We start from the raw sequence: 56,548 nt of genomic DNA, 5'->3' as shown, positions 1-56,548 counted from the left end.
TTCCCGCTTGGGAGGCGAAATTCTACCCATTCTGGAAGGGGCGTCAAGGCCTTTTTTCAACCGCGCGCATCCAGCAACCAGCGCGCTTCGCAACCTGACGGGCATCCCGTGTGCCGCCGATCAACCGTTGCCCAGCTTCTTCTGTCGTGAGCGCTCGCGTGCGGCACGCTCGTCCTCGCGCAGGCTCGGCCAGGCCGCGTGCAGATACTGCAGGCCGGACCACAGCGTCAGCACTGCCGCGATGGCCAGCGTCCAGTCACCGATGTGGAAGATCGGCCAGCCCATCCAGATGTCCTCGACCGCCACGCTGGGCGCGACCGAGTACAGCAGGCACAGCAGCGCGACCATCTGCGCCGTTGTCTTCACCTTGCCGATCATCGCCACCCGCACCTTGGCACGCTGGCCAAGCTCGGCCATCCATTCGCGCAATGCCGAGACCGCGATTTCGCGGCCAACGATGACGGCGGCCCAGAACGCCATCCACGGCGTCGGATGCCCCTGCACGATCAGGAACAGCGCCACCGCCACCATCAACTTGTCCGCCACCGGGTCGAGAAAGGCGCCGAACGCCGATTCCAGCTGATAGCGGCGGGCGATCCAGCCATCGAGCCAATCGGTGATCGCGGCCAAGCCGAAGATCGCCGCCGAAGCGAAGTTGGTCCAGGTGTAGGGCAGGTAGAACACCAGCACCAGCACCGGGATCATCACGATCCGCAACAGCGTCAGCCAGGTGGGCAGGGTCAACTTCATGCTTGCGCGCTTCTCTCTCTAATCGGCCGCATCGGGCGTGGCCAACCCGTGCAGGTTAGCGTAGATACGGGCCGCGAGGGCATCATTGATGCCTTCCACCTTGGCGATCTCCGCTTCACCGGCCGCCTTCAGGCCGACCAGCCCACCGAAATGCTTCAGCAGGCTGGCACGACGACGCGGGCCGATGCCCGGGATGTCTTCCAGCCTGCTGGTCATGCGCGCCTTCTGCCGGCGGCCGCGGTGACCGGTGATGGCGAAGCGGTGCGCCTCGTCGCGCACCTGCTGGATGAACTGCAGGGCGGGATTGGCGGCACCGGGGCGCAGCTCGCGGCCGTCGGGCATGACCAGCGCCTCATGACCGGCGCGGCGCTCCACGCCCTTCGCCACGCCCACCAGCAATACGCCCTCCACGCCCAGGTCGGCCAGCGCTGCCTGCGCCTGCGCCAGCTGGCCGGCGCCACCGTCGATCAGCAGCACGTCGGGCAGTACGCCCTGCTCTTCCACGGCACGGCGGAAGCGGCGGTCGATGGCCTGACGCATGGCGGCATAGTCGTCGCCCGGCTCGATGCCGCTGATGTTGTAGCGACGATATTGGGCACGCACCGGACCGGCCGCATCGAAAACCACGCAGGACGCCACGGTCGCCTCACCCAGCGTGTGGCTGATGTCGAAGCACTCCACGCGCTTGACCGGCTCGGCCAGGCCCAGCATCTCGCGCAGGGCTTCGCTGCGCACGTGTTGCGCGTTGCGGCTGTTGAGCTCGGTGGCCAGCGTCAGCTGCGCGTTGCGGCTGGCCAGCTCTACATAACCGGCGCGCTCGCCGCGCACGTTCCACTTCAGCTGCACCTTGCGCTCGGCCGAAGCAGACAGCGCGGCCATCAGCAGATCGGCATCCGGAATCTCGCGATCCAGCAGGATCTCGCGCGGTGGCTCGAACTCGATGTAGTACTGGGAGACGAACGCCGCCAGCACTTCCTGTGGGCTGTCCTCGCCATTGGTGCGGGGGAAGAACGGGCGGGTGCCCAGGTTGCGCCCATCGCGGAATGCCAGCAGCAGCACGCAGGCCTGCGATCCCTGCATGGCCACGGCCAGCACGTCCAGGTCGGCGGCGCGGCCATCGACGTACTGGCGGGTCTGCATGCTGCGCAGCGACGAAATCAGATCACGCAGGCGCGCGGCCTGCTCGAACTCCAGTGCTTCACTGGCAGCCTGCATCTGCTCACCCAGTTCCCGGGTCAGCTCATCGCTCTTGCCTTCCAGGAACAGCGCCGCGCGGCGCACCGACTCGGCATACTCGCCTGCCGGTACCAGCTCGACGCAGGGGGCACTGCAGCGGCCGATCTGGTACTGCAGGCACGGCCGTGAGCGGTTGCGGAACACGCTGTCCTCGCAGCTGCGCAGCTTGAACAGCTTGTGCATCAGGTTCAGCGTCTCGCGCACCGCGGTGACACCCGGATACGGCCCGAAATAGCGGCCGGGGATCGCACGCGGCCCCCGGTGCAGGGCGATGCGCGGCCATTCCTCGCGGGTCAGCAGCACGTGCGGGTAGGTCTTGTCGTCGCGCAGGGAGACGTTGTAGCGCGGTGCCAGCGACTTGATCAGCTGGTTTTCCAACAGCAGCGCCTCGGCCTCCGAGCGCGTGACAGTCACATCCATCCGCGTGATCTGCGAGATCATCGACATGATCCGCGCGTTCTTCGGGCTGCCATTGAAATAGCTGCCCACGCGGTTGCGAAGCGCGCGTGCCTTGCCGACGTACAGCAGGGTGTCGTCGGCGGCGTACATGCGGTACACCCCGGGGGCGGTACTGAGTTGGGCCGCGAAGGCCTTGCCGTCGAAGGCCGGGACGGGAACGTCGGTCATTCGCTGATCGGTACTTCGCTGAGTACACCACTGTCAGGGTCGAAACGCAGCACGGCGTGCGCGTCGGTCTCGGCGATCCACACCGCGCCCGCGCCCACGGCCAGGCCGGCCGGGCCATGCAGGCGCCGTGGCAACGGTTGCGTGGTCAGTTCGCCGCCGCCCAGGCGCAGCGTGCGCAGGCGACCGTTGCCGGTATCGGCAATCCACAGCAGCGGTGCGCCCGGACTCAGCGCAATCGCCTGCGGGAACTGCAGGCTGGCGTGGGCACGCGGGCCGTCGGCTTCACCGAAGCGCCATGTGCCCTGCCCGAGCAGCGTCTGCACCAGATCCCCACGCAGCTGCAGCGCGCGGATCGAAGACCCCAGCGCATCGGCCACGTACAGGACCTGTTGTACTACGGCAAGCGCGGTGGGTTGCGCGAAGGCAGCCAGATGCCCACTGCCGTCGCGCTCGTCGATCGCGCCACTGCCTGCGCGCCATTGCAGGCTGCGCTGGCCGAGGTGGTAGCTCCAGATCCGGTTGTCACCCGCCATGGCGATATGCAGCTGGTTGTCGGCGATGGCGAGGCCGACCGGATGATCCAGCGGCACCTGTCGCGGCTGGGCGACAGGCCCTTCCACCGGCGCGCCCGGGCGCCCATTGCCGCACAGGGTGTCGACCAGACCGGTCAACAGGTTGATCCGGCGGATGGCGTGGTTGCCGGTGTCGGCGACGTACAGGGCGTCGCGCTCGAGCACCAGTGCCTGCGGCCTGTGGAAGGCGGCCTCGGCCAGATTGCCATCCATGAAATCCGCGGTCCCCAGCCCGAACTGACGAAGCACGCGGCCGCCATGGCTGCATTCGAGAATGCGGTGATGGCCGCTGTCAGCGATGTACAGGCGCTCGGTGCTGACCGCCAGGCCCAGCGGAAAGCGCAACGCATGCCGCGGCTCGGGGTACAGCTCGTTGCCACCGCGCGGCGGGGCCGAGGGTGCACCCTCGCACAGTGCGTTCAGCGCGCGCTCGAGCTCGCCGGCAGCGCCCTGCCCGACCAGCCGCTGCCGCTCGCGTCCCTGCGCGTCGAGAAGGATCAGGGTCGGCCACGCGGTGACACCGAAACGGCGCCAGCCGTCCCAATCCGCATCCAGCAGTACCGGGGCGGTCAGGCCCTGGCGGCGCAGCAGTTTCAACGCGGCATCGGCATCGCGCTCGAAGTCGAAGCGCGGCACCTGCAGCACCAGCGGCTGCAGCTTGCCCGGATGGCGCGACAGCCATTGGCCGAACTCGGCCAGGCGTTGTGTGCTCCAGGCAGAGGCAGCGTTGACGAACAGCAGCGCGACCGGCCGGCCGCGCAGTTCCGCCAGGGTGCAGGGGGTGGCATTGAGCCAGGTGGCGAACTCGGGCAGGTCCGGGACAGGCTGGGCGTTCATGCCCTGATTATGCCGGAGTCGACGTCATGCAACAGTCGTGCCACCGCACGTTCTGCCGCTTGGTCAACCAGGGTCCAGACCTGCTCGAAATGATCGCTGCCACCGGTGTACGGATCCGGAATGGCGGCCGCGCCCTGCCCGCCTGACCATGGCAGGTACAGGGCCAGGCGCTGGCGCTCCTGCGCGGTGGCCAACCGTCCGGCATCGCGCAGGTTGGCCTCATCGGCGCAGAGAATCCAGTCGAAGCGCTGGAAGTCATCGGCGCGCAGCTGGCGGGCACGCAGCCCGCTGATGTCAACGCCATGGCCGGCTGCGCAGGCGATCGCCCGCCGGTCCGGCGGCTCGCCCACGTGCCAGTCGCCGGTGCCGGCCGAATCGACCTGCACACGGCCGGCCAATGGGGATGCCTCCAGGCGCGCGCGCAATGCCCCCTCGGCCATCGGCGAGCGGCAGATGTTGCCCAGGCAGACGACCAGCAGCTTCATTGCGGGGTCATGGCCCGCAGCACCGCCTCGGCCCGCTCCAGGTCCTCCGGGGTGTCGATGCCAGGCGGAAACGCTTCAGGCGAGATGGCGACGCTGATCGGGAAGCCGGCTTCCAGCACGCGCAGCTGCTCCAGCGCTTCGATCTGCTCCAGCCGGCCCGGCGGCATCGCCGCGACCTGCTGCAGGAAGCCGGCGCGATAACCGTAGATGCCGATGTGACGAAGCCACTGGTGGCCTTCAGGCAGGGCCTCGCGGCTGCGTGCGAAACCGTCCCGGTGCCAGGCGATCGGGGCGCGGCTGAAGTACAGCGCCTCGTTGCGCACATTGCGCACCAGCTTGACCACGTTCGGATCGAACAAGGTCTCGGCGTCCTCGACCGTCGTAGCCAGGGTCGACATCGGCGCCGCGCCATCGACCAGCGCCTCGGCCACGGCGCGGATGCCGGCCGCCGGCGCGAACGGCTCATCGCCCTGCAGGTTCACCACCACGGTGTCGTCGTCCCAGCCGGCGATGCGCGCGCACTCGGCCAGGCGATCCGTGCCGGATGCATGCGATGCGGCGGTCATCGCCACCTTCACTTCGCCCAGGCCCGCCAGTGCGTCGGCGATCCGCTGATCGTCGGTGGCCACCCATACCTCGCGAGCGCCAGCCAACAACGCACGGCGCGCCACGTGCAGCACCAGCGGCTCGCCGCCGAGCAGGCGCAGTGGCTTGCCCGGCAGCCGCGAGGCGGCATAGCGGGCGGGGATGGCAACGACGAATTCAGTCATGCGGGCGGTACTCGGCAGGCTCGTTACAACGGGAATGTGGCCAGCGGCGCCTGATTGCAAGCGTCGCCCGGCCCCTCAGTTCGGTCGCAGCTTGTCCAGGCGATCGGTCAGCGCCACCCAGAACGCGGCAGGCAGTTCAGCGCGCAACGGCACGGCGTAATGCCAGTCATTGCCGAACGCGCGGCACTTCACGGCGTCCTTCTCGGTCATCAACACCGGCAGCTGGCTGCCAAAGGACAGTTCCTGCGGCTGGTAGGCATGGTGATCGGCGAAGGCATGCGGCACCACGCCGATGCCACGCGCGCGCAGCATGTCGAAGAAGCGCTGTGGATGGGCGATGCCCGCCACGGCATGCACGCGCTGGCCCTTGAAATAGCCCAGCGGGCGCGCACGCCCACCCGCGAGAGGCTGTGCGGTGTCGATATGCAGGGCCATCGGCCATTGACCGAATCCGCAGGCCTGCGCCGCGCCGTCCTCATCCGTCTGGCCCAGGTTGACCACGCGGAAATCGCACTCGGCAGCGCGGCTGACCGGCTCGCGCAACGGGCCGGCCGGGATCATCCGGCCGTTGCCGTAGCGGCGCTGCGCATCCACCACTTCGATTTCGATGTCACGCGCCAGCCGGTAGTGCTGCAGGCCGTCGTCGCAGACGATCACATCGCAACCGGCCTCGATCAGCGCACGGCCCGCCGCCACCCGATCGCGATCGACGCGCACCGGCACGCCGGTCTTCCAAGCAATCAGCACCGGCTCATCGCCGCCGGTTGCAACCGGCGTATCGGCCTTTACCCACTGCGCCTTGTCGGCGTTCTCGCGGCCATAACCACGGCTCGCCACGCCTGGCGTCCAGCCGGCCGCGCGCAGCCGCTCGACCAGGGCGATGGTCAACGGCGTCTTGCCGGTGCCGCCAGCGGTGATGTTGCCGACCACGATGACCGGCACCGGCAACGTGTGGCGCTTGCGCCAACCGCGCTGGTACAGGCGTCGCCGCAGCGCGGTGACGCCGGCATACAACGGAGCCAGCAGGCGCATGGGCCATGGAACCGAACTGCCGTCATACCAGTACGGCGGGGTCTGGGTACCCTTGCCTGCCATCAGTCCTGCCTTTCGCGGAACTGCATGCTGTGCAGGTGCTGGTACAGGCCACCCATGGCAAGCAGCTCATGATGGGTGCCACGTTCGACGATGCGGCCGTGATCCATCACCAGCACCTGGTCGGCGTGTTCGATGGTGGACAGGCGGTGGGCGATCACCAGCGTGGTGCGCTCCGGCATCAGTCGCTGCAGCGCGTCCTGCACCAGCCGTTCGGATTCATTGTCCAGCGCCGCGGTGGCTTCATCCAGGATCAGGATCGGCGCATCACGCAGGATCGCGCGGGCGATCGCCAGGCGCTGGCGCTGGCCACCGGACAGCAGCGCACCGTTCTCGCCCACCGGCGTCTGCAGCTGCTGTGGCATGCGTGCGATGAATTCCCAGGCATTGGCCGCTTCGGCCGCGGCACGGATCTGCTCGTCGGTCGCATCCATGCCATAGGCGATGTTGGCAGCGATGGTGTCGTCGAACAGCATGACCTTCTGCCCGACGATCGCCACCTGCCGGCGCAGGTCAGCCAGCGGATAGTCATCCAGGGGTACGCCGTCCAGCCGGATGACGCCGCCATTGGGCTCGTAGAACCGTGGCACCAGCCGGATCAGGCTGGTCTTGCCGCTGCCGGAACGACCAACGATGGCGGTGACCGTTCCGGGCCTGGCAACGAAACTGATGTCATCCAGGGCGATGCCGCTGTCTTCGCGATAACGCAGCATCACGTGCTCGAACGACAGTTCACCGCGTACGCGCTGCACGACATGCGTGCCGTCGTCGCGCTCGACCGGCATGTCGATGATGCCGAACAGGCGCTCGGCCGCCGCGACGCCACGCGAGATCGAGGTCTGCACGCTGGTCAGGCGCCGCAGCGAAGGGATGATCGCCATCATCGAGGTCATCAGGCCCATGAACTGGCCCGCATTGAGCTTGCCGGCCAGTGCTTCGCGGGTGGACACCCAGACGATCACCGCCAGGGCCAGCGCAGCGAGGAACTGGACCACGCTGGACGCGGCGGCACGCGTCACTTCGACTTTCATGTTCAGCGCGAGCATGCGGTTGGCCAGGCGCGAGTAACGGGCGATCTCATGCGCCTGCGTGCCATGCACCTTCACTTCCTGCTGCGCGGCGAGCGACTGTTCCGCCGTCTGCGCCATCGTGCCCATGCCGTCCTGGATGCCGCGGCTGATGCGGCGGTAGCGCTTGCCGACATAGGACACGATGCCGCCGATCAGCGGCACCACCAGCAGCATCGCCAGGGTCACCTTCACGCTCATCTGCAGCATCACCACCAGCATGGCGATGATGGTCAGGGTGTCGGCGACCACGGTCTTCAGTGCGTCGGCGCTGGCCTGGGTGACCTGCTCGGTGTCGAAGTTGAGGCGGCTGACCATCACCGGCGTCGCCTCGTTGTCGAAGTGCGAAGACGGCAGGTGCAGGTACTTCTGCAGAACCTGCTCGCGCAGGTCGCGGACCACGCTGCGCCCGGTCTTGGCCAGCGTGTAGTCGCTGACCCAGGTGGCCAGGCTGCGCATCAGGAACAGGCCCAGGATGGTCAGCGGCAGGATCACCGCCATGCGCGGCTCCGGGTTGACGAAGCCCCGGTTGACCAGCGGCTCCATCAGCTTGGTGAAGTGATAGCCGGCCAGTGCCTCGACCACCATCGCGATGACCGCGGCCACCATGAACACCCAATAGGCCCGTGTATAGCCCAGCAGGCGTTTGTAGATCGGCCACACCGGCGCGTGTTTGGAACTCATGGACGCACCTCTGGCGCAGTGGCGATTGCAATACGGCGGAAACCGAGCTGACCGAGCGCATCCTGCGCGGTCACGACGGCCTGGTAGGGAGTACGCGCATCGGCACGCAGCAGCACGGTCTGTTCGCGATCACTGCCCGCTACAGCGGCAATGGTCTGCTTGACCGACTCGACATCGCTGCGCAGCACTTCCTGGTCATTGATGAAATAGCGGCCGTCGGCGTTGATCAGCACGCTCAACGAACGCGGCGGTTCGTCGGTGTGCTGCTGGCTGGCGGTGGGCAGCTGCACCTGCAGCGTCGAACGTGCATCGAAGGTGGTGGTGACCACGAAGAAGATGATCAGCACCAGGATGACATCGATCAGCGGTACCAGATCGATATGCGGCTCATCCTGGGATCGGTCGTTGCCGATACGCATCGATCAGGCCTTCGCCGGGGCGGGCGCAGCGGCACGTGCAGCCGATGCCGGTGCGGGCGCCATCACGCCGGGACGACCATCGAGCGTATCCAGCAACGCGCTGGCTTCCTGTTCCATCTCCACCACGTAGCCGTGGATCCGGCCCTTGAAATAGCGATGGAACATCAGCGCAGGAATCGCCACGATCATGCCGGTAGCCGTGCAGACCAGGGCCTTGCCGATGCCACCGGCCAACTGGTTCACATCGCCCACGCCGTGGTCGAGGATGCCCAGGAACATCTGGATCATGCCGATCACCGTGCCGAGCAGGCCCAGCAGCGGGCCGGCCGAGGCAATGGTGCCGAGCGCGTTGAGGAACCGCTCCATGCGGTGTACCAGGTGGCGGCCGGTGTCCTCGATACGCTCGCGGATCTGGTCGCGCGGACGATTGCGTGCTTCCAGCGCGGCGGCCAGCAGCGCTCCCAGTGGCGAGTTGGCACGCAGCGTCTGCAGATGGGCAGGGTCGAGCTTGCCGCGCGCAGCCCAGTTGCGCACTTCCTGGCCCAGCCCCGGTGGCAGCACTTCAGCGCGCCGCAGGGACCAGAAGCGCTCCAGGACGATTGCCAAAGCCAGTACGCCCAACAGCAGCAGCGGCACCATCGGCCAGCCACCGGCCTTGACCAGTTCCCACACGTTTCAACCCTCCGGCCCAGCGGCCGCCTGTTCGATCGGCGATAGGATAGCAGCCGACCGCGCCCGCCCAGCGGCATCCCACCACCGGGCCGCGTGGATGCGCTGTTCACGCAGCTGCAGGCCTTGTGCGCCAAGCCATATGCGGATCGCGCCGGATTCGGCCGTAGCCAGCACTTCGGCGCCCACGGCGCGCCAGCGCTGCACCACGTCACGTTTCGGGTGGCCAAAACGGTTCTGGTGCCCGGCCGAGACCACGGCCAGCCGGGGAGCCACCGCTGCCACCCAGGCCGGATCCGAACTGCCCCCGCTGCCATGATGCGGCACCAGGACCACGTCCGCGCGCAGCTCGCCGGGCGCCCGCTCCACCAGGCGCCGTTCGGTCGCCGCGCCGATGTCGCCGGCCAGCAGGATCACGCCATGTGCGCTGGCGATGCGCAGCACGCAGCTGTCCTCGTTGCCGGCCGTCGGCACGTCGGGCCCGGGATGCAGCACCTCGAAGTCCACCCCGTCCCATCGCCAGCGAACGCCGCGATGGCAGCTGCCGGCACCGTCGAGGCTGCTGCCTGGGGGTGCCAGCAGCTCCAGGTGCGGCAGCTGCCTGCGCAGCCGCGGCAGTGCGCCGGTGTGATCCAGATGGTCATGACTGAGCACCACGCGACCGGGCGGCACCTGACCCAGCGCACGTACGGCCGGCAGCAGGACCCGTTCGTCGCCATCGCCACCGATCGCAGGGCCGACGTCGTACCACAATGCATGCCGTGCCGTGCGCACCAGCACCGCCGTGCCCTGCCCGACATCATGCACCAGCAGCTGCACCTCCCCGGCAGCCGGTATGTCACGTGACGGCCATGACAGCGGCAGGCACAGCAGCGCGCCGGCCAGCACGCCGCCGGCCCCGCGCGGCAGCAACCACCAGAACAGGCCCGCCAAGGCCGCTGGCACGGTCCACGCCGGAGCCTCGGCCAGCCACCACATCGCCTGCGGGTGGTCTGCCAGCGGCTGCAGGGCCTGCCAGCTGAGGTCGAACAGCCAGGACGCTGCGCGCCAGGGCCATCGTCCCGCCCCGCTGTACAGGGCATCCAGAGCGGTGCCAAGCAGTGCCAGTGGCACCACCAGCAGGCTCCACCACGGGATGACCGGCAGATTGACCAGAGGCCCCAGGCGCGCGGCGCCTCCGAACAGGGCCACGCACAGCGGCAGGAGGCCGAGACTGGCCACCCCCTGGGCCGCGAAGAAGGCCTGCAGGCGGCTCCCCACACTGTCGGCGCTTGCCGTCGGCAGGCACCACAGCAGCCAGAGCACGCCACCGAAGCTGAGCCAGAAGCCGGCCGACAGCACGGACAGTGGTGCTGGCAACAGCAGCACCAGGGCCGCCAGTGACACGGCCTGGACCACGTCGGGAGGTCGCCTCCCCCCGCGTGCCAGGGCGATCAGCCCGATCATCAACGCCGTGCGTACGGTCGGCAGTTCCGCGCCGGCCACCAGGGCATAGCCGGCCGCTGCCAGCGCGGCGGAACACGCAGCGGCCTGCGGACGCGGCCAATGACGGGCCAGCGACGGCAACAGCCACCACACTGCGCTGCACAGCAGTGCCGCGCAGCCACCCACCAGGCCCACGTGGAAGCCCGAGATGGCGATCAGGTGGGTCAGCCCCAGCGCACGTAACTGATTCCAATCGGTGTCGGACAGCCATCGGGTATCGCCCAGCGCGAGCGCGCGGATGAAGCGCGATGCGGGGCTGGGAACCTGCATTGCAATCGCATCGCTGCTGCGCTCGCGCCAGGCCAGCAGCCCGTCCGGCGCCTGCAGTTCACGCGCACTGCCCGCTGCACGCACCGTGCCGTGACCGGCAATGCCGGCCAGCACGGCATGACGTTCCGCGTCGAAGCCGCCAGGATTGATCCGCGAGCGTGGCGCCCGCAGCCGCAACGGCAACCGCCACTGCGCCCCCGCACGGACCTGATGACGGCCCCCACCCTCAACGCGCGTGCGGGTTCCGGGCCATGGATCGCCCCAGGTGATCTGCAGGCGCTTGCCCGCCAGTGCGGGATGCCCCGGTACATCGCCGACCTGCAGGACGAAACGGGTATGGCCGCCCGCCGTTACCGGCAGATCGACGACGCGCCCGCTGACCACGGCATCGCGGACCGGCATGGCCGGCGGCAATTGCTGCTGCAGCGTCCATTGACCATGCAGGGCCGCCCACGCTGCGCCGAACAGCAGCGCGGCAACCGCGCGGCCGCGCCACGGCAGCGCCCACCCCAGGCCGGCCACGGTGCTCGCCAGCGCGCAGCTCCAGAGCGGTGGCAACGCGGGCAGCAGCACGCACGCCAGGGCGCCGCTGACGAACGCGGCAGTGCAGACCCCGCCAATGGGAGCGGGCAACGGAGTATCGGCGGCCATCGCATCAGCCTGCCGCGTGCTGCCCCTGTCCTCCTATCAGGCAACGACCCGCGCAGCGGTCAGCGCCGCACGCTGCCGCGATGGAAATTGACCCGGAAGCTGGCGCCGCCGCCGACGGCTTCACCCACACTGACCGAGCCACCGTGATGCTGGACGATCTCCTTGACCAGGTGCAGGCCCAACCCGCTGCCACTGCCCGCCGCACGCAGTCGATGGAAGGGCTCGAAGATCGCCTCGCGGTCGCCGACCGGCACGCCCGCGCCCTGGTCGCTGACTTCCAGCAGACCGGTCCGGTCAAGACGTACGCAGATCGTGCCACGCCCGCCGCCATGAACGATGGCGTTGTGCACCAGATTGGCGATGACCCGCCCCAGCGCCAGGCTGTCACCGTGGATCCACACCGGCGTCTCTGGTGCGTCCACCTCGAAACCGTAGCCGGCGCCCACCACCAGCGGAGCCAGTTCGGCCGCCGCTTCGCGCACCACCAGGGCCAGATCCAACCGTTGCATCGCACTGGTGTTGCGATCCAGCCGCTGCAGATCCAGCAGGTGCTCGGCCACGTTGCCCAGGCGAGCAATGTCGGTCAGCAACTGCGATTTCAACTCGCCCTGCGGCAGCTGCGACAGGCGCGCCTGCACCACGGCAATCGGCACGCGCAGCTCATGCGCGGCATCAGCAAGAAACTTGTCACGCGCCGCATAGCCCTGCTGCACCTTGTCGATGGCATCGTTGAACGCCTCCACCAGCGGTGCTACCTCGGTCGAGACCAGCTGCGCGTCCAGCCGCGCGCCCGGCTGGCCGATGTCCAGTTCCTTGGCCTGCTGCGCGGAGCGTCGGACACCTCGCATCGCGCGGTGGATCACGGTCGGCATCACCAGCAGGGTGACCACGATCAGCGGCAGGAAGAACCACAGGCCAATCAGGCGCAGCACCATCAGCGCGCCATCCAGCAGGCCGCCCTTCGGTGCGCCCCCCACCATCACCGTGATGCGACGCCCGTCCTCGTTGCGGATCATCACCCGCGCCACGTCCAGATAGGGCGGCACCAGTGAACCCAGTTCGGTGGCACCCAGCGTCGGCAGCCGCGCCAGCAGCGGCGCATGGATCGCCGGTACCTTGCCACGCTCGAGCCAGGCTCCCCGGTCATCGACGGCGGCGAACCAGAGGTTGCCACCGGCGCGCGCATCCAGCTTCTGCCAGCGTGCCTCGTCCAGCGCCAGGCCCCCATCCTGGCTGTGCACGGCCTTGGCCACCGCCTCGGCGGTGAACATGTCCATGCCCCAGGAATCCTTGTCACCCCAGGTGAGGATCAGTGCGACCACGGCGAACAGCACGGTGAACGCCTGCGCCAGGAACAACCGCCAGGCCAGGCCGAGGGTGATCGATCGGATCGGTCGCGCCATGTCAGGCCTCCGCCAGCAGGTAGCCGACGCCGCGGATGACATGGATCTCCACGCCAGCGCCCGCCTGTTGCAGCGCTTTGCGCAGTTTGGAGATGTGCGCATCCAGCGCGTTGGACTGGATCTCGTCATCGAAACCGTAGACCGCCGCCTCCAATGCGCTGCGCGTGACCGTGCGCCCCTGCCTCATCGCCAGCGCCTGCAGCACCAGCACCTGGCGGCGCGGCAGTGCCAGTGTCTGGCCCTGCACCTGCGCCTGCAGCGATTCGAAGTCGAATTCCAGCTGCCCGAGCCGCAGGCTGGGAGTGACCATCGCCGATGGCCGACGCGATACCGCGCGGATGCGTGCCATCAGTTCTTCGATCGCCACCGGCTTGACCAGATAGTCATCGGCACCGACATCCAGGCCCTCGACCTTGTCCGACAGCGTGCCCTTGGCGGTCAGCATGATCACCGCCAGATTCGGCCGCAACGTGCGTGCGGTGGCGACGAAGGTGGCACCATCGCCGTCCGGCAGCTGGCGGTCGAGCAGCATCAGCTGGTGCACCGGTTCGCGCAACGCGATGGCGGCTTCGGCGAGGCTGCCGACCACGTCGGCGACCACGCCCTGCCGCTCCAGCCCGGACTGCAGGGCCCGCGAGAGGTCGGGATCATCTTCGACCAGAAGAATGCGCATGGAGGTCTCTGCTGCGGGAAACGGTTCGGATCATTGTGCCAGCCAGGGCCCCGTCGCGCTCCGTATGCATCGACGCAATGTTGCGACAATGTTGACACCGCAGCATGCAGCCTCATCCCCTGCAAAGCTGTCGATCGATGCCCTTGTCGCCCTCTGCCCTGCTGCGCCCGATGCTGTTCTCCGCCGTGCTGTCGATGCCGCTGCTGGCCCAGGCGGCGGAACAGACACCCGGCGTGAAGGCCGGGATCACGGTCGGCGCGACATCGGGCGCCTACGCGCACTACGACGTCAAGCCATTGGTCGTGCCCGCCCTCTCCTGGCAGGGCGAGCGCTTCTTCGCCAGCCCCGGCTCGCTGGGCATGTACCTGTACAAGGGCGAGGGCCTGCGCCTGTCGGCGGCGCTCACGCCCTACACGCTGCGCTTCAAGACCGATGACGTGAACGATCCACAGCTGCGCCGCCTGCACAGCCGGCAGATGTCGGCGATGGGAGGCATCAATGCCGAATACAGCGCCGACTGGGGCATCGTCGAAGCCAGTGTGATGCGCGAGATCAGCGGCCATGGTGGCGGCCTGGAATCAAGCCTGTACTACAGCTATCCGCTGCAGGCCGGTCGTTTCACCTGGGTGCCGAGGGCCGGAGTGGTGCATTCCAGTGCGCGCCTGCTCGATTACTACTACGGCATCAGCGACGAGGAAGCACTGCGTTCGGGCCTGGCCGCCTACAGCCCCGGCAGCGCCACCTCGCCGAGCGTGCAGATCGCGGTCAGCACGCCACTGGGCAGCAGATGGCGCGCCACCGGCGTAGTGGCCAACCAATGGTTCGGCGATGCGGTCAAGGACAGCCCGATGGCGCGCCGTGGCAGCCAGACATCCGCCTTCATTTCCCTGATGCGTTCGTTCTGACCGAGCGCTCCCCGGACGAGGAATCCCCATGGCCTCACCCAGCCCCGCAGCCGATGCGCACGCGATCCTGCGCGCCCCCGATCTGGACAGCGCCGAACGCGCGTATCTCGGCCTTCTGCCGGACCTGGACCACGTCGATGCACTGACCCGTCGTGCAGTGGGCCTGTCGAAGGTAGCCGACGCGGCACGCGGCTACGCCCTGTCGATGACCCTGATCGGCCTTCGCCTGCAGGAACTGGAGATGGGTGAGCCCTGCACAACGGAGCACCGCCAGGCGACACTGCGCAGCCTGCGCCAGGCCTTCAGCGCCTGACCGCCCCCCAGAACGGCACCCTTCCGTAGCCGATGCGGGCCACGCGTGTCCGAGTGTGCGGCACGCCGGCACGCAGGTGCGCCATCAGCGGCAGGTCGTCCAGGCCAGCACGGCACACAGGATGGCCACCCAGACCACGGCCTTGAACGTGCCCGCCAGCATGTTGCCGCCGAACAACAGTTCGAGCAGCGGGTTGGGCCTGGAAACGGGAACGTGATCGCTCATCGCAGCTGCTCCTTGTGATGGCCGCGATTGCGCGGTCGCCGCAAGTCTACGCCTGCCCGGTGCGGATTCATCGGCGCCTGGCTGCGTTTGGCGGCTCAATCCCGGTGTTCGTCGCAGGCCGGCTGTGGTCCCGGCGGCGAAGTGCCAGTCTGCCTGCACTTTCCCGCTGGAGCACCGTGCCATGCCGATGCTTGCCCTGTTGCTGCTGTGCGCTGGCGCGTTCGGTCACGCCACCAGTGCCGACGAGCCCGTGCTGGTCGATCTGCCCCTACAGTCCGGATCATCGACGAGGGTGGCGCAGCCCGCCATGCAGCGCGAACTGGAACCTGCGAGCCTGCGGCTCTTCCACCTGCGCCAGGATCGACTGCTGCGGGTGGGACAGCAGTGCCTGTCGCAGGAACAGGCCGATGGCCATCGCGAAATCGTCGGCGAGGCACGCATGATCCAGCTGTGGGAGCGTATCGATGGGCACTGGCGGATACGGCGGACGCTCGTCATTGACCACCGGGCCACGCGGACGTGACATCACGCGGCCATTGCATGCGCCCATGAAAAAAGCCGGCGATGGCCGGCTTTTCGTATTACCACCGCTGCACCGGCAGGGCCGGGAGCCAGGTGGTGGGCGGTACAGGGTTCGAACCTGTGACCCCTACCATGTCAAGGTAGTGCTCTACCGCTGAGCTAACCGCCCATCGTGTTCCTGCGGCCCGCCAGCGGGCCTCTTTACGTAAAAACCCGGCGCCAGGGCCGGGCTTTCAATTCACGACCGCCCTCTTTCGAGAACGTCGTGGTGGGCGGTACAGGGTTCGAACCTGTGACCCCTACCATGTCAAGGTAGTGCTCTACCGCTGAGCTAACCGCCCGTTTGGGGTCTGAACGTCCGCGAATGCGTCGGTGCAGGCCGCGTATATTACGGATGCCGGCCCGGAAGCGCAACACTTTTGTGAAGACGTGCGGCACTGTCGCGTTCAGCCCAGGCTGGCCTCCTTCAGCTGTCGGATCTGGTCGCGGACGCGGGCCGCGTCCTCGAATTCCAGGTCCTTGGCGTGCTGGTACATCTGCTGTTCCAGAGCCTTGAGACGCGCCGCCAGCTGCGCCGGCCCGAGCGCGCGGTAGTCGGCCACATCCTCGGCCACTCCAGGCCTGCCCTTGCCTTTTCCCTTGCGCGATTCCTTCTCGGCCGCTTCGGATCGGGCACCTTCCAGTACGTCGGTGATCGGACGCGCCACCGAGCGCGGAATGATCCCGTGCTCTTCGTTGTACTCGACCTGCTTGGCGCGTCGGCGGTCGGTCTCGTCGATCGCGGCCTGCATCGAACGGGTCACCTTGTCGGCATACAGGATGGCCTTGCCGCGCACATTGCGGGCCGCACGGCCGATGGTCTGGATCAGCGAACCGGTGGAGCGCAGGAATCCCTCCTTGTCCGCGTCCAGGATCGCCACCAGCGACACCTCGGGCATGTCCAAGCCCTCGCGCAGCAGGTTGATGCCGACCAGCACGTCGAACTTGCCCAGGCGCAGGTCACGGATGATCTCCACGCGCTCGACGGTGTCCACGTCCGAATGCAGGTAGCGCACGCGGATGCCATGCTCGGTGAGGTACTCGGTCAGGTTCTCGGCCATGCGCTTGGTCAGCGTGGTAACCAGCACGCGGTCGCCAGCCTTGATGCGCTCGTTGGCCTCGCTCATCAGATCGTCGACCTGGGTGGCGACCGGGCGGATCTCCACCATCGGGTCGATCAGGCCGGTCGGCCGCACCACCAGCTCGGTCACTTCGTCGCCCGACTCACGCATTTCATACGGGCCTGGCGTGGCCGACACATAGATGCTGCGCGGCGAGCGCGCTTCCCACTCTTCGAAACGCAGCGGGCGGTTGTCCAGCGCCGAGGGCAGGCGGAAGCCGAATTCGACCAGGGTTTCCTTGCGCGACCGGTCGCCCTTGAACATTGCGCCGATCTGCGGAATGGTCACGTGCGATTCGTCGATCACCAGCAACGCGTCGGCCGGCAGATAATCGAACAGGGTCGGCGGTGGCTCGCCAGGGCCCTTGCCGGTGAGATGCCGCGAGTAGTTCTCGATGCCGTTGCAGTAGCCGACCTCGGCCATCATCTCCAGGTCGAACTGGGTGCGCTGGGCAAGGCGCTGCGCCTCGACCAGCTTGTTCTGTGCGTAGAGCTGCTCAAGCCGCTCCTTCAGTTCCACCTTGATGGTCTCGATCGCCGCGAGCACGCGTTCGCGGGTCGTCGCATAGTGGGTCTTCGGGTAGACGGTGAAGCGCATCAGGTTGCGCAGGGTTTCTCCGGTGAGCGGATCGAACATCGTGATCTTCTCGACCTCGCCATCGAACAGCTCGATGCGCAGCGCCTCGCTGTCCGACTCCGCCGGGAACACATCGATCACTTCGCCGCGCACGCGGAAGGTGCCGCGCTGCAGTTCGTATTCGTTGCGGGTGTACTGCAGCTGCGTCAGATGATTGATCAGGTCGCGCTGGTCGATGCGTTCACCCTTGGACAGGATCAGGCGCAGCGACAGGTAATCCTCGGGCGCACCCAGGCCGTAGATCGCCGACACGGTGGCCACCACGATCGCGTCGGGCCGCGACAGCAGGGTTTTGGTCGCCGCCAGCCGCATCTGCTCGATGTGCTCGTTGATCGAACTGTCCTTCTCGATGAAGGTGTCCGACGACGGCACATAGGCCTCCGGCTGGTAGTAGTCGTAGTAGCTGACGAAATACTCCACCGCGTTGTGCGGGAAGAACGCCTTGAATTCACCGTACAGCTGTGCGGCCAGCGTCTTGTTCGGCGCCATGATCAGCGTCGGCTTCTGGATCTGCTGGATGACATTGGCGATGGTGTAGGTCTTGCCCGAGCCGGTCACACCCAGCAGCGTCTGCTTGGCGATGCCGGACTCGAAATTGCTGGTCAGCTTCGCGATGGCGTTCGGCTGGTCGCCCGCCGGTGAATACGGCGAGACGAGTTCAAAACTGTCGCTCATGATGTTGCCAGATCCCGGGAACGGCCAGTATACGGGGCATCCGGTGACGGCCGGCTGAGGGGAAGCCGGACACCCCGACGCGCCAACCTCCAATGGAGACCGGCCGGCGGGGCCGGCAGGCTGGGGGCATGCTCCAGACCCTCTGCAAACACCCCGCGCGCAAGGCCCGGGGGCTCCACCTGCCTGAAATGCTGGTGGTCCTGATGATCCTGTGCGTACTGCTGGCTGTGGCCTGGCGCCCCTGGCAGCGCGCGATGCGCCAGCTGCAGGCCGAATCCCTGCGTGCCCAGCTGGTCGGCAGCCTGTCGCTGGCGCGCAGCACCGCCATCACCGAGGGACGCCCGGTCACCGTGTGCGGCTCCGGCGACGGCAGCCGCTGCGACAACCGCTGGAGCCAGGGCTGGCGCGTTCAGGTTGAGCCGCGGGTGGCCAGCGGGGGAATGACCACCCTGCTGCACACCCAGGAGAACCGCCATCGCCATGTGGAACTGCGGGCGAGCGACCATCGCGCCCACATCCGATTCCGCGCTGACGGGCGCAACGCCGGCACCAACCAGTCCATCGTGCTGTGCGTGCAGGGCCTGGAACACAGCCGCGTGATCATCAACATCCCCGGACGGATCCGGAGCCTGCGCCCACGCGTGCCTACGCCCTGCTGATCCCGCGCGGCATGCCCCAACGAAAAAAGCCGCGATTGCTCGCGGCTTTCTCGAAACTGGCGCCCGAAGTTGGACTCGAACCAACGACCCCCTGATTAACAGTCAAGTGCTCTAACCGGCTGAGCTATTCGGGCGGGGTGCGCATTCTAGCCAATTCCAGAAGTGGGGTGCAAGCCCCTTCCACACTCGCCGCTGCCGTCTTACCAGCACTCCGGGTTGGTCTTGCTGTCCGGCGTCTTGCGGCCCGCCTGATCGAGTGTCAGCGTGCCGCACGCGTCCTTGTCCTGGCCGGTTTCCGGAACCGCCTGCAGGGTATAGGTCCCGGCGGTCGCCTTGCCGTCGAACGATATGGCATAGCGGGCCGAGCCCTGCCGCGGCGACTGGCTGAACGGCAGCGAGAATCCGTCGTAGCTGTTCTGCACGGTGTGATGCCGCTCGAGCAGCTGCGCGATCTCGACCAGGTCAGCCTTGGCCATCGCGCGGTGCGTCTTCAGCACATGTCGCTGGTAGGAGGGCAGCGCCACAGCCGCAAGTACCGCGATGACGGCAACGGTGATCATCAGTTCGATCAGGGTGAAGCCCGTTACCTGCTGTTGTCTGCTGGATGTGCGCATGGCAGCTCCCGTATTCCTGGTAGTCATCGGATCTGGCGCCACGACTGGCGACCACAGGCTCGCTGGCCATACGCAGTATCCGCGCCCGGCGTGTTCAGAGCCACGATGCAGCGGTCCAGCGATCCATCGACCGTGCACTTCGGATCGCTGGGATCGCAGCCCTTCAAGGTGGTGCTGTTGACATTGGTGGACAGCACGGGGGCACCGGTTGCGATGTCTCCGCCGCGGGTCAGCGCACCGGCACCGCAGTTGGCGCCGCACAGCGCGTTTCCGCCGACCTCGTCGGTCAAGCCGCTCATCGCCGGCTGGCCGGTCAGCATGTTCAGGCGATAGCGCCAGTTGGTGCCGCCGCCGGTGCCGCAGACCGCCTGCCCGGGCACATAGGTGGTGAACATCACCGCGCCGCCCTGCAGCGTCGGATAGCCGAAGAAGCGCTCACCTTCCACATCGGAACCCACGATCAGGTCGACGTACCAGCCGCGCTTGCTCGCGTAGTCCACGCCGTTGCCCGACACGTCACGGAAGCCGGCACCATTGGCACTGACGGTCTGCCCCACCAGCGAATCACGGCTGGAAATGGCAGTGGAGAGGTTGTCCCAGAGCCCATACAGCGTCTGCACCGGCGAATTACGGGTCACTGCATTGTCGTCAGCGGTGAAGTAGCGACCGGTACCGAAGAACAGGCTGACGCCACCGCCCGGCCCCGCCGAGACTTCGATCGCGCCGGTAATCGGCTGGGCGACAGCGCTGCGCACTGCGGTGAACAGCGGCGTGCCGTTGAGGGCCACATTCCAGGCGCTGGGATCACCGCCACGCAGGTCGAAGCGCCACATGTTGCCCTGCATGTCGCCGCCATAGACGGTATCGGCCAGGCCACTGCTGTTGTGCAGCGCTACCGCGGTGACATGGTTGAGGCCATTGGCGACTGCGTACTTGCCCGCCGTGGGGTACACGCGCTTGAGGATCTCGCCGGTGCGGATGTCGACCACATAGAGCACCGGTCGGCCGGTGCTGGAATTGACACCGTTGCCGAACAGGGCGACGAACCGGGGCGGACTGTCCGCGTTGGGGCCGGCGACGGGCACCACGACCGGCTTGCCCATGACGAAGCCCAGGTCCGACTCGGTCTTGCCGGAAATCTCCCACAGCACGTTGCTGGCGGTGAACCCGGTCGGATTGCTGATATCCAGGGCGAACACCGAACCGTTGCCCACTGCCGTGGCCGACGGCCCGCGCGACGCGCCGCCGCCGCCGGTCGAACCGACCAGTACCGTGCGCCATGCATCGCCGTAGTAGACGTCCGACGAGGTCAGTCCGCCGTCCACGTAGTAGCGATGTCCATAGGTGGGGTTGGCCAGCTCCGCCATGTGCTGCAGCGAAGCCGATGGAATGAAGGCGAACTGCTCGCTGCCCGCCGAGGTGCCGGTGCTGGCATTGAAGCCATGCAGCATGCCGTCGTTCGCACCGACGTAGACCATCGAAGGTGGGCCACCGTTTGCCACCTTGGTCGCCAGGTAGGCCCGATAGCTCAAACCGAGCGTGGTCTTCCAGCTCACTCCCCCCTGCGCCTGCCACGAGGTGAAGCCGTAGTCGTCCTTGTTGGACACAATCTCCACGCTGGAATTGACGATATCGCCGAGCAGCGAGCTGCGCGGGCGGAAACCGCTCACCGGTGAGCCGCGCAGGTAACTGACCAGATCCGCCACGGTGTGCGAACCGAACCAGTTCGGCACCGTGTTGAGCCCCATGTTGCCGAGCTTCTCGGCGCGATCACGCCCGGGAACGTTGTCGGCGGTGAAATCGGCCGCTGCCACCGGCACCAGTTGGTTGGACGTGTTCACATAGGTGGGTGCGGTCGACATCACGATGGTCCGCCCGGAGGCGCTCATCTTGGTCGACGCACGCCACAGTTCAGCGCCGGCGCCTCCGGTGCTCGTGGTCTGGCTGGCGATGACATCACCGGTCCAGTCGTTCGAGCCCGACGGCACCGTGTAGTGCGCGGACACGGTGAAGGAGCCGGCGTTGACACGGGCGCCGGTGCCGCTGCCACCGACCGGGGCCTCGCCAGCCGCAGCGCTGTCGAAGATCGATTCCAGCGCGGACTTCAGCTTGGCCGGATTGCGTGCCAGGAAGTAGTTGTCCGGTACACCAGGCACCTTGCTGTCCCACTTCTTGCCTTCCGGCACGCCGTACTTGGCGGCGTACCACAGCGGGCTTTCCAGCTGCCCGGCCTGACCGGTACCCAGCTTGTAGCGCACCACGACCGCGCCGGTCCAGGTAGCCGGCGGATCGGCGCTGGTGCTCAACACCGAACCATTGCGGTTACCCGGACGCAGCACCAGCCGCTGCACGTTGTCAGCCGCATTGGAGCCCACGATCGTGTAGCCGGTCAGCATCGCGTTGCCTGCATAGGCGGACAGGTTCTCGATGCGGACCAGCACTTCGTCTTCGCCGACCTTGTTGCGAACGGCGTTGTTGTTGCATTCACCACTGTTGGAGCGCCAGCAGATGTTGCGGAATGGCGTCGTGCCACCGTCGCTGCAGGTGCTGCCTACGCAGTAGCTGAGCATGGAGACCACATCGTTGTCGTGGTCATTGCCCCACAGCGAATCCTCCCAGACCAGCGAGAAGCTGCCGGCCTTGCCATCGGCACGATAGTCACGGCCATAGACGTAGTTCGGCGATACCGCTGACCGCTTGGTACCAATGCCGACCGAGCCGAGGAAGCAGCTGCGCCAGCCGCCACTGTTGATACCGGCCCCTTCGCTGTTGTTGGCCTGGCACAGGGGCGCCAGGGTGATCTTGCCGTTGCCCACCGGAATCTCGAACTTCGGCAGGCTTTCGGCCATGGCCACGGTGTAGGTGGTGGCGGTCAGCTTGTAGGTGTTGGGTTTGTCCTGCACGCCCGGGCGCAGATCAGTCTCGGCAGCAGCTTTGGCCAACCCCGAGATCAGATAACTGCCTTCCGTGGACGGCACGTCCGGGCAGATGCCGCGCACGAGCGACAGACCGGTGACCTTGGCCGCCCGGCAGATGTCCTCATGGGTATTGATCGAGGCATAGCGCTCGGTCAGGCCCACACGGCCTGCCATGTAGCTGCCACCGGTGATCTTCTCCAGGTTGCCGATCGCATCGGTGGCCGCCGCTGCCGTGGTCAGGCCGTTGACCGTACCGATGTTGTCGCTGTCGAAGGACGGCAGGCCCGAGGACATCACCAGGATGTTGCAGGTGGCGCAGTAGGAGTTGCCGCCGTTGTTCGGCGAGCGGTACGGATCTTTCCACGCCACCGAATTGGGCAGGCCGCTGAGATCACCGGTGGCACTGTAGATCCCCTTCGTTTCACCCTTGATGTAGCGCAGCGCCTCGGCATACATCTCCGCCAGCGGATTGCCCCAGGCACTGCAGTTCTTGGACGCATTGCCTGGATCGGTCAGATTGCCGTTGCCGTTGAAACCCTGCCGATTGAGGATGCTGTAGGCGTTGCAGTCGTTCCAGTTGTCCTTCCAGTTCCACTGGTCGATACGGAAGTTGGAGATCGTATTGATGATGCCCTCTGCCCCGCCCGTCAGCGTGTTGCAGAACTGGCCATTGGACAGGTTGATCTCATCGCCGGCCGCACAGAAGGTCGTGCCGTTGCCGGCGATCTTGCCGATGTTGCGGCGGACCACGCCACCATCGCGCGGATTGACATAGGTGCCGGTGACCAGACCAAACCGCAGTCGGCCACTTTCACCATAGGACTGCAGCAGTCCCGCCGGTTTCAGGTAGTCCCGGGTGCCGTCGTTGTACTTGCGGCAGAACGCCTCTTGGAAAGTTCCTGAACCGGTGGCGCAGACCTCGACGCGTACATTCAGATCAGTCGCCGAACCGGGGGAGTCATCCTTGCCCTCATCCGTGCGCCCGGTAATGCACTGCCGCCCGGCAGTCGAGGCCCATTCACCCCAGCTGCCGCTGGCAACACGCATCAGCGGCGCGCCGGTGGCACTGATGCTGGCGTTGCAGAACGACATGGTCGTCTTGTACGGGGTGAAGTTGTTGATGTCGGCGCCGCTGTAGACCTTGACCCAGGCATGCAGGTCGTTGGGAATCTGCGCCCGCTCCAGTACCGTCTTGCTGGCGGTATCGGTGATGCGATGGCCGCCGTACAGCACGTAGCGCATCACATCCAGGCGGCTCATGGTCGCCCAGTTGAGGAAGTTGCCCGACCAGGTACCCGAGCAGGTGTGCCTTTGCGTGCCGGTCGCCTGGGCCGTGGCCTTGAACTGGCTGCTGCTGTACGTGTAGCAGAGATTGGAGTCGAAGTACCCGGAATAGTCGAACTTGTCCTGGTAGGTGGTGTCGAGCGTGCCGTCCTCGTCCAGATCGCTGTAGTCGCTGTAGGCCTTGTTGAACAGCTGCTCGTCGCGCGACATCACCATCATCATCAGCGGCGGCTGTGTCTTCTTGCTGTAGAGCGGCTCCTGCGCGATGTCATAGTCGCCAAGCGCAGCGAACAGCGGATAGACCAGTGCGCCCACGCCCACCAGCACGGCAGCGGCGGTGCCTGCACGCAGCCACGGGGAGGAGACAAGGCGGGAGAATCGGCGCGGAGTATTCATGGAATGAAGATCGTGTCGATGACGGCGCTGGAAGAAGGATTGGCCGGATCGTCACTGGCCAACACGGTGATCTGGTAGATGTTCTCGGTCTCTTCGTTCTTGCGCCGCCCCAGGCCCAGCGGCCCGACCGGCACGCATTTGTCCAGGCGGCGGGTATTGATCGCCGTTGCCGTGGTCTTGCCATCGGCCCAGGTCGCCGGGTCGAACACCGGGCTGCACTCTTCCTGGTTGGCCTCGAAGATCTTGCCGCTGTCGATGACAGCCTGGATCGCCGCTTCCTGCGAACGCACGTCGGCCTCGGCGTTCTGGAACGCCTGGTTCGAGCGCAGGTAGTTGGCGGCCATGCGTTCCTGCATGCCGGTCACCTGCATGCCGGCGATGCCGATCAGGGCCAGCAGGATCAACATGATCAGGGCGACATACAGCACCGCGCCGCGCTGTTGGCGGTGCGATGCGAAGGAGGGGGGGCGCGGGCGCGGATGCATGGTGGCCTCAGTTGCCGAAGAGGCGATTGCGGAGGGCGATGGTGGTCTGGTAAACGGCGCGCATGCGGCCGTCCTCGGGCGCGGTGAATGTCACGCCCATCGAGGTCAGTACCGCATTCTGGTCGGCCTGAGGGGCTGCCGAGGGATCGGGACTGGCCATCACCAGGCCCATCTGCACGGCGCCCACGCGCCGCCAGGCGTTGATGTTGGGATTGGCCGATGCCTGCACGGTGGCAGCGGTACCCTGGCGATCAATGAAGCCGGTCGGGTAGGCACTGGTCAGGCGACGATCCTGGCCGTACAGCAGCTGCATGTTCTCCACACCCTCCACCAGGGCCTCAGGCGCGCCGGCGACCAGCGCACCGTTGGGCGTGGCGTTGAAACGCACACGGTACAGTGAGGAACGTGCGCTGGCAGCGTCGTAGCCCACGTAGTACACAGCGCTTTCCGCACGATGCAGCATCGCCTGGCCTGCGGTCACCGGACGGATGAAGTTGCTCGCATTGTTCGGTGCATCGCCGAAGGTGATCGTGCCCCCTGCCTTGTCGATGCTGCGCGCCTGGAAAACGGTGGCGCTGGCGCAGTCGGCAGCGCCGTACAGCCCGGAATCGGCAACGCCACTCTGCAGCACGGCGAGTCGCGTCTTGTCGAAACTGAAAACCGGCTGCGCGACGGTACCGCCGGAAGCCGTGACCGGCACGCCGTCCGGCATCAGGTATCGCAGGGCGACGATGTCGCTGCCGTTGACCCGGTTGGGCAGCGCCGCAGCGAATTCATCGGGCAATGCGGGTGTGTAGGCGGTGCCGCCCGTCGCCGGAGTGGCCGGCAGCGTCACCGCATCGCCGGGTGCCGTATCGGTCGCCTCGTAGCCCTGGATGGATCGCTGGAAGTCCAGCGCCGGATGAGGCGTGGCCGCGAACGTCGTAAACAGCGAGACGCCATCCGGCGACTGCCGGGCCTGATCGTTGACGCAGCCGAAATGACCTGCCATGCGCAGTTCGCGCTGCAGGGTATCCATGGCGAAGCGACTGTTCTCCTGCACGCGCGCCAGGCCATCGGACAGCTGATAGGCAGCACGCGAGGCCGCGAACACCTGGACGACACCGAGCATGACGATCACGCCGATGGTCAGCGCGATCATCAGTTCGACCATGGACAGGCCGGCCATGCGCCGGGCCGGGGAAGGCGCGCGCATCACAGGCGGCTCCCGGCACTGAAGGTGGTATCGCTGGCGTCAGCGTTCCAGCGCTCGTCACCCCACGTCACGCTGACCGTGTACTGGGTGCCGGCACGTGCGACCTTGGCCGTGGCCCCATCCCCCAGCGCCTTGCCGAGACGGCAGGTCCAGTCCAGGGTGAACGCGTCCTTGCCGATGTCGTTGCCGACCGGTGGCAGGCAGTTCTTGGCCGCGGTGGTCGCGGTGTAGTCGCCCACATAGGACGGAGCCATCGAGCGGTTCATCCGCAGCTGATCGAGCATTTCGTAGGTCAGGTTGGTCGCCTGGGTGCGATAGTTGGCGCTCTGCACGAAGCGCACGTTCATCGTCTGCAGCAGGGCGAAACCCAGCAAACCGACCCCCAGCACCAGGATCGCGATCAATACCTCGATCAGGCTGAAGCCGCCCTGCGCTTTGCGCGGGGAACGGAAACGGGGCGTTCTCACTTGCAGTCCTCCTTCAACAGACGCACCTGACCGGTCGGTGACAGGCGCAGCGTGCGCTGCAGCGGCTGCTTGCCGCAGTTGTCCGGGCGCAGCGTCAGGTCGAGCGTGGCATTGGCGCGATTGCGGCCCCGCGGGTCGAAACTCACCGACAGGTCGGGCGTACCGACGGCGACCAGCGCCGAACGCCCGGGGCTGTAGCGCAGGACGGTTTCGCCGGCACTGAGCGCGCCGTCGCCGTTGCTGTCGGCCCAGACCAGCCAGCCATCGGTCCAGCTGTCGCCATCACAGGACGTGCCTCCGGCAGAGGCACACACGCCGCCACCCCTGCGGTTCTTGACCGCTTCACTGCGGGCCAGCGCCATCGACGCGATGAGGTCATTGCTGGTGGTGGCGATGCGGTTGGAGCGGATGGTGCTCTGGAAGCTCGGAAACGCGATCGTCGCCAGCACGCCCAGCACGACCACCGCGATCATCAACTCAACCAGCGTGAAGCCGTTCTGCCGGCGCAAAGACATGTGGACGCTCCCCAGCGTATTGATCGCCACCATGGGCCATCACCCTGCCGCCAGCAAGCGGCGGCAGGATGAACGGTCAATCCGGGGCGACGGGCGTCAAACGCTTGACGAACCGCCCTTCCCCACCGCTGCCGGCGCGATCCCCATCGCGCCGGCACGGTCTCAGGCCAGCACCTGGTAACAGGGCTGGTACTCGCCGGAGATCTTCATCCGGCGCTGCTCGACGAAGGCGCGCAGCAGCGCGTCCAGGGCCTGCATCATGTCCGGGTCACCGTGGATCTGGAACGGCCCGAACTGCTCGATGCGGCGCATGCCATCCTCCTTCACATTGCCGGCAACGATGCCGGAGAAGGCACGACGCAGGTCCGCCGCAAGGGCATGCGGCGCACGCCCATGGTGCAGATCCAGTGCAGCCATGGCCTCATGCGTCGGCACGAAGGGCTGCTGGTACTCCCACGGAATCTCGATGGACCAGTTGAAGAAGAACGAATCCTTCTGCGCCAGACGATGCTCGCGCACGCGCTTGATGCCGGCGGACATCTTCCTGGCCACGGCAACCGGGTCGCCGATGATGATCTCGTAACGCTCGGCGGCAGCATCGCCCAGGGTCAGCCGGATGAAGCGGTCGATCTGCTCGAAATACGGCGCAGCCACGGTCGGGCCGGTCAGGATCAGCGGGAACGGCAGGTCCCTGTTCTCGTCGCGCAGCAGGATACCGAGCAGGTACAGGATCTCCTCGGCGGTGCCGACACCACCGGCAAACACGATGATGCCGTGACCGATGCGGACGAACGCCTCCAGGCGCTTCTCGATGTCCGGCATGATCACCAGGTGGTTGACGATCGGGTTGGGCGATTCGGCGGCGATGATGCCCGGCTCGGTCAGGCCGATGTAGCGCGTCACCGTCTTGCGCTGCTTGGCGTGGGCGATCGTGGCCCCCTTCATCGGGCCCTTCATCGCACCCGGTCCGCAGCCGGTGCAGATGTCCAGGCCGCGCAGGCCCAGCTCGTAGCCCACCTGCTTGGTGTACAGGTATTCGTCGCGCGAGATCGAGTGACCGCCCCAGCAGACCACCAGGTTCGGGTCACCTGGGTTGAGGATGCGCGCGTTGCGCAGCAGGCCGAACACCGCGTTGGTGATGCCTTCGGAGGACTCCAGTTCGGCCGCGTAGGCCGGGCCCATTTCGATGGCCATGTAGGCGAGGTCGCGGACCACGGCAAACAGCAGTTCGGCCACGCCGCGGATGATTTCGCCATCGACGAAGGCCATCGCCGGCGCATTGACCAGGTCGATGCGCACACCGCGATCCTGCTGCGCGACCTGGATGTCGAAGTCGGGATAGAGATCGCGCGCCGCGCGCGGATCATCCGACGCACTGCCGCTGGTCAGCACAGCCAGCGCGCAGCGGCGCAGCAGCTCGTGCATGCCGCCGCCGGAGGCGTCGCGCAGGCGCGCCACCTCTGCCCGCGACAGCACATCCAGCCCACCGCGCGGGTAGATCCGCGCGTCCTGCACCGGCAGCGCACGGGCTGCCTTTTCGTTCGTGGTCATATCCAACGTTTCGCTTCCTTCAAGGTTTCCGACTGTACTGCCGCCCCCTTAAAAAGCAAAACGGCCGGGAATCCCGACCGTTGGATGTGTGCTGACCGCGTTCGCCATTCCGGGACCGCATCTGCGGCATCGGCGCCGCGCACGAAACCGGATGCTACGCCGATGTCGTGGCCACTGCAAGAACTTTCACCCGAACGGGAAACGGCCGGGTTACCCCGGCCGTTTCCGTCTACTGCGTGATGTTCCGACGGATCAGAACTTGTACTTCAGGGTCAGCTGCATCGACCAGCGCGACACGGCAGTGTTGCCCTTGTCGTTGTTGTTTTCCTGGATCGCGGGGTTGTCGGTGGAACCGGTGAACGAGTACACGTACTTGCCGGTCGCCGGGTCGATACCCGCGTAGTTGGCGACGCGACGGGTGGCGTAGAAGCCGTAGTCGTCGATCAGGCCCCACTTCTTGTTCAGCAGGTTGCCGACATTCATGATGTCCAGCGCGATCTCACCCTTGTGGCTCCTCACGAAGCCCGGGAACTCCTGGCTGATGCGGACGTCGAAGGTGTTGATCCACTTGGCACGGTGCGAGTTGGCCGGGACCACGCTGCCACGGTAGGCATCGAGCTCCGGATTCTGCGCCAGCCAGTTGAAGAAGTCCTGCTCCATCTGCGCGCTCTGCACGAAGCGACCACCGACCACCGAACCGAACAGCACGTCACCCGGGCCGCTCGGCACATAGAACAGATCGTTGGTGGTAGCACCGTCGCCGTTGGCATCGTTGTAGAAGATGTAGCTGTACGGACGGCCCGAACGACCTTCGTAGAACAGGCCGACGCGGGTGGCGTTGTCACCGAAGAAGTTGTGCTTCCACTCCAGGGTGCCGGTGATGCGGTCCTTGATCGCGTAACGCGAGTCGTAGGCCACGTCTTCGTTGGCATTGAAGATCAGCGTGTTGTTCCAGTTCGAGGTGTTCTGCGAGCTGGTCAGCGGACTGACTTCCTTGGACTTGGTATAGGTGTAACCCAGCGACCAGCCCCAGTTCTCGGTCAGCGGCTTGGCCAGCGAGAAGGTGGCCTGGGTACCACGACCCTTGTCGGTGTTGCGCATGACCAGCACGTCGCCGATGTCGCTCGGACGGTTGGCACGGTCGGTGGCACGGTTGGTGCCGGTGGTCATGCCGAAGTTGGTGCCACCCGACATGCGGCTGTTCGCCGGATTACGGCCATTCGCATCCCAGTAGATCGCACGACCGTCCTGGCCGTAAGCGGTCGGCGCCGAAACGTCGAGACGGTCGAAGTAGATGCCGTCCTTGACCTTGGTCATCAGCACTTCGGCCGACGCCACGATGCCGTACCACGGCAGCTCATGGTCGAACGCCAGGTTGGCCTTCCACACCGACGGCAGGCGGGTGCCCGGGGCGATGATGTCGACGTTCTGGCGCGCAGCTGCGGGGCCACCAGCCGGAATGTACGGATTGTTGCCGTCCGGGGTGAAGCCGCTGGTCAGGTTGCGCTCATCGTACTCGATGTAGTTCAGGCCGGTGTTCTGGTAGGCACCCGCCAGCCACACGTTCGGGGCAGCGCCGCCGAACAGGCCCACGCCACCACGCAGCTGGGTCGGGCGCTCGCTGTCGAAGGTGTAGTTGAAGCCGACGCGCGGCTGCACCAGGTTCTTGTCGACCAGCTGGGTGTTGTTGAAGCCGTACAGCTGCTCGATGCGCGGGTTGTACAGGCGCTGGCTACTGAAGTCAGGCATGTCGACGCGGACACCGAACATCAGGCTCAGGTTGTAGTTGATGGCCCAGGTATCCTGGACGAACACACCGGTGTTCTTCAGGGTGAAGTCTGCCGGGATATCACTGCGGCTGCCGCCGGCGCGCGGGGCACGCAGCTGGTAGCGCGCGATGCGACCGTTCAGGAAGTCCTCGACGCTGTTGAACTCGTAGACGCCGTTGAGGTTGCGGCCGTAGAAGTTCATCAGGTCGTTCTTCGAGTAATCGAAGCCGAACTTGACGGTGTGATCGCCGATGTACCAGGTACCGGCACCGAAGGCGCTCAGTTCCTTCGATTCCACGATGTTGACGTGCGTGTTCTGCTCGGTACCGACGTACAGCGAGTCGTTACCCGAACGGATGCGGATCTGCGGCATGTCGACCAGCGGAACGCGGTTGGCCGAGTAATCCTTGTGCGAGACCTTGAACTCGGTCGAGAAGTTCTCGGACCAGTCGCTGAACAGTTCGCCCATCCAGGTTTCGTATTCGGTCGGCTGCTGGTACCAGAAGTTGCTCAGCGAGATCGCACTGGTGCTGACCTGCGGGAAGCGGACGACGTTCTGCTCCATCTTGTTGTAGCGCAGGGCCGCACGGTGGTTTTCATTGATGTTCCAGTCCAGCTTGACCGCGTACTCTTCGATTTCGGTCTTGCTGTTCGGTGCCGTCAGGCTGCCCGGGTCATAGCCGAGTCCACCCAGGAAATTCTGGACGTCGGTGATCTGCTGCTGGGTGATGGTGCCCTTGCCGATCGGGGTGTCGCTCAGGCTGATGCCAGCGGCCGAACGCTCGTACTTCTCGTAGTTGCTGAAGAAGAACAGCTTGTCCTTGACGATCGGGCCGCCGAAGGTCATGCCGTAGGTCTTCTCGTCCTCGAAGCCGTTGAACTTCTCGCCACGCAGTTCCTCGCGGACCATGTCCTTGTCGCGGTAGGAACCGTAGACAGTGCCATGGAACTCGTTGGTACCCGACTTGGTCACGGCATTGATCACCGCACCGGTACCACCGGCGATGGTGGTGTCGTAGTTCGCGAGATCGATGTTGATTTCCTGGATGGCATCCATCGACACCGGCTGACGCTCGGTCGGCAGGTTGTTGGAGCCCAGGCCGAACGGATCGGAGGCACTGATGCCGTCGATACGGATCGCGTTGTAACGGGTGTTCTGACCGCCAGCCGAGATCGCGCCGTCAGCCTTGCTGACCTGCGAGATGCGCGGGTCCAGGCGGATGTAGTCCTGGATGTTGCGGTTGGCCGACGGCAGCGCGTCCATCGTTTCGCGGGTCACGTTCGAGCCGGTACCCATCTTGGTGGCGCTGAAGATGTCCAGGCCGCCCGCGGTGGCGACAACATTCACGGCGTCCAGGTTGGTGGCCGCCACGTCGCCGGTCAGGTTGGCATTGACGGTGTTGACCTGGTTCAGGTTCAGGTAGACACCCTCTTCGGTCTTGGTGCCTTCACCCGGCTTGGTGATGGTGATGGTGTACGGACCACCCACGCGCAGGCCGCGCGCGTTGTAACGACCCGACGCATCGGTCGTGGCGCGCGAAACGGTGCCCGACTCGGTGTGGGTGATGGTGACTTCAGCACCGGCGACAGGCTGGCCAGCGGCGGACACGACCTGGCCGCCGACACCTGCAGAGGTGCTCTGGGCGAAGGCGGGAGCGGCAGCAAGTGCGGCCACGAGACCAAGGGTGAGCTTGGACATCCGGAGTGGGTGGGTCATCTAGGGTAGCCTCGATACGAGTTGGCGATGGCGGAAAAAAAGACGCATCCAAGCGGCCTTGCGGGTGGCCGACTGGACAGTGATCTGGGGTTCCCGACCGTGTTGGCTGAAGGCAGCCATAACGGTTAACACTAGATTAACACGCTACGCCATCAATGTGACGGTTGTGCGACAAACGGCACCGGATCGCAACGCAATCATGACGGGATCTTCATCCCGCCTTACGTCGCCCTTCACTCTGCCGGGCGTGCGCTGCCTGCATCCAGGATCTGCCCCCGCCAGGCCGAGCCGGCACTGGACAGCAGGGTCACGGCCGCGGCCGCGGCGGCCTCGGGCCCCTGCGCAGCCGGGTCCTGGTCGATCGAGTAGGCGCGGGCGCGCAGGGCCGTGCGCAGGGGCCCCGGGTACAGGCCGCTGACCCGGACCGGACTGCGGCCCAGCTCATCATGAAGGCTGGCGATCAGGCCGCGCAGGCCATGCTGGGCGGCGCCATAGCCTCCCCAGTAGGCCTGCCCCACCCGTTCCGGCGCATCGACCGTGAACACCAGCGCCGCATCCTCGCGCTGGCGCAGCAGCGGCAGGCAGGCCTGCGCCAGCCAGGCGGGTGCGGTCAGGGTGACGTGGACGGCGCGGGCGAAACTTGCCGGGTCGGCCAGTTCGAACGGGGTCAAGCCCGGAAAGTGGGCGGCGCAGACAAGTAGCCCGTCCAGTCGCCCCAGCTCCGTCTGCAGCGCCTGGGCGAGGTCGGCGTAGTCATCGGGACCGGCCCCTTCCAGATCCAGCGGATACAGCAGGGGCTCGGGACCGGCTGCCTGCACCTGGGCGTAGACCCGGTCCAGCCGGCGCGGCTTGCGCCCCAGCAGGACCACGGTCGCGCCTGCGCTGGCGGCGGCCACTGCGGCGGCACTTCCGAGGCCACCACCGGCACCGGCCACAAGCACCACGCGGTCCTGCAACGGGCGGCCATCGAGCGCCCCGTTGGTCGGTGACGTCGATGGCGGCGCACTCATCCCAGGGTCGCCTCTTCGACGATGCGCTTGAGCTCGCCGGATTCGAACAGCTCCATGATGATGTCGCAGCCGCCGATCAACTCCCCGTTGATGAACAACTGCGGAAACGTCGGCAGGTTGGAGAAACGCGGCAGGTTCGCGCGGATTTCCGGCTCCTCCAGCACATTGACGGTGCGCAGGGAGACGGCGCCGGCAGCCATCAGCGCCTGTACGGCGCGGCTGGAGAAGCCGCACGTCGGGTATTGCGGGGTGCCCTTCATGAACAGCACGAGCGGGTAACGATCGACCTCGGCCTGGATTTGCTGCATTACCGCCACAACCACACTCCTTGCTTCGCCGGACAAACCGACCGCGATGGTCGGCTAGACTGCCCAAGGTAGCCGCCATTGTAAGCGGATGGAACCGGCTGCCGCCGCCCCTCTGTCCACGAACCTGTCCATGCCCGTCGAACTGCCTGCCCTGCCCTACCTGTCCGGCTCCCTGCAGCCTCATCTTTCCGCGCAGACCGTGGAACTGCATCACGGCGCGCACCATCGTGCCTACGTCGATGCGGTCAATGCCGGGATCCGCGGCACCGAATGGGAAGAGGCCTCGCTGGAGGAGATCGTCTGCCATGCCCAGGGCGCCCTGTTCGACGCCGCGGCCCAGGCCTGGAACCACGGCTTCTATTGGCAGTGCCTGCGCCCGCGCGGCGGCGGTGAGCCACAGGGACGGCTGGGCGAACTGGTCAAGCGCCAGTTCGGCGACGTGCAGCGCCTGCGCGAGGAGTTCAACCGCACCGCGCTGGGCCTGTTCGGCTCCGGCTGGGTGTGGCTGGTGCAGCATCCCGGCGGCCAGCTTGGCATCCAGGCCACCCGCAACGCCGGCACCCCGCTGACCGGCGACAGCGCGCCGCTGCTGTGCTGTGACGTGTGGGAACACGCGTACTACACCGACTACCAGAATGACCGTACACGCTACCTGGAGGCGTTCTGGCAGCTGGCCAACTGGGAATTCGCCGAGAGCCGGCTGCGCTGAGAGCATCCGCCGGGCGCGGCCCGGCAGCACCGGGCCATGCCTGGCGACACGGTGGGCATCACGCGCTCTCGTGCGCCGCCACCGCATCCATGACCCGGGCCGAGTACACCAGTGCCGCGCCGGCGTTGAGCGAAACCGCCACCCCGAGCGCCTCGGCGATCTCCTCGCGGCTGGCACCCTGCTTGAGTGCGGCATCGACGTGCACCGTGATGCAGCCGTCGCAACGGGTGGTCACGGCGACCGCCAGCGCGATCAGCTCGCGGGTTTTTGCATCGAGATGATTGGTCTGGGCACCGGCATTGGCCAGAGTGGCGTAGCCCTTGATGGTATCCGGCGAGAGCTTGCCGATCTCGCCGATACGGCCCTTCAGTTCCTTGCGGTATGCGTTCCAGTCGAGCATGACGATGACTCCGGGAAAAGAAGCCTCACGCTATCACCCTGGACGATGCGCCGATGCGTGCATCGGCGCGCCACAGCGTTGCGCTTCCGCGTCGCGGTCAACCGCGCAGCGCCCGCACGGCCGGTGCGACCTGCAGCTGGCGCCCCAGTGCCTCGCCCACCTGTTCCAGCGCCGAGGCCAGTGCGCCGGCCTGCTCGTCGCGCAACGTGGCGTGGCCCACCTTGCGGCCTTCGCGGGGCTGCTTTCCATAGTCGTGCCAGTGGCCGCCGGCCTGGGCCAGCACCGGCGCCGGGTCCGGCATCTCGCCCAGCCAGTTGAGCATGCAGGCGTGGCCGAGCATGCGGGTACTGCCCAGCGGCAGGCCCAGCACGGCGCGAAGATGATTCTCGAACTGCGAGGTCTCGCTGCCTTCGATGGTCCAATGGCCGGAGTTGTGCACGCGCGGCGCCATCTCGTTGGCCAGCAGTTCGCCGTCCCGGCAGAACAGCTCCAGAGCGAACACGCCCACGTACTGCAGATGCTCGGCCAGCCGTCGGGCATAGCCGATGGCGGCATCCTGTTCGGCGGCCGACAGCACAGCAGGCGCCACACTGGCCGAAAGCACGCCATCCACATGCCAGTTGCCGGTCACCGGCCAGGCCTGGAAACCGCCGTCACGGCCGCGCACGGCCACCACGCTGACCTCGCGCTGGAAAGCCACGAAGCCCTCCAGGATCAGGCCGGTGCGCTCGACCTGGGCGCCCAGGGCCTGCCAGGCAGCGTCGATGTCGGCTTCGCTGCGCAACCGGAACTGGCCCTTGCCGTCATAGCCGAGGCGCCGGGTCTTGAGGATGCACGGCAGGCCGAACGCGGTCGCCTTCGCGGCGAGCTCCTCGCGGCTGCGGATATCGGCGAACGGTGGCAGCGGAATGCCCAGCTGCTGGAACAGCGTCTTCTCGCTCAGGCGGTCCTGCGCTACAGCCAGCGCTGCGGGCGGCGGATACACCGGCACCCGCTCGGCCAGCCACTGCGCACTGTCCGCGGGCACATTCTCGAAGTCGAACGTCACTACATCGACTTTGGCGGCGAAGTCCGCCAGCGCCTGGCGGTCATCGAAGGCACCGACGATGAGCGGTGCCAGCGGCCCGCTGCAGGCGTCCGCCGCCGGATCGTACAGTTCGAAGCGCAGTCCCAGCGGCGCACCGGCCAGGACCATCATGCGGGCCAGCTGGCCGCCGCCGAGGATGCCGACAGTCAGGTTCATTGGCGCGGGTCGTCGTGGGCCATCACATCTTCGGTCTGGCGCGTGCGGAAGGCATCCAGCGCCTGGCCGATGGCCGGCTGGTCGCTGGCCAGCATCGCGGCGGCGAACAGCGCGGCGTTGGAGGCACCCGCATTGCCGATGGCGAAGGTAGCCACCGGAATGCCGGCCGGCATCTGCACGATCGACAGCAGCGAGTCCATGCCATTGAGCGCCTTGGACTGCACCGGCACGCCCAGCACCGGAACCGCGGTCTTGGCCGCGATCATGCCGGGCAGATGCGCGGCACCGCCGGCGCCGGCAATGATCGCGCGCAGGCCACGTCCGCCCGCCTGTTCGGCATAGCTGAACAACACATCCGGCGTCCGATGGGCGGACACCACCTTCACTTCAAACGGAACACCCAGGGCCTCAAGCTTCTGGGCGGCGTGCTGCATGGTTTCCCAGTCGGAGCGGGAACCCATGACGATGCCGACGAGCGGCGCGTTCGGATTGGGGGTCATTGGCCGTCACCTGCCTTAAAGACGTATTCTAGCCGTCTTCCACGCAAGACGAAGAACCATGGATCGCAAGCTGCTCGACCTGCTGGTGTCGCCGGACACCCGCCAGCCCTTGTCCCTGCTGGATGGCAAGGGCCTGGAAGCCCTCAACAAGGCGATTTCCGTCGGCGCGGTGAACAAGGCCGACGGCAACCCGCTGGCACAGCCGCTGCGCGAGGCCCTGGTCACCCGTGACCGCAAGCAGGTGTTCCGGGTCGACGACGGCATCCCGGTGCTGCTGGCCGAGGAGGCCATTCCAACCGCGCAGATCGCTGACTTCCCGGCCGCATGAGCATGCTGCCGACGCCGGATGCGGCCGTCGTCGCCGCCGATGTCGCCCGCGCGCTGGCGGAGGATCTGGGCAGCGGCGACGTCACCGCCGCCCTGCTGCCCGACCAGACTGACAGCGCCTACCTGCTGTGCAAACAGGATGCGGTGATTGCCGGCCGGCCGTGGTTCGATGCCACCCACCGCGCGCTCGACCCGGACGTGCGCATTGAATGGCGCATCGCCGAAGGCGAGTCCGTCACTGCCGGTACGGTACTTGCACTGCTGCACGGCCGCAGCCGCAGCCTGGTCAGCGCCGAGCGCACGTCGCTGAACTTCCTGCAGACCCTGTCCGGCACCGCTACCACCACGGCGCGCTACGTGGCCGCCGTGGCCGGCACCGGCACGCGCATTCTCGACACCCGCAAGACCCTGCCCGGCCTGCGCCTTGCACAGAAATACGCAGTGCGCTGCGGAGGCGGGGAAAACCATCGTTTCGGCCTGTACGACACGGTGATGCTGAAAGAAAACCATATCCGTGCCGCCGGTTCGCTGGCCGCTGCGGTGGCGTCCGCGCGTCGGCAATGGCCACGGTTGCCGCTGGTGGTCGAGGTCGAAGACCTGAACCAGCTCCGTCAGGCGCTGGAGTCCGGCTGCGAGCGCATCCTGCTCGATGATTTCAGCCCCGACCTGCGCCGTGAAGCCGTACGCATCACCGCCGGCCGCATTCCGCTGGAGGTGTCGGGCAGCGTCGGCCTTGGCGGCCTGCGCTCGATCGCGGAGGACGGCGTGGACTGCATCTCCATCGGCGGCCTGACCAAGCATGTACAGGCCATCGATCTGTCACTGAAGCTGGGCCCACCGCCGGGTTGAGGCCCGGTAACGCCTGACGCAACCGCGTTGCCCGCCGGGCATGGCCCGGCGCTACCGGACGCGTCATGCATTGTGGAGCGCCCGGCCATGACCGGCCGACATTGACGGATCCACCCGGCGTTCACGACGGCGCTGCGACGCTGCGCGCATCCCCCACTGGAGCCGCGCATGCGCCGGATGCTGTTGCCTGCCTGTCTGCTGCTCGCGTCAATGCCCTTGTCCGCCGCAGCGGCCGAGGCCTGTGATGTCCCGCCGCGCTTCGGCCTGAGCCCCTTGGCCATTGCCATCCGCAACGCGGCGTGCAACGAGCATCGGCTGTGGTTCCGCCCCTTCATCGACCGCGATGGCCGCGCCGCCAGCCTCAGCGTCACGGAAGCCGAGAACGAGCATCTGGCCGACAACGGCCTGATTGCCTGGCAGCGCGTCTCCCACTACTGGCGTGACAGCGGCACGCTCAACGCCATGGGCAGCATCGCCGGTGCCAGCAGTTGTGCCGCGCCACTGGGCTCGCGCTATACCGACAGCGACTGCCGTGCCTTCCTGATCGACAATCCCTGGTCGGCTGCCTTCATTTCCTGGGTGATGGTGCGTGCCGGTGTCCCCGGCTTCAACACCTCGCCGCGCCACATCGACTACATCCGTGCTGCCTACCAGGGTGGCCCTTCCGGCGTGCCTTACCGGCTGGCCGATCCAGCCACGGCTAAGCCGGCCCCCGGTGATCTTCTGTGCTTCCTGCGCGACCGCAGCACCACGCTCAGCTACAGCGGACTGGTACAGGCGCTTGGCAATGGCTCGGTCGGCCATTGGAAGTCGCACTGCGAAGTGGTGGTCGCGGCCAATCTCGGCGGTGACCAGACCTTGTACCTGGTAGGCGGCAACGTCATGAACACCGTGGCGATGCGGCTGCTGCCGCTGGATCGGACCGGACTGATCCAGTTGCCTGCGGCCCGCGAACGCGACAGCACCGGCATCGAGCCCAGCTGCACGCCGGGGCGCGAGGACGAATGCAGTTTCAACCGCCAGGACTGGGCCGCACTGCTGCAGCTGACTGCGACCGCGCCGTTGATCGCACCGGCACCGGCAGCGGCAACGCCACCGATGACCACAGCGCCCGCAGTGCAGCCGGCTTCCGGTGATCCGCAGCGGATGAACTGAATCTTCTGCTTGATCCAGCAGGCATTCGCCGCCATCTTTGCCGCATCGACACCCGACGCCCTGGAACCATGCCCACCCTGCTGCTGTTGCTGATTGCCGGCGCCATCGTCTACTTCTTCTGGAACGCTGCCCGCTCCGCCGCCGAGCGCGCGGTCGAGCTGGGACGCAACGCCTGCCGCGCCGCCAATGTGCAGTGGCTGGACCAGGCGGTGCATGCCACCGGCCTGCGCCTGTCGCGCGGCGAGGATGGCCGGCTCGGTTTCGAGCGCACCTTCAAGTTCGAATATTCCTACGATGGCATCGATCGCCATGTGGGCCGGATGGTGTTGCGCGGCGATCAGCTGGTGTCGTTCACCGGCCCGGGCGCGGCGCGGATCAGCCAGATCCGGCCGGATGTGGACGATGCCGAGGATGTCTGAGATTCGAGCAATGCAGAGCGCGTGACCGATCCTTCCCGGGCCACCTCTTCCCCGTCCTTTGAAATGGGGGCAGCGCCCTCTGCGCCTTCTGCGGAAATGCGGGCGAGTAGGCGAAAACGCAATTTTTCACGTTGATAATCGCATACCCCCGTGTTAGAACCTGAGGCGAGCGAGCTTCTGGAATCCCTCGGCAACTGGCACCCTATTCAGTTGATTTCGCTCGCCTTGGCGGCGATCTGCTAGCGATCTACCGCCCACTCTCGAAAGACTCGACTGCGTAACAGGCACATCAAGGAGAGATGTTGATGTCAATGATTCTCAATCAGCAGCTACGGAAAGGTGCAAGCTGGATTCGCGTGGGATTGATCGCCACATTCTTAGTGGTTATTTCTTCGTTTGCGCCGAGCGCGTTCGCTGGGCAATGGGTGCAAACGGGACGGGCATTCCATCTGGACTCGGAAGGAATAGCCCCATACGCGGTGTTCTGGACGAATTACTGCCACGGCGGCGTAGCAGGACCAACTGGCGTTTACACCTATGGGGAGACTGGACCCGAGGGCTACGGGTCATGCCCTACTGACGTAAGCACCGGCTGGGCGGCAAACATCGGGTCCCACGTCGGCTACTGCCGCCCGGATCCCGAAAGCATGGGTGGTGGGTACTCCTGCGAGGAGCGCACCTACACTATTGTCGGCCAACCCCAACTTCCAGGAACATTGCCCTCCTCCTGCAGTGTCCCCGGGACCTACGCATTGACCTACTTTCGTCGGGCAGAACTGGTCTACTTTGGAAGCGGCGATAATCCCAACGACTACTACGACCGAGTCTTGGAAACCTCGCTCGAGTACTACTGCCAATAGATTTCAAATCTGACAATTGAATGGAGTCGGCGATTGACCTCGCCGACATCCGTTTGCGCATCCGAATTCTGAACTACTTGACCACGCGCAGGTTCGGCCGGCCCTTCGGCGGCGGTCCTGCCGGCGGCGTATCCTCCGGCGGCGTGTCGTCGTCATGCAGCACTTCGTCGCCGGTCGACGCCGGTTCGCTGCCCGGAATGTCATCCGGCAGTGCCATGCCCTGCCCGGTCTCGCGGGCGTAGACGGCCAGCACGGCGCTGATCGGCACCTGCACCGGGTAGCTGGTACCGGAGAAGCGCGCCGAGAAGCTCACCATCTCGTTGTCGATCATCAGGCGCACTACCGCGCGTTCGGCGATGTTGAGCACCACTCTGCCATCCTTGACCGCCGAAGGCGGCACCTGCACGCCGGGGACGCCGGCGTCGACCAGGATGTGCGGGGTCAGCTGGTTGTCATTGATCCATTCCACCAGTGCCCGCAGCAGGTACGGGCGGTGGCTGGTCATGTGGAAGAAGTCTTCGGTCATGCGTGAAGTGTACGCGCCCGACGCCCCGACCGGGGCGGATCGCCTGCACGCCGGTCGGCGTGCAGACGGGAAAGCAGCGGCCGGCTCAGACGGGCAGGTCGCGCAGCTTCTTTTCCTGCTCGGTCAGGCTGCGCACGAACCCCGGGTGGCGGAAGATGCGGTTGCCGTAATCCTCGATGGCCTTGCCGTCCTTCGGCAACGGCACATCCAGTGACTGCAGGCGCCAGATGATCGGCGCCATCGCGCAGTCGGCCAGGCTCATTTCCGGGTTCAGGAAGAACTTGCTGGCCTTGAACAGCGGCAGCGACGCGGTCAGCAACTCCTTCAAGCGCTTGCGCCCGGCCTCGGCCTGGGTCTTGTTGCCCAGCTGGATGGCCTGCACCTGCGGCACCCAGTCGTGCTCGATGCGCAGCATCGCCAGGCGGATGCGTGCACGTGACAGCGGATCGACCGGCATCAGCGGCGGATGCGGATAGCGCTCGTCAAGGTATTCGCTCACCACCGAAGCGGCGTACAGCACCAGTTCGCGCTCGACCAGGGTCGGCACCGAATGGTACGGATTGAGGTCGATCAGGTCTTCGGGCGGATTCTGCGGATCGACCGCAACGAAATCGAACGTCACACCCTTGGCCGCAAGGACCAGGCGCACACGGTGGCACAGTACATCGTCGTTCGAGGAAAACAGCGTCAGTGTATTGCGCATGCGTACGCTCGCCGCCATCAAAGGCTCTCCTACGACAGGAGACCGCCTGCCGCATCGGCGCCGCCAGCACCGTGCCGGCGGTCGACTTCTCCCCGAGTGTGCAACCGACCATCACAAAAGCCAATAGGCCCAGCCAACGGCCGGCGGCAGAATCAGTGAACGTCCTTCCAGTATTCCTTCTTCAGCAGGTACACCAGGAAGGTCAACATGGCCAGGAACAGGATCACCCACACGCCCAGCTGCTGCCGCTTGAGCGCGGCCGGTTCGCCGGCGTATTCGAGGAAGTTGGTGATGTCCCGCACGGCCTGGTCGTACTGGCCGGCATCAACCGAGCCGGGGCTGTCGATGCGCAGCCCGGTCACCGGCGGGTCCATGCCTGGCCCTTCGGCCTTGCCGTGCACGGCATGCTGCAGGCCCTGCATTTCCCAGAGCGGGTTGGGCATGGAGGCGTTGGCGAACAACGCGTTGTTCCAGCCCAGCGGGCGGCTGCTGTCGAGATAGAACGACTTGAGGTAGGTGTAGACCCAGTCGCTGCCCCGCACACGCGAGATCAGGCTCAGGTCCGGCGGCATCTTGCCGAACCACTTCTCGGCCTGCTCCTTGGGCATCGCCACCGGCACCGGATCGCCGATTGCCGCACCGGTGAAGTTGAGGTTGTTCATCACCTCTTCCTCGGTCAGCCCCAGGTCCTGCGCCATCCGCGAGTAGCGCAGGTACTTCAGCGCGTGGCAGCTGGAGCAGTAGTTCATGTACAGCTGCGCGCCGCGCTGCAGCGATGCGCGGTCACCGAGGTCGTTGCCGGCCTGCAGCAGCTTGGTGCCGCCTTCGGCAGCGGTGGCCAGGAAACTGCCCAGCATCAGGGCGGCCGCGAGGGCCAGCCGGACCATCCAGCGCTCAGTCATGCGTGGTCACCCTCTCCGGTACCGGCTTGGTCTTGTCCAGCCTTGTCCATAGCGGCATGGTGATGAAGAACGCGAAGTACAGGAAGGTCAGCACCCGCCCGATGTAGGTCTCGTGCACGTCGGTACCCGGACCGGAGCCGATCACGCCCAGCCACACGAAGCACACGGCCAGCATGCCCAGCATCACCTTCGAGATCCAGCCGCGGTAACGCACCGACTTCACCCGCGCCTTGTCCAGCCAGGGCACCAGGAACAGGATGGCGATCGCCGAGAACATCACCAGCACGCCACCGAGCTTGTTCGGCACCACGCGCAGCATCGCGTAGTACGGGGTGTAGTACCACACCGGTTTGATGTGTTCCGGGGTCACCAGCCGGTTGGCCTCGGTGAAGTTGTCGTGCTCCAGGAACAGGCCACCAAAGCCGGGGGCGAAGAAGATGATGAAGGCGGCGATGATCAGCAGGAAGCCGGCGCCGACGCCATCCTTGAGCGTGTAGTAAGGATGGAAGGGAATGCCATCGGCCGGTGCATTGGGCGACCAGCGGTTGCCCTTGGGCCCCTTCTTGATCTCCACGCCATCCGGGTTGTTGGACCCCACTTCATGCAGCGCGCCCAGGTGCAGCACCACCAGCAGCAGCAGCACCAGAGGCAGTGCGATCACGTGCAGCGCGAAGAAGCGGTTGAGCGTGGCATCGCTGGGCAGGTAATCGCCCATGATCCACTCGGTCAGGCCATTGCCGATCACCGGAATCGCGCCGAACAGCGAGATGATCACCTTGGCGCCCCAGAACGACATCTGGCCCCACGGCAGCACGTAGCCCATGAAGGCCTCGGCCATCAGCACCAGGTAGATCAGCATGCCCAGGATCCACACCAGCTCGCGCGGTTTCTGGTAACTGCCATACAGCAGCCCGCGGAACATGTGCAGGTAGACCACGATGAAGAACAGCGATGCACCGGTGGAGTGCATGTAACGGATCAGCCAGCCCCACTCGACATCACGCATGATGTATTCGATGGAGCCGAAGGCCTCCGCCGCGCTGGTCTTGTAGTGCATCGTCAGGAAGATGCCGGTGACGATCTGGTTGACCAGCACCAGCAGCGCCAGTGAACCGAAGTAGTACCAGATGTTGAAGTTCTTCGGCGCGTAGTACTCGCTGACGTGCTTGCGGTAGATCGGCATCAGCCCCGGCGCGCGGGCGTTGACCCAGTCGGCGACGCCTGTCGCGGTACGGCTCAGGATATTGGCCATCAGGCTGCCCCCTCCGGATCGACACCGATGATGAGCGTGTTGTCGTCCTGGTAGTGGTGCGGTGGCACCAGCAGGTTGATCGGCGCCGGCACGTCCTTGAAGACGCGGCCGGACATGTCGAAGCGCGACTTGTGGCAGGGGCAGAAGTAGCCGCCCTTCCACTGCGGGTCATACGGTTCGGGGCGGATCTCGGCCACCATCTCCGGCGAGCAGCCCAGATGCGTGCACAGGCCGACCAGTACCGACACATCGGGCTTGATCGAGCGCAGCTCGGGATTCTGCTTGAGCACGTAGGCGGGCTGCTGGTCCTTCTCGCCGGACTCCGGGTCCTTGAGGCGGTCGTCGAGCCCATGCAGCGCGTCGAGGATCGCCTTGGACCGTTTGACGATCCAGATGGGCTGGCCGCGCCATTCCACGATCAGGCGCTGGCCTTCCTGCAGGGCACTGATATCGGCCACCACCGGTGCTCCCGCGAGCTTCGCGCGGGCACTGGGGTTCCACGATTTGATGAAAGGAACTGCGGTGAATCCGACGCCGACGGCGCCAACCACGGCTGTGGTGGCAGTAAGAAAACGCCGACGTCCGGTATTGACTGGATCGTGTACCCCATCGTTGGCCATCCGGCACTCCGATATTGATTAGGTAGCTTTAAGGCTGCCAGCGGTCTGGTGGGGGCCAGAGCCGCATTGAATCATGGGCGAGTGTAGCGGAACCGTTACGCGCCACACAACGCATTGCAACAACTCTTTGTACCGTGTGCCGACCGGCAGCCGGCGATGGGCCGTCAGTCGGCACCGGCACCGGCCGGACTACTGGTGACTCAAGGCACTGCGGTAACGCTCGGCCAGCTGGCCCACCCGACGCACGTAGTACTGGGTTTCGCTGTAAGGGGGCACGCCACCATGGCGGTCGACCGCACCTTCCCCGGCGTTGTAACCGGCGGCGGCCAGGGTGAGGTTGCCGTTGAATCGCTTCAGCAGCCACGACAGGTACTGCACGCCGCCACGGATGTTCTGGCCCGCATCGTAGGAATCACTGACCCCGAAGCGCGCGGCAGTCGGCGGCATCAGCTGCATCAGGCCCTGCGCACCGGCGCGGCTGAGTGCGGTCGGATTGTAGGCCGACTCGGCATGGATGATCGCCCGGACCACCGCCTCCTCCACGCCGAACTCGCGCGCGGCCGAAGCGATCTCGGTCTGGAACGCCGTCGTGTTCAGACGCACGGTGCCGAAGTCCACGCGCGGGTTGGCCCCGCAGGCGTAGCAGCGCTCCATGAAGCTGTAGCGGATGGTGCGCACCGGCCCCAGGTGGGCAACCTGGCTGGGCCGCGCACTGGTGTAGTGGCGCACCCCATCCTTCATATAGGAATAGACCTGGCCACTGACCATGCGCCCGGTGCGGGACGTGCCGGCAGCAACTGCCGGAGTCGAAGCAGGCACCGGTGCAGCCGGCACGGGCACGGCTGCACTGGCGGCCACCGCCACCGGATTGCGCTCGATGCTGGCCACGGTGGCCGGCACAGGCCTGGCAACAGTCGCTGCCGGGCGGGCCGGGCGGGCGGCCTCCCGGCTGTAGCTGATGGTGCTGCATTGGGCACCGGCCACACGCTTGCTCACATAGCTGGTGACCCCGTCTGCCCCCTGGCACTTGTACAGGGTGCCGGCGCTGGCCGGCGCAGCGGTCAGCGCAGCGATGATGATCGCCGTTGTCCCCAGTCTCCCCTTCATGGCCGCGAGTGTCCCAGCTTCGCCCCGCGTTGCCAAGCCGTGCGGCTCAGCCTGTGATGTCAGGCACAGCCAGCAGCTGCGCCAGCCCGCCCAGGCGCTGCGCCAGTTCCTGGCGCAGCGCCGGCGGCGTGGTCCACAGCTCCAGCGGCACCCGGTCGAGGCTGAGAATCTGCGCCAGCATCATGCCGCGGCTTTCGGCGCCCATGCGCAGCAGGCAGTGATCGGCACCATCGGCTTCGAGCACGCCACACCAGGGGGGAATGCGACCTTCCAGCTCGGTGTGGCTGCCGGCCAGGCGCAGCACCGCCTGCAGTGCGAACGGCGCCTGGCTGACCGCCTGCCGCACCATCACATCGGGCGGTGCGGGCGTGCGCCGATGCAGGCCGGGCTCGGCCAGCGCGCGCACCGCGCCCATCCGGTCCACCCGCAACGTGCGCCAGTCCTGGCGGCCCAGATCCCAGGCCAGCAGGTACCAGCGACGTCCGTAGTTGACCAGATGCTGGGCCTCGACCTCGCGCTGGGTCACCGCGTCCTGCGCGCTGCGGTACTCGAAGGCCAGCCGGGTTGCCTGGCGGCAATGCTGGGCCAGGCGCCCCAGCAGACGTGCATCGGTGGAAGGCAGATCCGACAGCGTCGCGGTGGCGGCGTGCACCTCGCCAGCCTGCTGGCGGCGGCGGGTCGGCACCAGTGGGTCGAGCTTGGACAGCAGACCGCGCGCGGTCTCGTCGATGCCGGCCACCGTGGCCGAGGCCGCACGCAGGGCGATGGCCAGGGTCGTCGCCTCCTCTTCGTCCAGCAGCATCGGCAGTACCGGTGCGCCCGCCCCCAGCTGATAGCCGCCCCCTACCCCGGCCGATGCCCTGACCGGATAGCCCAGCTCACGAAGGCGCTCGATGTCGCGGCGGATGCTGCGCCGTTCCACCCCCATGCGCTCGGCCAGTTCAGCCCCCGACCACTGTCGGCGGGCCTGCAGCAGGGCGATCAGGCGGAGCAGGCGATGAGCAGTATGGCGCATGAGAGATCGAGGACAGAAGTCGTCCGCAATAGTGCCCCAGCATGGGCCCCAGTTCACCCCTCTGCTGCAAGGAGCACTGCCATGACGTCCCGCCAGATCACCCTCTATCACGCTGCCCGTTCACGCTCGAGCGGCGCCGTGGCCCTGCTTGAAGCCCTGGGTGCCGACTACCGCCTGCATGTGCTGGACCTGAAAGCCGGCGCCAACCTGGCCCCGGCCTACCTGGCCATCAACCCGATGGGCAAAGTGCCGGCGATCCTCCATGAGGGCGCGCTGGTGACCGAGCAGGTGGCGATCTACCTGTACCTGGCCGATCTCTACCCCGAAGCCGGCCTGGCGCCGCCGATCGGCTCGCCGCTGCGCGGCCCCTACCTGCGCTGGATGGCGTTCTACGGCGCCTGTTTCGAGCCGGCGATGATCGACCGCGCGATGCGCCGCGACCCGCCCCCGCAGTCGATGTCGCCCTACAACGACGCCGAAACCGTCCTGCAGGTGATTGAGGCGCAGCTGGCGCAGGGGCCTTACCTGCTGGGTGAGGAAATGAGCGCCGCCGACGTGCTGTGGGGCAATGCCCTGAAATGGACCACCGACTTCGGGCTGGTGCAGCCCGCCCCCGCCACGGCGGACTACATCGCCCGGATGGGCGCACTGACGGCCTTCGACCGGTCGCGGCAGATCGACGCGGAGCTGATCGCGGCGTAAGGGCGCCCGCCGGGCACGGCCCGGCGCTACCGGGCGCGGCAGGGGCCGTGCCCCATGAGCGTGCACCGCGGCGGGAGGCGCAGGATGCGGGTAGAATTGCCCGCTTTCCCGCCACCCGAATGGATTAAGCGCCATGACCGGGACGCCAGACGTCTTTCCGCCCGCCACGCCGGGCGGCACCCCGCTCGTTGCCCTGCCCTCCGCTCCGCGCACGCCGGAGCAGATCAAGGGCAAGCTGTACATCAAGACCCACGGTTGCCAGATGAACGAGTACGACTCGGCCAAGATGGCCGACGTGCTCGCCGCCAGCGACGGCCTGGTGCTGACCGACACCCCGGAGGATGCCGACGTCATCCTGGTCAACACCTGTTCCATCCGCGAGAAGGCGCAGGAGAAGGTGTTCAGCCAGCTCGGCGTCTGGAAGGGGCTGAAGAACCAGGGCCGCGAGGTCATCATCGGCGTCGGTGGCTGTGTCGCTTCGCAGGAGGGCGAGGCCATCATCAAGCGCGCGCCGTTCGTGGACCTGGTGTTCGGCCCGCAGACCCTGCACCGGTTGCCGGAGCTGATCCGAGCGCGTCGCGAGCAGAAGCGACCGCAGGTGGACATCAGCTTCCCGGAAATCGAGAAGTTCGACCGCCTGCCGGAACCGCGCGCTGAAGGCGCGTCGGCGTTCGTGTCGATCATGGAAGGCTGCTCGAAGTACTGCTCGTTCTGCGTGGTGCCCTACACCCGCGGCACCGAAGTCAGCCGTCCATTCGAGGACGTGGTGGTGGAAGTGGCACAGCTGGCCGCGCAGGGCGTACGCGAGATCAACCTGCTCGGCCAGAACGTCAACGCCTACCGTGGCCCGTATGGCGATGGCGAGTTCGCCGATCTGGGCCTGTTGATCCGCACCATCGCCGAGATCGATGGCGTCGGCCGCATCCGCTTCACCACCTCACACCCGCTGGAGTTCAGCGACTCGCTGGTGGACGCGTTCCGCGATGTGCCGCAGCTGGCCAACTTCCTGCATCTGCCGGTGCAGGCCGGCAGCGACCGCGTCCTGTCGGCGATGAAGCGCGGCTACACCGCGCTGGAGTTCAAGTCGAAGATCCGCAAGCTGCGCGCGGTGCGCCCGGACATCTCGATCAGTTCGGACTTCATCGTCGGCTTCCCCGGCGAGACCGAGGCGGACTTCGAGAAGACCATGAAGCTGATCGAGGACATCGGCTTCGACCACAGTTTCTCCTTCATCTATTCGCGTCGTCCGGGCACTCCGGCCGCCGACCTGGAAGACACGCTCAGCGATGCCGAGAAGCACGCGCGGCTGTCGCGCCTGCAGGAGCGCATCAACGCGCACGCCGCCGGCATTTCCGCGAAGATGGTCGGCACCGTGCAGACGGTGCTGGTGGAAGGTCCTTCGCGCAAGAACCCGAACGAGCTGACCGGCAAGACCGAGAACATGCGCTCGGTGAACTTCCCGGCGCCGGCACGCCTGATCGGTCAGTTCGTGGATGTGGTGATCACCGAGGCATTAACCAATTCGCTGCGCGGGCGGGTGGTGACGGAAGGCTGATCGCCGGGGCGGGGGGAGCCATGTACGGCTTGCCCCCACACAGCAGTCGTGGTGATTTTCTCACCACGCCACGCATACCCTCTGTGCAGAAGGCTCTGCGTCACCTATCCACAGGTTGATTGCGCGTCGTTCCACAGTGATTGTGGAAAAGCGGTGGGTCTCAGGGGCGAGCCCGCCGCGCCTCGTTGCTGGCCGCAACCTTCGCTTAGCGGGTCTGCTCTGAGCCTCAGAAGGACGCACCGCGCTACTCGCTCAGGAATCCCAGCTTCGTCGTCCCGAATCCGTACCGGGTCTCCATCAGCTTCTTCACCGGTCCCATGCCCTCTATGATCATCCTGCCGTCCGGCGTCCCGCAGCGTGTGCCCACCTGCGTCCTGCCGTACTGCAGTTCGGCTTCACGACTGCGCTTGGGACGGGGATCGGGCTCCCACCAGGGGAAATGGGCATACGGCTTGTTGGTCGAGACTTCATGGCGCCAGCACACGAACGAGAGCGTCTCGTTGCCTGCTGCGTCATAGTCGTAGACGCGGTAGGAGCTGTAGCCGCTGGTCAGCGGCGTGAGCTTCAACACACCCTTCTCTGCGTATGCGCGCAGGTTCTCGGTGTAGCCACCACTACCGGGAACCGGGCCGAACAGGATCACCCGCGTGAGCCTGCCGTTTGCGTCGTAGTTTTCCTGGCGATTCAGATCCAGCGTGCGCCACTGGCGTTCGTGGGGCTGCTTGGCACCGGGCCCGAAGACCTCGAAGATCCGTCGATGCGAGCGATGGTAGTACTCCCGGACGCGGGTGTAGTCGGTGATACCCTCGAACAGCCCCTTGGCGATTTCTGGTGGCACACGCTCGCCAGGGAACCTGTACTTCAGCTTATCAGTGGGCTCTTGCCTGCGTTGCGCAAAGACAGCCGTGGCGTCCGACGGCGCCATGGAGAAGGAAGCACTTTCAATGCCACGAAGCCCACGCTTTTCACTGCCATGGAAGCGAATACCCACGATCCGCTTCAACTCAGCATCGTCGACATTGACGAAGCCACTCACAGTCCATGCACCATCGGTTGCCTCGGTTCCAAAGCCGGCGTCCTCGCGATTGGGATCCTCACCTGGCTTACGCGTGGCTTCCTTGATTACGTCAGAAGCCAGCGCCCCATCCGGCCGATAAGTAAAGTACCACGTCATTTTCCTCGAGGCCTTTTCACGTAGCTGCGAGCACGTGAAGTCCGGATGATCCGAAACACTCATCCCGGAACTCTGATTAGCCACCTCTATGCGACCATCACCATCATAGAGCGCACAGAAGGTTGTCGCCCTATGCCCTTCCGCGTCAGTTGCATGAATCGACGTCAATTGACCTGACCCGTCGTAATCAAGCTCCTGCGTCTTGTAAAGCTCGAAATATGGATACACGGGCCTCACCGCAGGATGCAGGCCCTCAGGAGGCGCTTCGCCAATCAACTTGGATTCCCGCCTTTTCCACTCTTCAACGCGGCATATTCGCTGCCCTTGCGCGTCCTTTTCCAAGTAGTAGACCGCACCACCATTCGAATCGAATGGCTCATTGTGCAGTTCAACCAGTTTAGGATAGAGATTGATCCGCACATAGGGCGCAACTTCGTTCGCACGACTAAGACTTGCGCTCAGCACCCCCTTGGGGCTTGGTCTGAACTTGATCACCAGGCTACCCCCCTGAGAAGTGTGCGACTTCCCGGTTGGTGAACTGCAGTCTGCCAACGCAGTGTGTGCAGCAGAAAAGACACCCAACGCCATCAACCATCTCAACAGATTATGCTCATTCATGCCTTTTCTCCGGATTTCCCTGGAATACCCCCATTCGAGTAACCAGATTCAATTGACCGACTCCTGTCGACAGGCACGGCAGCGATAATCTCGTTCGGCATCATGGCAGCAGGGTCGTCCATGCTGCTCCCCCACAGAAATGGCATCGTCACCCAGAACCCCTGAACACCGTAGTCCCCTAATGCCGTGTCTCGAAGGAAGTCCGTCGCCTTACGCACATCGTGCCGACCTACCGCACCGGTCACGTAGTTGCTTACAACGCTTGGCTCCAGCATGAACTCTGGCTGCAGGTCCGCCGGCTGCGCGTACAGGATGCGTTTGACGTGCCCTTTTTCACTCAGGCCTGCGGCGGGAAATCCATGAAGCACGGAGTCGTAGCGAGGGAATGAATCACGCGGCACATTGGTGAATACACGCTGATAAGCGGCGGAATTTGAATCGGCAATATTTCTGATACTTCTCCACGTCTCGGCACTTGCTGGCTTGTCCACCGTCAAAGTTGGCACGTTCTTGTTGAACCACGGGTAGTAGCCCTTGGTCAACTCGGAGAACGCGAAGTGCTGATTCTCCTTCTCCGGCAGCTCTTGAATCTCCTGCCCCAGAAACTTCCTCCACAGCTTCAACCGCAGCTCCCGCGCAAATGTTCGGGTTATTACCTGCACGCCGTTGCCCAGATCCATCCGCTTCGCCTCGCCATCAACGATCACCGCGGCGATCTCGGTATCACCCGTCCCCAGCAGACTGCGGTCATTGCAGTTCGCGCTGCCGATGATCGCCACCGCGTCATCAACGATCAGCAGCTTGGAATGCACATAGCACTGCTCAGTTACCACATACAGGGAGGGGCCATGCTCGGAGCCGATCGTGTGCGGCGGCGGATGATCGCTTCTGCGCGTTTCGGCCAGCACGCCGTAGCTGCGCAGATTCATCACCGACAGGTATTCCTTCCAGCGCCCGGCCTTGACCTCGGCCTGCAGGTCAGCCTCCTCCACGCTGGCCTCGCGGATGTCCTTGTCGCGTGCGATCAATGATCGGCAGATGCGCCGGATCAGGCTGTCGTCACCACGCAGCAGGGTCTGCTGCACCCAGTACTGCTGCTTCACCACGGCACCGTCTGCCAGGCTGCCCTCCGGGTGCACCGGCAGGGTGATGTACACATGGAAGCCTTGCCGGGCCAGGATCGCGCGGCGGATGCGCGCGGCCAGGGCGGCCACCAGCGGGTTGCTGGCCGCCGACTTCACTCCCTGCCTGCGTTCCACCACATCCTGCACGATGCCGGCCCTGCCTACCGGGCCGCTCATCCCCACGCCGCGCCCCACGTGACCAAGCTTCGCCTTTTCGGCATCCGTCGCATCCCGCCGCTCCCCGCCCTTCACTGCGGTTTCCACCACGCTGCCCGGATCCGCGTCGGACCAGCCGCAATCGGAAATGAGGAACTGCGTTTCCAGATAGATGTAGGCACTGGCCGATGCGATGCAGTTGACCATTGCGTCGAGAATGGAGTGCATCGGCTGCTCACGCTCCCAGTACGGCTGCAGGCAGCTGGCGTCGTCCAGGTTCAGGCCGAGTTCCCTGCACCCCTTCTTCTCCAGCGCATGCAGGGCGGTGCCCGAGGAACGCACGATCTGCACGCTGATCTTTCCCGCCGTGCCCGGCACCGTCAGGTCACCGAACACCGCCTGCATGCCCCCCATGGACTGCAGCCACTGATCGCTCAATGGCGTCAGTTCCATGCCACGCGCCAGGGTGGTCTGCTCGGGCAGCGCTGTGTCGAGCCATTCATTGGTCTTGCGAAGGCCAGTATTCAGACCCTTGCGCAGCAGCGAGCCGATGGTCCGGTCGCCGCGCTGGTTCTGCCAGACCATGGCATTCCAGCGGTGCATGAAGTTGCTGCAGATATCGAACACGGCCGGGCCCGCGATCTGCGCGTGCACGTCCTGCCAGGGCATGCGAGGCTGGCGGCCACTGTCGAGCAGCCGCTGGGTGCGATCAACTGGTGTATTGATCCACTGCACCAGCGATTCCCAGTCTTTCTTCGCCTTGTCGATCTTTGCTTCTATTTCGCTGAGTCGGCCTTCGATGTCCGCGCGCAGGCTGCGCGGATCGAGCAGGTAGCCCGCCGCTTTCTCTGCAGTCTGGAAGGGCCGCAGCGCTGCCGCCCGGATGTCGTTCTTCTGCTGGTCGAGCCAGCTGCCGAACTTCTTCGCCTGGATGGCGCTGAAGCCTGCCACCGCACGCCCTGCTGCGGCAGCCGCCTGGACCGGATTCAGTTTGATGGCTTCGTCGGCGGCACGGTTCGACGCGGCAATGACATCTGCATATTCCTTGCCGATCTCCTCCAGCGTCGTCTGGATGGCCAGGAACGTGCGTGCGACGGTGCGCTTGACCGCCATCCCCTCTTCCATTCCCGGAATGATCATCTCGGCGAGCTTGCGGATGCCTTCGCGCTCAAGCGCGTCGGGTACGCCCAGCTTGTCTGCATAGTCCTGCAGCTCCGCCAACGCGGCACCGGCATCCCACTGCGACTTCATCTGGTCCAGTGCGATGGCCATGCCGGGCACATACGCCTGTGCGAAGCCGGGACGAACACGGCCTGCCGCATCCGGGCTGGTATCGGGCTTGTCCAGCGTGAGCTCCGTCTCATCATCCGTCATGCTCCGATACTTGCTCAGGCAGTTGTTGTAATGGTCATTGATCACGTGCAGCGTCGGGTCGCAGACCACGTCGAAGTTGCCGTCGTCCCAACGGCCATGGGCGACGTCGAGTCCACCGACGAAGCCGATGCGTGCGTCCACCACCAGGATCTTCTGGTGGTGCGAGAAGGCGATGTTGAAGGCATCGGCGCGGCCGGTCGCCGGGTTGTGCAGGCCCACCTGGATCTGCCCGGGCGTCTTGTCATCCTGCATCTTGTACAGCGCCGTGCGTACCTCGTTCTCGTGGGTGTAGGCGGCCGCCTCCACGCTGTCGTAGAGCAGTACCCGCACATCCACGCCGCGCTGGTTGATAGCGTCGAACAGCAGCTCGCTCAGCCGCGCGGAGTGCGCGTCGCCGCGCGCGTCCATCTCGGTATCGAAGTTCATCTGCCAGTCGGCGATGAAGATGAACTTCTGCGCGCCGCGGATGGCATCGGCCATCGCCTTCATGGCCGAGCGCCCGTCGGTGAACGCGTCGACGCGGTTCCCGTGCCGCACCGGCGCGAACTGACGGTCCGGTGGTGCGTAGTAGTCGCCGCTGGTCGTGCCTTTCTGGCCATCCCTGCAGATGAGGGAGGCGCGCTCGACCCTGCCCCATGCGTTGGCGTCTGCCATGATCAGATCTCCTTGCGCCGGGCCGGGCTGGCGTCGATGTGGGACTGGAACTCGTACTCGGCGCGCTGCCGGTAGGCATGCAGTGCGGCATCGTCAGGCAGGTCGGCCAAACTCTTGCCATAGTTGATCGCCTCCAGCGTGTCCAGGGTTGCCCGCACCCCCGGGGAGCCGCTGTATGGCCGGGGCCGCTGCAGCGGGATCACGTCGATTCCGTGTACCAGGAACAGGCAGCCGGGATGGCGGCCTGCGTCACTCCAGATCCTCGCGCACAGCGCATCGTCCAGGCTGACATCGCCCTGTGCGTCGGCCTCACCTTCGGCCAGGGTCTCGGCCCAGCGTTCCGGCAGCAGGGCGCTGTCACGCTGCTCATCGTCCAGGGCGCGGTGCGTGCGCACGATCCTCCAGGGCTGCCCGCCCAGCGGCACACCCTGTGGGCCCGGGATGTCCTGCAGCCTGAAGGCAAGCTTCGGAACCTGCCCGTCCAGCGCGCTGGACGGCATGTCCGGCAGGGGACGGGTCAGCTGCGCCGGGCCGACGAAGGTGCGCTGCCCGGCCTGCACGGTCACCGTGCCGGGGCAGACCAGCACCAGGTTGCCATCTTCCAGCGCAATGCTGGCGCCACCGGCGGTGGCGATGTGCAGGGTGCGCGGTGCGGCAAGCTCCACAGCCCCTTGCCCGCTCGCTGCACGCACGGTGCTGCGCGCCTGCAGGTGGATCGTTTCGGACTGGGCCCGGATGTCCAGTACCTCCTGCCCAGCGACGATGGTCAATGCCGCATCACCGGCAAAGCTGCGGCCACTGGCCGCCAGCATGCCCACCGCCTGCGCCGCGTGCAGGCGCGCACCGCCGGCCACGTTGGCATCGGTGTGCCCGCCACTGGACAGTGCCACATTCCGGGCACCGCCCCAGTGCAGTGCCTGCCCGGCCACCATCATCAGACCGGCCTGCCCATGCAGGCCCAGGGTTGGCTGGCCGGTATGCGGAACATCGCCGGGCGCGGGGCGGCCCTCGTCATCGGCGCTGGCCTGCGCATAGGAAAGTCCGTTCACACTGGCCCGCGCAACCCGTTGCAGACCTGCCACGCCGGTGCTGTCCTCCCGTACTGCGTGGCTGTCCAAGCCAGCCGTGTCGTGCATCGTAGCCGCGCCATGGCTGGACGCGGCCAGGAGGGCGGCCTGCTGCAGCAGCGCGCCGGCCGCAGCCACTTCGCCTGCGGGTGACAGCGCAGCGTGGCCACGCGCGGTCAACCAGACGCCCCGTTCGGCACGCAGCGCGCCCCACGCGTCAGTGCGCAGTTCCGCGCCTTCTCCGCGCAGGGAACCACGATGGTTGTCAGCCATGTGCAGCAGATGACCAAGATTCAGCTCGCTGCTGGCGTGGCTGCTGGCCAGCTGCACGCGCAGCTGTGCGTCGGAATCATCGAAGGCCAGCCGGTTGTAACCCGTTCCGGACCATTCCCGTGACTGGATGCCCCATACCGCCCCGGCATGCCGGTGCTGATCCTGCCCCGGTGCCATCGCGTGCCAGACAGGCGCATGGCCGCCGGCCGCATTGCCCTGTGCGCTCGGGCGGGAGTCGGTGGCATGCCCGAACAGGCCGCCGCTTTCGTCTGCGGCCGCTGCTCCGGCCGGGGTGCGCGCAACGCCCGCCTCGCCACGACCGTTGTACAGCGCGCCCAGCACCAAGGGCTGATCGATGTTCCCGTCCAGAAAGCCGATCACCACCTCCTGGCCGACACGCGGCAGGAACTGTGCACCGACGCCCGGTCCAGCGTAGCGCTGCGCGACCCGCAGCCAACAGGTCGTACCGGCATCTGTGGCGTCCTGAAGATGCAGACGTACCCGTACCCGGCCCAGGTGATCGGCGTACAGCGCGGCATCATCACGGCCATCGCCAGCGATGACCGTAGCGGTCTGATGGCCTGGCGCGAGCGGCCGCGGGTGGATGCGTTCGCCGGTGCCATCGGCCAGCACGGGCCGCCACGGTCGATTCCGATCGACGGCGCGGAAGCGATTGGCATAACCCAGGGGCGCGTTTGTCTCCAGCGCCACGCCGGGCATGGCTGAACCGGCCTCAAGCCAGCGGGCCGGTGCCGCAGCGCGTGGTTGCTCCGCCCCCTGCGTGATCGGCGGCGGATTGCACCCGTAATGCAGTAGTTCGGTCGGCAGCAGGCTCGGCGTCGAACCAGCGCCCGCGGCCAGAACGCGGATGAAGCGACCGACCTGCAGGCTGCGTACGCTGCCTGCCGCCAGCCAGCCTGCACTGCCGGCCTCGTGCGCTTCAGCTGCTCGCCGCGCGCGACGATACCCCTCATCGGCGCCAGCCAGGGCGTGGGTGCCCACCGGCTCATAGACCTCGCGCGGGCTGCGCCCGGCGTCCTGCAGTGGCATCTGCGCATGTCGGACGGTGGCCGCCGGGCCATCGTCGGTGACAAGCGAGAGCCGGCTGCTGCCCAGCCGACGCCACCTGCCCAGCTGCTGCAGGGCATCTGCGCGCTCGGTGGCGTCGTCACGGTGGAAACGGATACCGCCGTCTCGGGCCGATTGTGGATTCTCAGGTTGCACGCTGCTGTCGGCGAACAGCACGAGCGTCAATCCGCCGCTGCTGTCGCTCTCGAACGTGCCCGCAATGCCTTCATCGGCCAACAGCCGCTGCACGAACTCAAGGTCCGGCTCCCGATACTGGATGCAGCAGTCGCGCACGGATGCGGCGGCCAGAGCGGCCAGGGCATCGTCGCTCCAGCGCCAGCGGGCCAGTCCGCTGTGCGTGCCGAACACGTCCTCGACGATGTCCCGCACGGTCCGCTGCTGATGGACACGGCTGCGCCGCGCATGCCGCAGGAACCACGTCCATGGCACGAGATGCAGCCGATAGCGCGCCAGACCGCCGTCTGCGCCAAGGAGGTGAGCGGCGGCGATGTAGCCGCAGCGATGGTGGTCCTGGCCATCATCGAGGCAGGTGACCAGCGCGGCGCTCAGTCCCGGCCAGTCTGCGCATGACAGGCCCGCATCCGGGTGCACGGCATCTACCCAGTAATCGAAACCGTTGACCAGGCTTTCGTGGCCCCACCACTGTTCGACGAACAAGGGAGGCAGGCCCTCAGCCTGCAGCCGATGCAGTTGCCCGTTCGACCCGAGCCCCGCCAGCGGCGCGTGCGCAGCTGCCGTATGTGAAACATCCATGACCTCTCCCTGGCCGGGCGCTCCGCCCCGACGCTCAATGCCTGTGAACCTTCCCGTGGCCACCGCTGCTTCCGGTTTCCGTTCCCCACCCGGTCGTGACGCTTTTTTCACCACCGGCGCAGGAAGCTTGTGGCACAAGCATTGCGAACGTCTATCCACAGGTTCCCGCAGGCCCGATCCACACCCCGTGTGGAAAACCGCGTAGCAACCCCCGTACTGGCCGTGTGCGCCCCCGCGCGCTACCCTTGTTTCCCCTTGAAGACACTGTGGTGGAAGGCTTCCGCCCCACCTCCAGCAATGAAAAACATCGAGCATCGAGACTTCACCCTGTCGCCGGAAGACAACGCGCGCCTGGCCAACCTGTGCGGCCCGTTCGACGGCCATTTGCGACAGATCGAACTGAAACTC

Annotated in this window: 49 protein-coding genes and 4 tRNA genes (2 of these 53 running past the window's edge); 12 read left to right on the top strand and 41 right to left on the bottom strand. The window is 66.2% G+C overall.

What is annotated here, in order from left to right:
- The 13 genes from AC5P5M_RS08835 to AC5P5M_RS08775 form a co-directional block, all read right to left on the bottom strand.
- Positions 1-7 (bottom strand) — tRNA-Gly (locus AC5P5M_RS08835) (it extends 69 nt beyond the left edge of the window).
- Between the two features lie 113 nt (positions 8-120).
- Complete coding sequence (gene pgsA, locus AC5P5M_RS08830) at positions 121-750, bottom strand: CDP-diacylglycerol--glycerol-3-phosphate 3-phosphatidyltransferase (protein ID WP_053519958.1); 630 nt, start codon at positions 748-750, stop codon at positions 121-123.
- A gap of 18 nt (positions 751-768) precedes the next feature.
- Positions 769-2,613, bottom strand: a complete 1,845-nt coding sequence (uvrC, locus tag AC5P5M_RS08825) for an excinuclease ABC subunit UvrC (RefSeq protein WP_053519959.1) — start codon at positions 2,611-2,613, stop codon at positions 769-771.
- On the bottom strand, positions 2,610-4,022 hold the full coding sequence (locus AC5P5M_RS08820; RefSeq protein WP_495205773.1) for a hypothetical protein: 1,413 nt from the start codon (positions 4,020-4,022) through the stop codon (positions 2,610-2,612). The genes uvrC and AC5P5M_RS08820 overlap by 4 nt, the downstream gene beginning before the upstream one ends.
- Positions 4,019-4,507, bottom strand: a complete 489-nt coding sequence (locus AC5P5M_RS08815) for a low molecular weight protein-tyrosine-phosphatase (RefSeq protein ID WP_065175871.1) — start codon at positions 4,505-4,507, stop codon at positions 4,019-4,021. Before AC5P5M_RS08815 ends, AC5P5M_RS08820 begins: the two co-directional genes overlap by 4 nt.
- Positions 4,504-5,277: a 3-deoxy-manno-octulosonate cytidylyltransferase gene (gene kdsB / locus AC5P5M_RS08810; RefSeq protein WP_053519962.1), complete on the bottom strand. Its 774-nt coding sequence runs from the start codon at positions 5,275-5,277 to the stop codon at positions 4,504-4,506. Before kdsB ends, AC5P5M_RS08815 begins: the two co-directional genes overlap by 4 nt.
- A 75-nt stretch (positions 5,278-5,352) precedes the next feature.
- Positions 5,353-6,372 carry a tetraacyldisaccharide 4'-kinase gene (gene lpxK / locus AC5P5M_RS08805; RefSeq protein ID WP_053519963.1) on the bottom strand — a complete coding sequence of 340 codons (1,020 nt, stop codon included), beginning with the start codon at positions 6,370-6,372 and terminating at the stop codon, positions 5,353-5,355.
- On the bottom strand, positions 6,372-8,120 hold the full coding sequence (gene msbA, locus AC5P5M_RS08800) for a lipid A export permease/ATP-binding protein MsbA (RefSeq protein ID WP_053519964.1): 1,749 nt from the start codon (positions 8,118-8,120) through the stop codon (positions 6,372-6,374). Before msbA ends, lpxK begins: the two co-directional genes overlap by 1 nt.
- Positions 8,117-8,539, bottom strand: coding sequence for an ExbD/TolR family protein (locus AC5P5M_RS08795; protein ID WP_065181236.1), 423 nt, complete (start codon positions 8,537-8,539; stop codon positions 8,117-8,119). The genes msbA and AC5P5M_RS08795 overlap by 4 nt, the downstream gene beginning before the upstream one ends.
- A gap of 3 nt (positions 8,540-8,542) precedes the next feature.
- Positions 8,543-9,211 carry a MotA/TolQ/ExbB proton channel family protein gene (locus AC5P5M_RS08790; RefSeq protein ID WP_053519966.1) on the bottom strand — a complete coding sequence of 223 codons (669 nt, stop codon included), beginning with the start codon at positions 9,209-9,211 and terminating at the stop codon, positions 8,543-8,545.
- Positions 9,212-9,214: 3 nt separating this feature from the next.
- A complete protein-coding gene (locus tag AC5P5M_RS08785; protein WP_065181235.1) occupies positions 9,215-11,614 on the bottom strand; it encodes a DNA internalization-related competence protein ComEC/Rec2 in 2,400 nt (799 codons plus the stop codon).
- A 59-nt stretch (positions 11,615-11,673) separates the two neighbouring features.
- Entirely contained in the window at positions 11,674-13,017 is a 1,344-nt protein-coding gene (locus AC5P5M_RS08780) for a sensor histidine kinase (protein ID WP_053519968.1), read from the bottom strand.
- 1 nt (position 13,018) lies between these two features.
- Entirely contained in the window at positions 13,019-13,690 is a 672-nt protein-coding gene (locus AC5P5M_RS08775; protein ID WP_065175867.1) for a response regulator transcription factor, read from the bottom strand.
- A 137-nt stretch (positions 13,691-13,827) separates the two neighbouring features.
- Here AC5P5M_RS08775 and AC5P5M_RS08770 point away from each other — a divergent pair, with 137 nt between their 5' ends.
- Positions 13,828-14,595, top strand: a complete 768-nt coding sequence (locus AC5P5M_RS08770) for a MipA/OmpV family protein (protein ID WP_053519970.1) — start codon at positions 13,828-13,830, stop codon at positions 14,593-14,595.
- A gap of 28 nt (positions 14,596-14,623) precedes the next feature.
- The gene (locus AC5P5M_RS08765; protein WP_065175865.1) at positions 14,624-14,908 is read left to right on the top strand and encodes a hypothetical protein; all 285 of its coding nucleotides are present in this window, start codon (positions 14,624-14,626) and stop codon (positions 14,906-14,908) included.
- Between the two features lie 84 nt (positions 14,909-14,992).
- Here AC5P5M_RS08765 and AC5P5M_RS08760 read toward each other — a convergent pair whose 3' ends face one another.
- Positions 14,993-15,133 carry a hypothetical protein gene (locus AC5P5M_RS08760; RefSeq protein WP_181452099.1) on the bottom strand — a complete coding sequence of 47 codons (141 nt, stop codon included), beginning with the start codon at positions 15,131-15,133 and terminating at the stop codon, positions 14,993-14,995.
- Between the two features lie 181 nt (positions 15,134-15,314).
- Between AC5P5M_RS08760 and AC5P5M_RS08755 the strand changes: the two genes are divergently transcribed.
- Positions 15,315-15,656 carry a hypothetical protein gene (locus AC5P5M_RS08755; RefSeq protein WP_065181234.1) on the top strand — a complete coding sequence of 114 codons (342 nt, stop codon included), beginning with the start codon at positions 15,315-15,317 and terminating at the stop codon, positions 15,654-15,656.
- Between the two features lie 93 nt (positions 15,657-15,749).
- Here AC5P5M_RS08755 and AC5P5M_RS08750 read toward each other — a convergent pair.
- From AC5P5M_RS08750 to uvrB, 3 genes are all read right to left on the bottom strand, one after another.
- Positions 15,750-15,824 (bottom strand) — tRNA-Val (locus AC5P5M_RS08750).
- 97 nt (positions 15,825-15,921) lie between these two features.
- Positions 15,922-15,996: transfer RNA gene (locus tag AC5P5M_RS08745), tRNA-Val, on the bottom strand.
- 105 nt (positions 15,997-16,101) lie between these two features.
- On the bottom strand, positions 16,102-18,126 hold the full coding sequence (gene uvrB, locus AC5P5M_RS08740; RefSeq protein WP_053520440.1) for an excinuclease ABC subunit UvrB: 2,025 nt from the start codon (positions 18,124-18,126) through the stop codon (positions 16,102-16,104).
- Between the two features lie 128 nt (positions 18,127-18,254).
- Between uvrB and AC5P5M_RS08735 the strand changes: the two genes are divergently transcribed.
- Positions 18,255-18,785 carry a GspH/FimT family pseudopilin gene (locus tag AC5P5M_RS08735; protein WP_065181232.1) on the top strand — a complete coding sequence of 177 codons (531 nt, stop codon included), beginning with the start codon at positions 18,255-18,257 and terminating at the stop codon, positions 18,783-18,785.
- Between the two features lie 57 nt (positions 18,786-18,842).
- Here the strand turns inward: AC5P5M_RS08735 and AC5P5M_RS08730 are convergent.
- The 11 genes from AC5P5M_RS08730 to grxD form a co-directional block, all read right to left on the bottom strand.
- Positions 18,843-18,919 (bottom strand) — tRNA-Asn (locus AC5P5M_RS08730).
- Between the two features lie 66 nt (positions 18,920-18,985).
- Positions 18,986-19,399 carry a type IV pilin protein gene (locus AC5P5M_RS08725; protein WP_053516619.1) on the bottom strand — a complete coding sequence of 138 codons (414 nt, stop codon included), beginning with the start codon at positions 19,397-19,399 and terminating at the stop codon, positions 18,986-18,988.
- 23 nt (positions 19,400-19,422) lie between these two features.
- Positions 19,423-23,997 (bottom strand): pilus assembly protein, encoded by a 4,575-nt coding sequence (locus AC5P5M_RS08720; protein WP_065181231.1) that lies wholly within the window; start codon positions 23,995-23,997, stop codon positions 19,423-19,425.
- Positions 23,994-24,482: a pilus assembly PilX family protein gene (locus tag AC5P5M_RS08715; protein ID WP_065181230.1), complete on the bottom strand. Its 489-nt coding sequence runs from the start codon at positions 24,480-24,482 to the stop codon at positions 23,994-23,996. The genes AC5P5M_RS08720 and AC5P5M_RS08715 overlap by 4 nt, the downstream gene beginning before the upstream one ends.
- A gap of 7 nt (positions 24,483-24,489) precedes the next feature.
- On the bottom strand, positions 24,490-25,677 hold the full coding sequence (locus tag AC5P5M_RS08710) for a PilW family protein (protein ID WP_065181229.1): 1,188 nt from the start codon (positions 25,675-25,677) through the stop codon (positions 24,490-24,492).
- Positions 25,677-26,144 (bottom strand): type IV pilus modification protein PilV, encoded by a 468-nt coding sequence (gene pilV / locus AC5P5M_RS08705; RefSeq protein WP_065181228.1) that lies wholly within the window; start codon positions 26,142-26,144, stop codon positions 25,677-25,679. The genes AC5P5M_RS08710 and pilV overlap by 1 nt, the downstream gene beginning before the upstream one ends.
- Positions 26,141-26,659, bottom strand: coding sequence for a GspH/FimT family pseudopilin (locus AC5P5M_RS08700; protein WP_065181387.1), 519 nt, complete (start codon positions 26,657-26,659; stop codon positions 26,141-26,143). The genes pilV and AC5P5M_RS08700 overlap by 4 nt, the downstream gene beginning before the upstream one ends.
- Before the next feature lie 162 nt (positions 26,660-26,821).
- Positions 26,822-28,210 carry a nucleotide 5'-monophosphate nucleosidase PpnN gene (gene ppnN / locus AC5P5M_RS08695; protein ID WP_065175860.1) on the bottom strand — a complete coding sequence of 463 codons (1,389 nt, stop codon included), beginning with the start codon at positions 28,208-28,210 and terminating at the stop codon, positions 26,822-26,824.
- A 252-nt stretch (positions 28,211-28,462) separates the two neighbouring features.
- Positions 28,463-31,696, bottom strand: a complete 3,234-nt coding sequence (locus AC5P5M_RS08690; RefSeq protein WP_164152712.1) for a TonB-dependent receptor — start codon at positions 31,694-31,696, stop codon at positions 28,463-28,465.
- 233 nt (positions 31,697-31,929) lie between these two features.
- Positions 31,930-32,706 (bottom strand): SDR family NAD(P)-dependent oxidoreductase, encoded by a 777-nt coding sequence (locus AC5P5M_RS08685; RefSeq protein WP_053516611.1) that lies wholly within the window; start codon positions 32,704-32,706, stop codon positions 31,930-31,932.
- The gene (gene grxD, locus AC5P5M_RS08680; RefSeq protein ID WP_053516610.1) at positions 32,703-33,023 is read right to left on the bottom strand and encodes a Grx4 family monothiol glutaredoxin; all 321 of its coding nucleotides are present in this window, start codon (positions 33,021-33,023) and stop codon (positions 32,703-32,705) included. The genes AC5P5M_RS08685 and grxD overlap by 4 nt, the downstream gene beginning before the upstream one ends.
- A gap of 121 nt (positions 33,024-33,144) precedes the next feature.
- Between grxD and AC5P5M_RS08675 the strand changes: the two genes are divergently transcribed.
- Positions 33,145-33,723 (top strand): superoxide dismutase, encoded by a 579-nt coding sequence (locus tag AC5P5M_RS08675; protein ID WP_476341991.1) that lies wholly within the window; start codon positions 33,145-33,147, stop codon positions 33,721-33,723.
- A 58-nt stretch (positions 33,724-33,781) separates the two neighbouring features.
- On the opposite strand, the gene AC5P5M_RS08670 is transcribed toward AC5P5M_RS08675, so the two are convergent.
- The 3 genes from AC5P5M_RS08670 to purE form a co-directional block, all read right to left on the bottom strand.
- Positions 33,782-34,123 (bottom strand): carboxymuconolactone decarboxylase family protein, encoded by a 342-nt coding sequence (locus AC5P5M_RS08670; RefSeq protein WP_049467531.1) that lies wholly within the window; start codon positions 34,121-34,123, stop codon positions 33,782-33,784.
- Positions 34,124-34,220: 97 nt separating this feature from the next.
- Entirely contained in the window at positions 34,221-35,366 is a 1,146-nt protein-coding gene (locus tag AC5P5M_RS08665; protein WP_495205772.1) for a 5-(carboxyamino)imidazole ribonucleotide synthase, read from the bottom strand.
- Positions 35,363-35,866 carry a 5-(carboxyamino)imidazole ribonucleotide mutase gene (gene purE, locus AC5P5M_RS08660; RefSeq protein ID WP_053516607.1) on the bottom strand — a complete coding sequence of 168 codons (504 nt, stop codon included), beginning with the start codon at positions 35,864-35,866 and terminating at the stop codon, positions 35,363-35,365. The genes AC5P5M_RS08665 and purE overlap by 4 nt, the downstream gene beginning before the upstream one ends.
- Before the next feature lie 58 nt (positions 35,867-35,924).
- Here purE and AC5P5M_RS08655 point away from each other — a divergent pair, with 58 nt between their 5' ends.
- The 4 genes from AC5P5M_RS08655 (at position 35,925) to AC5P5M_RS08640 (ending at position 38,616) form a co-directional block, all read left to right on the top strand.
- Positions 35,925-36,194, top strand: coding sequence for a Trm112 family protein (locus AC5P5M_RS08655; RefSeq protein WP_049402738.1), 270 nt, complete (start codon positions 35,925-35,927; stop codon positions 36,192-36,194).
- Complete coding sequence (gene nadC / locus AC5P5M_RS08650) at positions 36,191-37,042, top strand: carboxylating nicotinate-nucleotide diphosphorylase (RefSeq protein ID WP_495205771.1); 852 nt, start codon at positions 36,191-36,193, stop codon at positions 37,040-37,042. Before AC5P5M_RS08655 ends, nadC begins: the two co-directional genes overlap by 4 nt.
- 168 nt (positions 37,043-37,210) lie before the next feature.
- Positions 37,211-38,197 (top strand): DUF2272 domain-containing protein, encoded by a 987-nt coding sequence (locus AC5P5M_RS08645; RefSeq protein WP_053516604.1) that lies wholly within the window; start codon positions 37,211-37,213, stop codon positions 38,195-38,197.
- Between the two features lie 68 nt (positions 38,198-38,265).
- Entirely contained in the window at positions 38,266-38,616 is a 351-nt protein-coding gene (locus AC5P5M_RS08640) for a DUF3301 domain-containing protein (RefSeq protein ID WP_053516603.1), read from the top strand.
- Positions 38,617-39,549: 933 nt separating this feature from the next.
- Here AC5P5M_RS08640 and AC5P5M_RS08635 read toward each other — a convergent pair.
- The 7 genes from AC5P5M_RS08635 to AC5P5M_RS08605 all read right to left on the bottom strand — a co-directional run bounded on the left by AC5P5M_RS08635 (position 39,550) and on the right by AC5P5M_RS08605 (position 45,601).
- Positions 39,550-40,002, bottom strand: a complete 453-nt coding sequence (locus AC5P5M_RS08635) for a ClpXP protease specificity-enhancing factor (protein WP_053516602.1) — start codon at positions 40,000-40,002, stop codon at positions 39,550-39,552.
- Positions 40,003-40,087: 85 nt separating this feature from the next.
- Positions 40,088-40,723: a glutathione S-transferase N-terminal domain-containing protein gene (locus AC5P5M_RS08630; protein ID WP_053516601.1), complete on the bottom strand. Its 636-nt coding sequence runs from the start codon at positions 40,721-40,723 to the stop codon at positions 40,088-40,090.
- A 134-nt stretch (positions 40,724-40,857) separates the two neighbouring features.
- Positions 40,858-41,607, bottom strand: coding sequence for a cytochrome c1 (locus tag AC5P5M_RS08625; protein WP_476342002.1), 750 nt, complete (start codon positions 41,605-41,607; stop codon positions 40,858-40,860).
- Positions 41,600-42,859 (bottom strand): cytochrome b, encoded by a 1,260-nt coding sequence (locus AC5P5M_RS08620; RefSeq protein ID WP_053516598.1) that lies wholly within the window; start codon positions 42,857-42,859, stop codon positions 41,600-41,602. The genes AC5P5M_RS08625 and AC5P5M_RS08620 overlap by 8 nt, the downstream gene beginning before the upstream one ends.
- Positions 42,859-43,479 carry a ubiquinol-cytochrome c reductase iron-sulfur subunit gene (petA, locus tag AC5P5M_RS08615; protein WP_053516597.1) on the bottom strand — a complete coding sequence of 207 codons (621 nt, stop codon included), beginning with the start codon at positions 43,477-43,479 and terminating at the stop codon, positions 42,859-42,861. The genes AC5P5M_RS08620 and petA overlap by 1 nt, the downstream gene beginning before the upstream one ends.
- A gap of 189 nt (positions 43,480-43,668) precedes the next feature.
- Positions 43,669-44,586: a lytic transglycosylase domain-containing protein gene (locus AC5P5M_RS08610; RefSeq protein WP_481526588.1), complete on the bottom strand. Its 918-nt coding sequence runs from the start codon at positions 44,584-44,586 to the stop codon at positions 43,669-43,671.
- Positions 44,587-44,632: 46 nt separating this feature from the next.
- On the bottom strand, positions 44,633-45,601 hold the full coding sequence (locus tag AC5P5M_RS08605; RefSeq protein ID WP_495205770.1) for a helix-turn-helix transcriptional regulator: 969 nt from the start codon (positions 45,599-45,601) through the stop codon (positions 44,633-44,635).
- 81 nt (positions 45,602-45,682) lie between these two features.
- Here AC5P5M_RS08605 and AC5P5M_RS08600 point away from each other — a divergent pair, with 81 nt between their 5' ends.
- Together AC5P5M_RS08600 and miaB are read left to right on the top strand one after the other, a co-directional pair.
- Positions 45,683-46,303, top strand: a complete 621-nt coding sequence (locus AC5P5M_RS08600) for a glutathione S-transferase family protein (RefSeq protein ID WP_065176221.1) — start codon at positions 45,683-45,685, stop codon at positions 46,301-46,303.
- 133 nt (positions 46,304-46,436) lie between these two features.
- Complete coding sequence (gene miaB, locus AC5P5M_RS08595; protein WP_065176220.1) at positions 46,437-47,858, top strand: tRNA (N6-isopentenyl adenosine(37)-C2)-methylthiotransferase MiaB; 1,422 nt, start codon at positions 46,437-46,439, stop codon at positions 47,856-47,858.
- A gap of 244 nt (positions 47,859-48,102) precedes the next feature.
- Here miaB and AC5P5M_RS08590 read toward each other — a convergent pair whose 3' ends face one another.
- Genes AC5P5M_RS08590 through AC5P5M_RS08580 form a run of 3 tightly spaced genes read right to left on the bottom strand, consistent with a single transcriptional unit; the run spans position 48,103 to position 56,140 of the window.
- Positions 48,103-49,650, bottom strand: coding sequence for a hypothetical protein (locus AC5P5M_RS08590; protein WP_495205769.1), 1,548 nt, complete (start codon positions 49,648-49,650; stop codon positions 48,103-48,105).
- Positions 49,647-52,958 (bottom strand): phospholipase D-like domain-containing protein, encoded by a 3,312-nt coding sequence (locus tag AC5P5M_RS08585; RefSeq protein ID WP_495205768.1) that lies wholly within the window; start codon positions 52,956-52,958, stop codon positions 49,647-49,649. The genes AC5P5M_RS08590 and AC5P5M_RS08585 overlap by 4 nt, the downstream gene beginning before the upstream one ends.
- Positions 52,959-52,960: 2 nt before the next feature.
- The gene (locus tag AC5P5M_RS08580) at positions 52,961-56,140 is read right to left on the bottom strand and encodes a type VI secretion system Vgr family protein (protein WP_495205767.1); all 3,180 of its coding nucleotides are present in this window, start codon (positions 56,138-56,140) and stop codon (positions 52,961-52,963) included.
- Positions 56,141-56,437: 297 nt separating this feature from the next.
- Between AC5P5M_RS08580 and AC5P5M_RS08575 the strand changes: the two genes are divergently transcribed.
- Positions 56,438-56,548, top strand: partial view of a PhoH family protein gene (locus tag AC5P5M_RS08575; RefSeq protein ID WP_053516587.1) — the 5' portion only. The gene runs 876 nt beyond the window's last position; the window shows 111 of its 987 coding nt (coding positions 1-111); its start codon is at positions 56,438-56,440; its stop codon lies off the right edge, out of view.

This window comes from Stenotrophomonas sp. YJH_SMC_106-19, assembly GCF_059368375.1.
The sequence above is the reverse complement of the archived record's forward strand: the minus strand, read 5'-3'. Positions and strand labels throughout refer to the sequence as shown.

What these genes read in the sequence shown, in the direction of transcription:
- AC5P5M_RS08760 (WP_181452099.1), bottom strand. Translation starts at nt 15,133, where the DNA reads ATGAGCGATCACGTTCCCGTTTCCAGGCCCAACCCGCTGCTCGAACTG.
- AC5P5M_RS08815 (WP_065175871.1), bottom strand. Translation starts at nt 4,507, where the DNA reads ATGAAGCTGCTGGTCGTCTGCCTGGGCAACATCTGCCGCTCGCCGATG.
- AC5P5M_RS08630 (WP_053516601.1), bottom strand. Translation starts at nt 40,723, where the DNA reads ATGGCGGCGAGCGTACGCATGCGCAATACACTGACGCTGTTTTCCTCG.
- AC5P5M_RS08610 (WP_481526588.1), bottom strand. Translation starts at nt 44,586, where the DNA reads ATGAAGGGGAGACTGGGGACAACGGCGATCATCATCGCTGCGCTGACC.
- AC5P5M_RS08625 (WP_476342002.1), bottom strand. Translation starts at nt 41,607, where the DNA reads ATGACTGAGCGCTGGATGGTCCGGCTGGCCCTCGCGGCCGCCCTGATG.
- AC5P5M_RS08735 (WP_065181232.1), top strand. Translation starts at nt 18,255, where the DNA reads ATGCTCCAGACCCTCTGCAAACACCCCGCGCGCAAGGCCCGGGGGCTC.
- uvrB (WP_053520440.1), bottom strand. Translation starts at nt 18,126, where the DNA reads ATGAGCGACAGTTTTGAACTCGTCTCGCCGTATTCACCGGCGGGCGAC.
- AC5P5M_RS08640 (WP_053516603.1), top strand. Translation starts at nt 38,266, where the DNA reads ATGCCCACCCTGCTGCTGTTGCTGATTGCCGGCGCCATCGTCTACTTC.
- AC5P5M_RS08780 (WP_053519968.1), bottom strand. Translation starts at nt 13,017, where the DNA reads ATGGCGCGACCGATCCGATCGATCACCCTCGGCCTGGCCTGGCGGTTG.
- AC5P5M_RS08770 (WP_053519970.1), top strand. Translation starts at nt 13,828, where the DNA reads ATGCCCTTGTCGCCCTCTGCCCTGCTGCGCCCGATGCTGTTCTCCGCC.
- msbA (WP_053519964.1), bottom strand. Translation starts at nt 8,120, where the DNA reads ATGAGTTCCAAACACGCGCCGGTGTGGCCGATCTACAAACGCCTGCTG.
- AC5P5M_RS08585 (WP_495205768.1), bottom strand. Translation starts at nt 52,958, where the DNA reads ATGGCAGACGCCAACGCATGGGGCAGGGTCGAGCGCGCCTCCCTCATC.
- AC5P5M_RS08765 (WP_065175865.1), top strand. Translation starts at nt 14,624, where the DNA reads ATGGCCTCACCCAGCCCCGCAGCCGATGCGCACGCGATCCTGCGCGCC.
- AC5P5M_RS08710 (WP_065181229.1), bottom strand. Translation starts at nt 25,677, where the DNA reads ATGCGCGCGCCTTCCCCGGCCCGGCGCATGGCCGGCCTGTCCATGGTC.
- AC5P5M_RS08655 (WP_049402738.1), top strand. Translation starts at nt 35,925, where the DNA reads ATGGATCGCAAGCTGCTCGACCTGCTGGTGTCGCCGGACACCCGCCAG.
- nadC (WP_495205771.1), top strand. Translation starts at nt 36,191, where the DNA reads ATGAGCATGCTGCCGACGCCGGATGCGGCCGTCGTCGCCGCCGATGTC.
- AC5P5M_RS08670 (WP_049467531.1), bottom strand. Translation starts at nt 34,123, where the DNA reads ATGCTCGACTGGAACGCATACCGCAAGGAACTGAAGGGCCGTATCGGC.
- AC5P5M_RS08645 (WP_053516604.1), top strand. Translation starts at nt 37,211, where the DNA reads ATGCGCCGGATGCTGTTGCCTGCCTGTCTGCTGCTCGCGTCAATGCCC.
- AC5P5M_RS08635 (WP_053516602.1), bottom strand. Translation starts at nt 40,002, where the DNA reads ATGACCGAAGACTTCTTCCACATGACCAGCCACCGCCCGTACCTGCTG.
- purE (WP_053516607.1), bottom strand. Translation starts at nt 35,866, where the DNA reads ATGACCCCCAATCCGAACGCGCCGCTCGTCGGCATCGTCATGGGTTCC.
- ppnN (WP_065175860.1), bottom strand. Translation starts at nt 28,210, where the DNA reads ATGACCACGAACGAAAAGGCAGCCCGTGCGCTGCCGGTGCAGGACGCG.
- lpxK (WP_053519963.1), bottom strand. Translation starts at nt 6,372, where the DNA reads ATGGCAGGCAAGGGTACCCAGACCCCGCCGTACTGGTATGACGGCAGT.
- AC5P5M_RS08785 (WP_065181235.1), bottom strand. Translation starts at nt 11,614, where the DNA reads ATGGCCGCCGATACTCCGTTGCCCGCTCCCATTGGCGGGGTCTGCACT.
- AC5P5M_RS08700 (WP_065181387.1), bottom strand. Translation starts at nt 26,659, where the DNA reads ATGTCTTTGCGCCGGCAGAACGGCTTCACGCTGGTTGAGTTGATGATC.
- AC5P5M_RS08590 (WP_495205769.1), bottom strand. Translation starts at nt 49,650, where the DNA reads ATGAATGAGCATAATCTGTTGAGATGGTTGATGGCGTTGGGTGTCTTT.
- AC5P5M_RS08820 (WP_495205773.1), bottom strand. Translation starts at nt 4,022, where the DNA reads ATGAACGCCCAGCCTGTCCCGGACCTGCCCGAGTTCGCCACCTGGCTC.
- AC5P5M_RS08690 (WP_164152712.1), bottom strand. Translation starts at nt 31,696, where the DNA reads ATGACCCACCCACTCCGGATGTCCAAGCTCACCCTTGGTCTCGTGGCC.
- miaB (WP_065176220.1), top strand. Translation starts at nt 46,437, where the DNA reads ATGACCGGGACGCCAGACGTCTTTCCGCCCGCCACGCCGGGCGGCACC.
- AC5P5M_RS08620 (WP_053516598.1), bottom strand. Translation starts at nt 42,859, where the DNA reads ATGGCCAATATCCTGAGCCGTACCGCGACAGGCGTCGCCGACTGGGTC.
- AC5P5M_RS08685 (WP_053516611.1), bottom strand. Translation starts at nt 32,706, where the DNA reads ATGAGTGCGCCGCCATCGACGTCACCGACCAACGGGGCGCTCGATGGC.
- AC5P5M_RS08795 (WP_065181236.1), bottom strand. Translation starts at nt 8,539, where the DNA reads ATGCGTATCGGCAACGACCGATCCCAGGATGAGCCGCATATCGATCTG.
- petA (WP_053516597.1), bottom strand. Translation starts at nt 43,479, where the DNA reads ATGGCCAACGATGGGGTACACGATCCAGTCAATACCGGACGTCGGCGT.
- AC5P5M_RS08720 (WP_065181231.1), bottom strand. Translation starts at nt 23,997, where the DNA reads ATGAATACTCCGCGCCGATTCTCCCGCCTTGTCTCCTCCCCGTGGCTG.
- AC5P5M_RS08580 (WP_495205767.1), bottom strand. Translation starts at nt 56,140, where the DNA reads ATGGATGTTTCACATACGGCAGCTGCGCACGCGCCGCTGGCGGGGCTC.
- AC5P5M_RS08755 (WP_065181234.1), top strand. Translation starts at nt 15,315, where the DNA reads ATGCCGATGCTTGCCCTGTTGCTGCTGTGCGCTGGCGCGTTCGGTCAC.
- AC5P5M_RS08775 (WP_065175867.1), bottom strand. Translation starts at nt 13,690, where the DNA reads ATGCGCATTCTTCTGGTCGAAGATGATCCCGACCTCTCGCGGGCCCTG.
- uvrC (WP_053519959.1), bottom strand. Translation starts at nt 2,613, where the DNA reads ATGACCGACGTTCCCGTCCCGGCCTTCGACGGCAAGGCCTTCGCGGCC.
- pgsA (WP_053519958.1), bottom strand. Translation starts at nt 750, where the DNA reads ATGAAGTTGACCCTGCCCACCTGGCTGACGCTGTTGCGGATCGTGATG.
- AC5P5M_RS08600 (WP_065176221.1), top strand. Translation starts at nt 45,683, where the DNA reads ATGACGTCCCGCCAGATCACCCTCTATCACGCTGCCCGTTCACGCTCG.
- AC5P5M_RS08675 (WP_476341991.1), top strand. Translation starts at nt 33,145, where the DNA reads ATGCCCGTCGAACTGCCTGCCCTGCCCTACCTGTCCGGCTCCCTGCAG.
- AC5P5M_RS08715 (WP_065181230.1), bottom strand. Translation starts at nt 24,482, where the DNA reads ATGCATCCGCGCCCGCGCCCCCCCTCCTTCGCATCGCACCGCCAACAG.
- kdsB (WP_053519962.1), bottom strand. Translation starts at nt 5,277, where the DNA reads ATGACTGAATTCGTCGTTGCCATCCCCGCCCGCTATGCCGCCTCGCGG.
- AC5P5M_RS08605 (WP_495205770.1), bottom strand. Translation starts at nt 45,601, where the DNA reads ATGCGCCATACTGCTCATCGCCTGCTCCGCCTGATCGCCCTGCTGCAG.
- AC5P5M_RS08725 (WP_053516619.1), bottom strand. Translation starts at nt 19,399, where the DNA reads ATGCGCACATCCAGCAGACAACAGCAGGTAACGGGCTTCACCCTGATC.
- AC5P5M_RS08665 (WP_495205772.1), bottom strand. Translation starts at nt 35,366, where the DNA reads ATGAACCTGACTGTCGGCATCCTCGGCGGCGGCCAGCTGGCCCGCATG.